55 protein-coding genes, 1 pseudogene and 1 riboswitch (2 of these 57 cut by a window edge) are annotated in these 57,671 nt (G+C 50.6%); of the genes and pseudogenes, 31 read left to right on the forward strand and 25 right to left on the reverse strand.

Annotation, left to right across the window (positions count from 1 at the left end):
• Together BLQ88_RS06705 and metH are read right to left on the reverse strand one after the other, a co-directional pair.
• Positions 1-330, reverse strand: partial view of a nuclear transport factor 2 family protein gene (locus BLQ88_RS06705; protein ID WP_090147889.1) — the 5' portion only. It extends 225 nt beyond the left edge of the window; only the first 330 of its 555 coding nucleotides appear in the window; its start codon is at positions 328-330; the stop codon falls past the left edge of the window.
• A 199-nt stretch (positions 331-529) separates the two neighbouring features.
• The gene (gene metH, locus BLQ88_RS06710; protein ID WP_090147891.1) at positions 530-4,354 is read right to left on the reverse strand and encodes a methionine synthase; all 3,825 of its coding nucleotides are present in this window, start codon (positions 4,352-4,354) and stop codon (positions 530-532) included.
• A 189-nt stretch (positions 4,355-4,543) separates the two neighbouring features.
• Between metH and BLQ88_RS06715 the strand changes: the two genes are divergently transcribed.
• From BLQ88_RS06715 to BLQ88_RS06735, 4 genes are all read left to right on the forward strand, one after another.
• The gene (locus tag BLQ88_RS06715) at positions 4,544-5,020 is read left to right on the forward strand and encodes an Lrp/AsnC family transcriptional regulator (RefSeq protein WP_015812270.1); all 477 of its coding nucleotides are present in this window, start codon (positions 4,544-4,546) and stop codon (positions 5,018-5,020) included.
• 311 nt (positions 5,021-5,331) lie between these two features.
• On the forward strand, positions 5,332-5,946 hold the full coding sequence (locus BLQ88_RS06725) for an RNA polymerase sigma factor (RefSeq protein ID WP_090147894.1): 615 nt from the start codon (positions 5,332-5,334) through the stop codon (positions 5,944-5,946).
• Between the two features lie 85 nt (positions 5,947-6,031).
• Positions 6,032-7,429, forward strand: coding sequence for a hypothetical protein (locus tag BLQ88_RS06730; protein ID WP_229212606.1), 1,398 nt, complete (start codon positions 6,032-6,034; stop codon positions 7,427-7,429).
• Positions 7,430-7,521: 92 nt separating this feature from the next.
• Positions 7,522-8,406, forward strand: a complete 885-nt coding sequence (locus BLQ88_RS06735; RefSeq protein ID WP_090147897.1) for a Ppx/GppA phosphatase family protein — start codon at positions 7,522-7,524, stop codon at positions 8,404-8,406.
• A 40-nt stretch (positions 8,407-8,446) separates the two neighbouring features.
• On the opposite strand, the gene BLQ88_RS06740 is transcribed toward BLQ88_RS06735, so the two are convergent.
• The 8 genes from BLQ88_RS06740 to BLQ88_RS06770 form a co-directional block, all read right to left on the reverse strand.
• Positions 8,447-8,815 carry an SxtJ family membrane protein gene (locus BLQ88_RS06740; protein ID WP_090147898.1) on the reverse strand — a complete coding sequence of 123 codons (369 nt, stop codon included), beginning with the start codon at positions 8,813-8,815 and terminating at the stop codon, positions 8,447-8,449.
• A gap of 100 nt (positions 8,816-8,915) precedes the next feature.
• Positions 8,916-9,065 carry a DUF5989 family protein gene (locus BLQ88_RS36700; protein WP_015812275.1) on the reverse strand — a complete coding sequence of 50 codons (150 nt, stop codon included), beginning with the start codon at positions 9,063-9,065 and terminating at the stop codon, positions 8,916-8,918.
• Between the two features lie 73 nt (positions 9,066-9,138).
• Positions 9,139-10,260: an SGNH/GDSL hydrolase family protein gene (locus BLQ88_RS06745; protein WP_090147900.1), complete on the reverse strand. Its 1,122-nt coding sequence runs from the start codon at positions 10,258-10,260 to the stop codon at positions 9,139-9,141.
• Between the two features lie 26 nt (positions 10,261-10,286).
• Positions 10,287-12,149, reverse strand: a complete 1,863-nt coding sequence (locus BLQ88_RS06750; RefSeq protein ID WP_090147901.1) for a carbamoyltransferase family protein — start codon at positions 12,147-12,149, stop codon at positions 10,287-10,289.
• A gap of 238 nt (positions 12,150-12,387) precedes the next feature.
• Positions 12,388-13,419 (reverse strand): SGNH/GDSL hydrolase family protein, encoded by a 1,032-nt coding sequence (locus BLQ88_RS06755; protein ID WP_090147903.1) that lies wholly within the window; start codon positions 13,417-13,419, stop codon positions 12,388-12,390.
• Positions 13,420-13,520: 101 nt separating this feature from the next.
• Entirely contained in the window at positions 13,521-13,904 is a 384-nt protein-coding gene (locus tag BLQ88_RS06760; RefSeq protein WP_090147904.1) for an acyl-CoA thioesterase, read from the reverse strand.
• 135 nt (positions 13,905-14,039) lie between these two features.
• Positions 14,040-16,361: a 5-methyltetrahydropteroyltriglutamate--homocysteine S-methyltransferase gene (metE, locus tag BLQ88_RS06765; RefSeq protein ID WP_090147906.1), complete on the reverse strand. Its 2,322-nt coding sequence runs from the start codon at positions 16,359-16,361 to the stop codon at positions 14,040-14,042.
• A 214-nt stretch (positions 16,362-16,575) separates the two neighbouring features.
• Positions 16,576-16,795, reverse strand: a riboswitch (cobalamin riboswitch).
• A 161-nt stretch (positions 16,796-16,956) separates the two neighbouring features.
• Positions 16,957-17,685, reverse strand: a complete 729-nt coding sequence (locus tag BLQ88_RS06770; RefSeq protein ID WP_090147908.1) for a 6-phosphogluconolactonase — start codon at positions 17,683-17,685, stop codon at positions 16,957-16,959.
• A gap of 147 nt (positions 17,686-17,832) precedes the next feature.
• Between BLQ88_RS06770 and fumC the strand changes: the two genes are divergently transcribed.
• From fumC to BLQ88_RS06830, 12 genes are all read left to right on the forward strand, one after another.
• Positions 17,833-19,236, forward strand: coding sequence for a class II fumarate hydratase (gene fumC / locus BLQ88_RS06775; protein ID WP_090147909.1), 1,404 nt, complete (start codon positions 17,833-17,835; stop codon positions 19,234-19,236).
• Positions 19,237-19,305: 69 nt separating this feature from the next.
• A complete protein-coding gene (locus BLQ88_RS06780; protein ID WP_090147911.1) occupies positions 19,306-19,821 on the forward strand; it encodes a HEAT-like fold family protein in 516 nt (171 codons plus the stop codon).
• Positions 19,822-19,868: 47 nt separating this feature from the next.
• On the forward strand, positions 19,869-20,810 hold the full coding sequence (locus BLQ88_RS06785) for a D-2-hydroxyacid dehydrogenase (protein WP_090147912.1): 942 nt from the start codon (positions 19,869-19,871) through the stop codon (positions 20,808-20,810).
• 16 nt (positions 20,811-20,826) lie between these two features.
• A complete protein-coding gene (locus BLQ88_RS06790; protein WP_090147914.1) occupies positions 20,827-22,014 on the forward strand; it encodes a galactokinase in 1,188 nt (395 codons plus the stop codon).
• 34 nt (positions 22,015-22,048) lie between these two features.
• Positions 22,049-23,191: an aldose epimerase family protein gene (locus tag BLQ88_RS06795; RefSeq protein ID WP_090147915.1), complete on the forward strand. Its 1,143-nt coding sequence runs from the start codon at positions 22,049-22,051 to the stop codon at positions 23,189-23,191.
• Positions 23,192-23,302: 111 nt separating this feature from the next.
• Entirely contained in the window at positions 23,303-23,605 is a 303-nt protein-coding gene (locus BLQ88_RS06800; RefSeq protein ID WP_090147917.1) for a DUF4160 domain-containing protein, read from the forward strand.
• Complete coding sequence (locus tag BLQ88_RS06805; protein WP_090147918.1) at positions 23,602-23,847, forward strand: DUF2442 domain-containing protein; 246 nt, start codon at positions 23,602-23,604, stop codon at positions 23,845-23,847. The genes BLQ88_RS06800 and BLQ88_RS06805 overlap by 4 nt, the downstream gene beginning before the upstream one ends.
• A 76-nt stretch (positions 23,848-23,923) precedes the next feature.
• Positions 23,924-24,547 carry a hypothetical protein gene (locus tag BLQ88_RS06810; RefSeq protein WP_090147920.1) on the forward strand — a complete coding sequence of 208 codons (624 nt, stop codon included), beginning with the start codon at positions 23,924-23,926 and terminating at the stop codon, positions 24,545-24,547.
• A 138-nt stretch (positions 24,548-24,685) separates the two neighbouring features.
• Positions 24,686-25,309 carry a PspC domain-containing protein gene (locus tag BLQ88_RS06815; RefSeq protein ID WP_090147921.1) on the forward strand — a complete coding sequence of 208 codons (624 nt, stop codon included), beginning with the start codon at positions 24,686-24,688 and terminating at the stop codon, positions 25,307-25,309.
• 33 nt (positions 25,310-25,342) lie between these two features.
• On the forward strand, positions 25,343-25,528 hold the full coding sequence (locus BLQ88_RS06820; RefSeq protein ID WP_090147923.1) for a LiaI-LiaF-like domain-containing protein: 186 nt from the start codon (positions 25,343-25,345) through the stop codon (positions 25,526-25,528).
• 4 nt (positions 25,529-25,532) lie between these two features.
• Positions 25,533-26,543: a toast rack family protein gene (locus tag BLQ88_RS06825; protein ID WP_090147925.1), complete on the forward strand. Its 1,011-nt coding sequence runs from the start codon at positions 25,533-25,535 to the stop codon at positions 26,541-26,543.
• Positions 26,544-26,603: 60 nt separating this feature from the next.
• Complete coding sequence (locus tag BLQ88_RS06830) at positions 26,604-27,299, forward strand: M15 family metallopeptidase (protein ID WP_090147926.1); 696 nt, start codon at positions 26,604-26,606, stop codon at positions 27,297-27,299.
• A 5-nt stretch (positions 27,300-27,304) separates the two neighbouring features.
• Here BLQ88_RS06830 and BLQ88_RS06835 read toward each other — a convergent pair whose 3' ends face one another.
• Entirely contained in the window at positions 27,305-28,024 is a 720-nt protein-coding gene (locus BLQ88_RS06835; RefSeq protein WP_090147928.1) for a head GIN domain-containing protein, read from the reverse strand.
• A gap of 196 nt (positions 28,025-28,220) precedes the next feature.
• Between BLQ88_RS06835 and BLQ88_RS06840 the strand changes: the two genes are divergently transcribed.
• Genes BLQ88_RS06840 through BLQ88_RS06850 form a run of 3 tightly spaced genes read left to right on the forward strand, consistent with a single transcriptional unit; the run spans position 28,221 to position 31,710 of the window.
• A complete protein-coding gene (locus BLQ88_RS06840) occupies positions 28,221-28,814 on the forward strand; it encodes an RNA polymerase sigma-70 factor (RefSeq protein ID WP_310590143.1) in 594 nt (197 codons plus the stop codon).
• A gap of 2 nt (positions 28,815-28,816) precedes the next feature.
• The gene (locus BLQ88_RS06845; RefSeq protein ID WP_090147933.1) at positions 28,817-29,872 is read left to right on the forward strand and encodes a FecR family protein; all 1,056 of its coding nucleotides are present in this window, start codon (positions 28,817-28,819) and stop codon (positions 29,870-29,872) included.
• 20 nt (positions 29,873-29,892) lie between these two features.
• Positions 29,893-31,710, forward strand: a complete 1,818-nt coding sequence (locus tag BLQ88_RS06850) for a peptidase associated/transthyretin-like domain-containing protein (RefSeq protein ID WP_090147934.1) — start codon at positions 29,893-29,895, stop codon at positions 31,708-31,710.
• Between the two features lie 5 nt (positions 31,711-31,715).
• Here the strand turns inward: BLQ88_RS06850 and BLQ88_RS06855 are convergent, their stop codons facing one another.
• The 3 genes from BLQ88_RS06855 to nadE are packed head-to-tail and all read right to left on the reverse strand — an operon-like array spanning position 31,716 to position 34,371.
• Positions 31,716-32,048 carry a type II toxin-antitoxin system RelE family toxin gene (locus BLQ88_RS06855; protein ID WP_090147936.1) on the reverse strand — a complete coding sequence of 111 codons (333 nt, stop codon included), beginning with the start codon at positions 32,046-32,048 and terminating at the stop codon, positions 31,716-31,718.
• Positions 32,045-32,260: a hypothetical protein gene (locus tag BLQ88_RS06860; protein WP_090147938.1), complete on the reverse strand. Its 216-nt coding sequence runs from the start codon at positions 32,258-32,260 to the stop codon at positions 32,045-32,047. Before BLQ88_RS06860 ends, BLQ88_RS06855 begins: the two co-directional genes overlap by 4 nt.
• A gap of 50 nt (positions 32,261-32,310) precedes the next feature.
• Complete coding sequence (gene nadE, locus BLQ88_RS06865; protein WP_090147939.1) at positions 32,311-34,371, reverse strand: NAD(+) synthase; 2,061 nt, start codon at positions 34,369-34,371, stop codon at positions 32,311-32,313.
• A 108-nt stretch (positions 34,372-34,479) separates the two neighbouring features.
• On the opposite strand from nadE, the gene BLQ88_RS06870 reads away from it, so the two are divergent.
• A complete protein-coding gene (locus tag BLQ88_RS06870) occupies positions 34,480-35,715 on the forward strand; it encodes an ABC transporter permease (RefSeq protein ID WP_090147940.1) in 1,236 nt (411 codons plus the stop codon).
• On the opposite strand, the gene BLQ88_RS06875 is transcribed toward BLQ88_RS06870, so the two are convergent.
• The 4 genes from BLQ88_RS06875 to BLQ88_RS06890 form a co-directional block, all read right to left on the reverse strand.
• Positions 35,705-36,187: an RES family NAD+ phosphorylase gene (locus tag BLQ88_RS06875; protein WP_090147941.1), complete on the reverse strand. Its 483-nt coding sequence runs from the start codon at positions 36,185-36,187 to the stop codon at positions 35,705-35,707. The genes BLQ88_RS06870 and BLQ88_RS06875 overlap by 11 nt on opposite strands.
• Positions 36,184-36,618, reverse strand: a complete 435-nt coding sequence (locus BLQ88_RS06880; protein WP_090147943.1) for an Xre family toxin-antitoxin system antitoxin — start codon at positions 36,616-36,618, stop codon at positions 36,184-36,186. The genes BLQ88_RS06875 and BLQ88_RS06880 overlap by 4 nt, the downstream gene beginning before the upstream one ends.
• Before the next feature lie 76 nt (positions 36,619-36,694).
• Positions 36,695-37,855 (reverse strand): methionine aminotransferase, encoded by a 1,161-nt coding sequence (locus BLQ88_RS06885; RefSeq protein WP_090147944.1) that lies wholly within the window; start codon positions 37,853-37,855, stop codon positions 36,695-36,697.
• Between the two features lie 102 nt (positions 37,856-37,957).
• The gene (locus BLQ88_RS06890) at positions 37,958-38,566 is read right to left on the reverse strand and encodes a redoxin domain-containing protein (RefSeq protein ID WP_090147945.1); all 609 of its coding nucleotides are present in this window, start codon (positions 38,564-38,566) and stop codon (positions 37,958-37,960) included.
• 148 nt (positions 38,567-38,714) lie between these two features.
• Between BLQ88_RS06890 and BLQ88_RS06895 the strand changes: the two are divergent.
• Together BLQ88_RS06895 and BLQ88_RS37120 are read left to right on the forward strand one after the other, a co-directional pair.
• A pseudogene (locus tag BLQ88_RS06895) lies at positions 38,715-40,583 on the forward strand (TIM-barrel domain-containing protein); the annotation flags it as partial.
• 27 nt (positions 40,584-40,610) lie between these two features.
• Entirely contained in the window at positions 40,611-40,856 is a 246-nt protein-coding gene (locus BLQ88_RS37120) for a DUF5110 domain-containing protein (RefSeq protein ID WP_229212625.1), read from the forward strand.
• 1 nt (position 40,857) lies between these two features.
• Here BLQ88_RS37120 and BLQ88_RS06900 read toward each other — a convergent pair whose 3' ends face one another.
• Both BLQ88_RS06900 and BLQ88_RS06905 read right to left on the reverse strand, forming a co-directional pair.
• Positions 40,858-41,334, reverse strand: a complete 477-nt coding sequence (locus BLQ88_RS06900) for an NUDIX hydrolase (protein WP_090147946.1) — start codon at positions 41,332-41,334, stop codon at positions 40,858-40,860.
• A 20-nt stretch (positions 41,335-41,354) separates the two neighbouring features.
• A complete protein-coding gene (locus BLQ88_RS06905) occupies positions 41,355-42,389 on the reverse strand; it encodes a LacI family DNA-binding transcriptional regulator (RefSeq protein WP_090147948.1) in 1,035 nt (344 codons plus the stop codon).
• Between the two features lie 265 nt (positions 42,390-42,654).
• Between BLQ88_RS06905 and kduD the strand changes: the two genes are divergently transcribed.
• From kduD to BLQ88_RS06940, 7 genes are all read left to right on the forward strand, one after another.
• Complete coding sequence (gene kduD, locus BLQ88_RS06910) at positions 42,655-43,425, forward strand: 2-dehydro-3-deoxy-D-gluconate 5-dehydrogenase KduD (protein WP_090147949.1); 771 nt, start codon at positions 42,655-42,657, stop codon at positions 43,423-43,425.
• 44 nt (positions 43,426-43,469) lie between these two features.
• Positions 43,470-44,300, forward strand: coding sequence for a 5-dehydro-4-deoxy-D-glucuronate isomerase (kduI, locus tag BLQ88_RS06915; RefSeq protein ID WP_090147951.1), 831 nt, complete (start codon positions 43,470-43,472; stop codon positions 44,298-44,300).
• The gene (locus BLQ88_RS06920; protein WP_090147953.1) at positions 44,300-44,656 is read left to right on the forward strand and encodes a cupin domain-containing protein; all 357 of its coding nucleotides are present in this window, start codon (positions 44,300-44,302) and stop codon (positions 44,654-44,656) included. The genes kduI and BLQ88_RS06920 overlap by 1 nt, the downstream gene beginning before the upstream one ends.
• A 103-nt stretch (positions 44,657-44,759) precedes the next feature.
• On the forward strand, positions 44,760-46,598 hold the full coding sequence (locus BLQ88_RS06925) for a glycoside hydrolase family 88/105 protein (protein WP_229212626.1): 1,839 nt from the start codon (positions 44,760-44,762) through the stop codon (positions 46,596-46,598).
• Between the two features lie 11 nt (positions 46,599-46,609).
• The gene (locus BLQ88_RS06930) at positions 46,610-48,145 is read left to right on the forward strand and encodes a tagaturonate reductase (protein ID WP_090147956.1); all 1,536 of its coding nucleotides are present in this window, start codon (positions 46,610-46,612) and stop codon (positions 48,143-48,145) included.
• Positions 48,126-49,442 carry an MFS transporter gene (locus BLQ88_RS06935; protein ID WP_090147957.1) on the forward strand — a complete coding sequence of 439 codons (1,317 nt, stop codon included), beginning with the start codon at positions 48,126-48,128 and terminating at the stop codon, positions 49,440-49,442. The genes BLQ88_RS06930 and BLQ88_RS06935 overlap by 20 nt, the downstream gene beginning before the upstream one ends.
• Positions 49,443-49,503: 61 nt before the next feature.
• Positions 49,504-49,938 (forward strand): nuclear transport factor 2 family protein, encoded by a 435-nt coding sequence (locus BLQ88_RS06940; protein ID WP_090147959.1) that lies wholly within the window; start codon positions 49,504-49,506, stop codon positions 49,936-49,938.
• Positions 49,939-49,971: 33 nt separating this feature from the next.
• Here the strand turns inward: BLQ88_RS06940 and BLQ88_RS06945 are convergent, their stop codons facing one another.
• The 4 genes from BLQ88_RS06945 to BLQ88_RS06960 all read right to left on the reverse strand — a co-directional run bounded on the left by BLQ88_RS06945 (position 49,972) and on the right by BLQ88_RS06960 (position 55,544).
• Entirely contained in the window at positions 49,972-51,033 is a 1,062-nt protein-coding gene (locus BLQ88_RS06945; RefSeq protein ID WP_090147961.1) for a PDDEXK nuclease domain-containing protein, read from the reverse strand.
• Between the two features lie 139 nt (positions 51,034-51,172).
• Entirely contained in the window at positions 51,173-52,387 is a 1,215-nt protein-coding gene (locus BLQ88_RS06950; RefSeq protein WP_090148425.1) for an ATP-grasp domain-containing protein, read from the reverse strand.
• Positions 52,388-52,523: 136 nt separating this feature from the next.
• Positions 52,524-53,915, reverse strand: a complete 1,392-nt coding sequence (locus tag BLQ88_RS06955) for a leucyl aminopeptidase family protein (protein ID WP_090147962.1) — start codon at positions 53,913-53,915, stop codon at positions 52,524-52,526.
• A 66-nt stretch (positions 53,916-53,981) separates the two neighbouring features.
• Positions 53,982-55,544 carry a M20/M25/M40 family metallo-hydrolase gene (locus BLQ88_RS06960; RefSeq protein ID WP_090147964.1) on the reverse strand — a complete coding sequence of 521 codons (1,563 nt, stop codon included), beginning with the start codon at positions 55,542-55,544 and terminating at the stop codon, positions 53,982-53,984.
• A 48-nt stretch (positions 55,545-55,592) separates the two neighbouring features.
• Between BLQ88_RS06960 and BLQ88_RS06965 the strand changes: the two genes are divergently transcribed.
• Positions 55,593-56,516 carry a UbiA family prenyltransferase gene (locus BLQ88_RS06965; RefSeq protein WP_090147965.1) on the forward strand — a complete coding sequence of 308 codons (924 nt, stop codon included), beginning with the start codon at positions 55,593-55,595 and terminating at the stop codon, positions 56,514-56,516.
• Between the two features lie 3 nt (positions 56,517-56,519).
• Positions 56,520-57,206 (forward strand): class I SAM-dependent methyltransferase, encoded by a 687-nt coding sequence (locus tag BLQ88_RS06970; RefSeq protein ID WP_090147967.1) that lies wholly within the window; start codon positions 56,520-56,522, stop codon positions 57,204-57,206.
• Here BLQ88_RS06970 and BLQ88_RS06975 read toward each other — a convergent pair.
• Positions 57,144-57,671, reverse strand: partial view of an EamA family transporter gene (locus tag BLQ88_RS06975; RefSeq protein WP_090147969.1) — the 3' portion only. The gene runs 372 nt beyond the window's last position; only the last 528 of its 900 coding nucleotides appear in the window; the start codon falls outside the window, past its right edge — the gene reads right to left on this strand; it ends in the stop codon at positions 57,144-57,146. The genes BLQ88_RS06970 and BLQ88_RS06975 overlap by 63 nt on opposite strands.

The raw sequence follows: 57,671 nt of genomic DNA on the forward strand, positions 1-57,671 counted from the left end.
AATTCCGGTGTTGTTAAGGCTTGCTTCCACGGCTTTCCATCCTTTCGAATCCATATTTGCTGAGCCTCCAAAAGCTGTAACATCATCTTTCTGCGACCACAGCGATTTGAAGAATGCCGGGTTGCCTTTGGCCATTTCAAGATTGGCTTTGTGCAGGTCCGCAACGGCAGCGTCCAAAGAGGATACTGCAACGGCCTTAGGTGATTGTTTGCTATCAGATCCGTTTCCGGCAGTAATGACAGGCAATGTGTTTTCCCGCGTCATGCTCCTGTATTTAAAGGACGAGGCGAGGAGGATCAGGAGGATAAAAACTGAGATATTTCTTTTCATGGCTAATAAACTATTAAGTTCTCACTTAAGTGATGCAAATATCTGACGCTTAACTACAAAAAAATAGCGTATAAATACCCGATTACTACACGCCATACCACCTAACTACGCCCTTTTCTGAAAAATAGTATGTTTTGGGCACAAAAAAAGAGAATAGTAACGAACTATTCTCTTTTTGCACTTTTTAAATAACGTTATATTAATATGCGAGCACTGGCGACAGCCATTTTTCGATCTCCTCAACCGGCATGTTTTTGCGCTTCGCATAATCATCGACCTGGTCTTTATGGATCTTTCCAACCGGGAAATAACGGCTGTCCGGATGTGAGAAATACCAGCCGCTGACGCTGCTTGCAGGGTACATCGCGAAGCTCTCCGTCAAAGTGATACCCAGCTTCTCCGCACCCAGCAAATCGAACAAATGGCGCTTTTCGGTATGGTCGGGGCAGGCAGGGTAACCTGGCGCCGGGCGAATGCCTTTGTATTCTTCCTTGATGAGCTCTTCGTTGGAAAGGCTCTCTTCTTTGGCATAACCCCACAATTCCTTGCGCACTTTCTCGTGCATCAACTCCGCGAGCGCTTCCACCAAACGGTCTGCCAATGCCTTGATCATAATGCTGTTGTAGTCGTCATGATCCTTTTCGTATTTGTCAAGCAACGCCTCTATGCCGACACCCGCCGTCACTGCGAAACCGCCAACGTAATCGGTATGGCCTGATTCCAGCGGGGCTACGAAGTCGGACAGACAGTAATTAGGCAGGTTCGCCGCTTTCTGGCTTTGCTGACGCAAATGGTGCAGAACAGCAGCCGTATCCGCCACCAACTCGCCCGCATTCAGGTTTTCTACACCCTGCTGACTGATTTTATACTCGATATGCTGGTGCGACCCGTGGCGTTCGCAAGGCACCTCGCGCGTTTCTTCGTCGAAATGATGCAGCACAATGTCGTCCTGGATAGAGTTGGCAGGCCAGAAACCTATTACGGCGCGTGCTTTCAAGGTTTTGTCACGAATGATTTCGCCCAGCAGCACTGCGGCGTCTTCATACAACTTCATAGCTTCCTTACCCACAACAGCGTCATCGAAGATTTTCGGGTATTTTCCGTGCAGCTGCCAGGTCTGGAAGAATGGCGTCCAGTCGATGTATTTTGCAATGTCCGCCAAATCGTAATCGTCGTACACGCGCGTACCCAGGAACTGCGGTTTCACGGCCTTGAACTCGCTCCAATCGATTTTCGCTTTGTTATCCCTTGCTTTACCAATAGCCACGTGCGCCTTTTCACCGCCACGTTTCGCGTGATCGTCGCGCAGTTTTGCATATTCCGTTTTAATGTCGGCTAAAACTTCGGCCTGGCTCTGCGCACTCTGGATCAGCTTTCCGGCAACAGGTACAGAGCGCGACGCATCGAGCACGTGGATAACCGGTCCCGAATAGTTCGGATCGATTTTCACCGCCGTGTGAATGCGCGAAGTAGTGGCACCACCAATCAGCAACGGCATTTTCATGCTGCGACGCTCCATTTCTTTGGCAACACCCACCATCTCGTCGAGCGAAGGCGTGATAAGGCCCGAAAGCCCGATGATATCTACATTATGCTCCTGTGCAGCGGCAAGGATCTTGTCCGTCGGCACCATTACACCGAGGTCGATGATCTCGTAATTATTACATCCAAGCACCACGCCCACGATGTTCTTTCCAATATCATGCACGTCACCTTTTACAGTAGCTAGCAAAATCTTACCCGCCGAAGAATTGCCTTCCTGTTTTTCCGCCTCAATATATGGCTGCAAATAAGCCACGGCTTTCTTCATCACACGCGCCGATTTTACCACCTGCGGAAGGAACATTTTACCTTCCCCAAACAAGTCACCGACAATGCTCATACCATCCATTAAAGGCCCTTCGATCACTTCCAGCGGCCGATCGAATAGCAGGCGACATTCTTCGGTATCTTCATCTACGTAATCAGCAATACCCTTTACCAATGCATGGGAAATGCGTTCCTTCACAGGCAGTTGTCTCCATGAAAGATCGGGACCGGTTTGCGTTTTACCTTTATCTTTTACGGTTTCCGCATAACTTACCAGGCGTTCCGTAGAGTCGGAACGACGGTTAAGCAACACATCCTCAACCAGTTCCAGCACATCCTTCGGAATTTCATCATAAATACCGATCTGACCGGCATTTACAATACCCATATCCATTCCCGCTTTGATCGCATGGTAAAGGAACGCCGTGTGAATGGCTTCGCGAACCGGCTCGTTACCCCGGAAACTGAACGAAACATTTGAAACACCGCCCGAAACTTTCGCATGAGGCAGGTTTTCCTTGATCCACCGTACGCTGTTGATGAAATCGACCGCGTAATTATTATGTTCCTCCATTCCCGTCGCGACGGTCAGGATGTTAGGGTCAAAAATGATGTCTTCGGCCGGAAAACCGACTTCGTCAACGAGAATACGGTAAGCGCGTTCGCAGATTTCAATGCGGCGCTCATAGTTATCCGCCTGACCTCTTTCGTCAAATGCCATTACAACCGTCGCCGCACCATAGCGGAGCACCGTCCTAGCCGATTCCTTGAATTTCTCTTCACCCTCTTTAAGCGAAATCGAGTTTACAATGGATTTACCCTGCACGCATTTCAAACCCGATTCGATTACCTCCCATTTGGAAGAGTCGATCATCAGTGGCACTTTCGAAATATCCGGCTCGGATGCGATCAGGTTCACAAATGTCTTCATCGCCTCCACACCATCGATCATACCTTCGTCGAGGTTGACATCGATTACCTGCGCGCCGCTTTCCACCTGCTCACGTGCGATGGTCAGCGCTTCGTCGTATTTGCTTTCACGGACGAGGCGCGCAAATTTCTTCGAACCGGTTACGTTACAGCGCTCACCAATGTTTACAAAATTGGTCAATGCATTGATTTTCACCGGCTCCAAACCCGACAGCTTCATCACCGTTTCAGAAGCTGGCAACGGACGCGGGCTATGCTTTCCGGCAATGTCGGCAATCACGCGGATGTGATCCGGTGTGGTACCGCAACAGCCACCGATGATGTTGACCAGGTTATCCTTCAAAAACCCATCGATCACCTCACCCATTTGCTCCGGAGTCTCGTCGTATTCGCCCATTTCGTTCGGCAGACCCGCATTGGGGTGCGCCGAGGTGTAGAAAGGCGATTCTTTGGCCAAAATTTGTACATACGGGCGCATTAAGTCCGCTCCCAATGCACAGTTAAGACCCACCGACAACAGTGGCAAATGCGATACAGAAGTCAGGAATGCCTCGGTGGTTTGTCCCGAAAGCGTACGTCCAGAAGCATCGGTAATCGTTCCCGAAATCATGATCGGCAACGCCTGTCCCGGCTCGACTCTCCACGAATCCAAATGCGGCACTTTGCCCGCTTTGGCATCCACAAAGAACTGGTCGATCGCGAAAAGCGCCGCCTTCGCATTCAAAGTATCAAAAATCGTTTCAACGAGCAGCAAGTCGCAGCCGCCGTCGGTAAGACCTTTTATCTGCTCGTAGTAGGCTTCCACCAACTGGTCGAAACTGATCGCGCGGAAGCCAGGGTTATTTACATCCGGCGAAAGCGATGCGGTACGGTTCGTCGGACCGATAGAACCGGCCACAAAACGGGGCTTGTGAGGCTCGCGCTCGGTAAATTCGTCGGCTACTTCGCGTGCCAGCCGCGCGGATTCGTAGTTAAGCTCATACACGATCTCCTCCATGCCGTAGTCTGCCATGGCGATAGTCGTGCCTGAAAATGTATTGGTTTCGGCAATGTCTGCCCCTGCCGCGAAATAGGCGGCGTGAATTTCTTTGATAATGTCCGGGCGCGTCAGTGAAAGCAGGTCATTGTTCCCTTTCACATCGTGCGGCCAGTCTGCGAACCGTTCTCCCCGGTAGTCGTGATCCTGCAATTTATACCGCTGGATCATCGTACCCATAGCGCCATCCAGTACCAGAATACGGCTTTTAAGAATTTCGCGGATATCTGCTTTTTGAGTTGCTACCATAAGTGTTTTAAATGTATGATGATCATTTCGCCGGAAAAGCATATAGCTTCTGAAGCGACAAATTTAACCCAATAGATGTTTTGTTCAATAAAATCAAAAAATTCAGATTAAAAGTCTGGCAGTTTCAATCAACCTAAATTATTTATCTATATTCGAAGCCATCTCGGAGTGAATAAAGATATTCTATCTATGCATAATCTGGACGATATTGACGCCAAAATCCTGCATTTACTGCAACAGGACGCCACTTTGAAAACACGCGAGCTGTCGGAAAAGTTGAACCTCTCCTACACGCCCGTGTATGAACGCGTGCGGAGGCTGGAAAAGGAAGGTATTATCAAAAAATACGTCGCGCTGGTCGACCGGGAGAAGGTGGGTAAAAAGCTGATGGCCTTCTGCAACATCGCATTGAAAGAGCATTCGAAGGTTATGGGCGAAAAGTTCGTAAAGGCGGTTTCGGCGATGTCGGAGGTGATGGAATGCTTCAATATCTCCGGGGATTATGATTTTCTGCTGAAAGTAGTCGTGGACGATATGTCGCAGTACCAGCAGTTTTTAATGCAAAAGCTGGGTTCGCTGGAAAACATCGGCAGCACGCACAGCTTATTTGTAATGGGTGAGATCAAAAACTCGTCGGCGCTCGAAATGCTGCCTTCTAAAAAATAAATACGGCCCCGGAAGATCCAGCACCGTATTCCAACTCACCCCTAACAAAATATTTTTACGATCACAATGATCGGTCAATGTCCCCTAATCAGGTGATACAACCGCGTTTGCCGCGAAGTATCAAACCGTTTTCTGCCTGTACGCCCCCTGTAATACCCATGTTGCATGCGCAATGCATTTTTTTCGATTTTTTTCGCAGCTTCCCGCATTTCAGAAGCATGAAAACTTTTCGTAATTTTTGCAACAGAATGCATGCCAGGGACGTATTCGAATGTGAGAAATTCTATCCCTGACAATTTGATACCCTGACTTTGCTTTTTAAAAGAAAAATATCTTTTAACGAAAACGACTTTGAGTCGGTGGTAGCGGCATGTATTGCCGGGGATAACCAGGCACAGAGGCATTTATACAAACAATTCTTCGGCTATTCCAAAAGCATTTGCCTGCGGTATACATCGTCGACGGAGGAAGCAGAGGAGGTTTTAAATGAAGGTTTTTTAAAAGTATTCAACAATCTGGGAAAGTACGACGCCAACCACCCTTTCAAGGCTTGGCTTCGGACAATCATGGTGAACACGGCGATCAGCTATTACCGTAAACACAAGAAACATACGGAAGATGTGATCGCCCTGGAAGACGCCCCTTATCCCAAATTCGATGAAGATGTAATCAGCCAGATCACTGCGGATGAAATACTGGAACTGATCCAACAGATCAAGCCGGTTTATAAGAATGTATTTTTGTTATACGTGGTGGATGGCTACAACCATCGTGAGATAGCAGACCTGCTGCAAATCAACGAGGCGACGGTAAGATCGCATTATGTGCGTGCCCGGGCTCGTTTGCAGCATTTGATCAAACAATATTACCCACATCTCTTCCCAAGTGATTGGGCTGTTAAGTCATTCAGAGGCAATGAAAACTAATAGATTTGAAAATACTATACGCCGAAAATTAGAGAGTATTGAACCGGACTTTCAAGAGCAGGACTGGGCCCGTATGCAAAACTATATGCAGACCCACACGCCTCCGTCATTCCTGCAACAATACGGTTCCTGGATCGGGTACGCCGCCGCCGCGTCTGTGACGTCGGTGATGGCCTACATGTACGTCAACCAGCTCTCGCAGAATGACCACCTGGTGCAGGATATGAAACACCTGCAAAGCCAGATCGAGCTCATCAAAAACCAGCCGGCGCAGGTGGCGAAAGCCGATACGGTTTATGTGCTGCAAACCGGACCGGACGGCCAAAGCCTTCAAGCCTCATTGCGGCCGAGGGATTACAATCGATTACCCGCACGAACCAGTTTTCAACAGGCTTTGGATCAGGAAGAGTTGGCTAATGCGAAACCCGCACGGAATGTCGGCACAAGTGATGTGGAAGCTATTGAAAACGGCGATGAAGCGACGATCTCTTCAAATGCTGTCGATCAGCGCCACGGGCAATCGGAAGAAGCGCTTGCAGAAGCACAGCATTCTAACGAATCTCCTGCCACTGAACCAGGAGCGGCGAATGATTTGAATGCGGTAAAAACGGAAACCAACCAACTGCCCCAGGCACCTTCAAATTCGGCGGCCAGCAGAATATTCGGCAGTGAATTCCGCATTGCGGCGATCAGTACGCCGGTTGAGATGCATACCGGCATTTCGCTGCAACGGAAAATGCATTACGACCTGGCTAGCAAGCTTTCCGTACGACAGGTACAAAAAGCATTGGTTGCGAACAATATGCAACTCGCCAAGGCGCCAGTGAGCGGTAAAAAGACCGAGCAAATCGCCCAAGCTGAAAGTGTCATTCCGAAATTACCCTTGAAAACGCCTTACCGCTTCGGGGCCGGGTATCAGATCGAGGGCAACGGGCAGGGCAAAACGGTGCTGGGGGAAGTGATTATCAAAAAGAAATTCTCGATCGCGGCAGGCATTACGTGGTTGAAGGTAAAACCGGCCGAATTCTTCACTGAAACAATTTTCAGGACCAAGGCCCGCGCGGATTTTAAAGAAACGCATCCAGGCCAGGTACCACTCATTTTTCAATTGTATAATATCAAAATCGATCAGAATATCGTCCAGATCCCGCTTACGCTCGCATTCCGCAATACTGTGAAAGACGATTGGGCCTACTATGCGAGCCTGGGTACTAATTTCAAGGTTTCGTCGAAAGAGACCATTTCGTATGATTGCCGCGGACCTAAAAACGAGTTTTTCAACCAGACTTTCACCAAAAAAGGAGACGTCTCGCCCATCACTTCGATGAACTTCGCGGTAGGCATCGAAAAATCGTGGCATCCGATCGTAGTTCAGGCGGAAGGGTATTGGGTCAATTATTTTAAACCGATCACTCCGCTCCGGAACAGCGCAGGTCCGGGCGTGAAAGTGAAGCTATTGTACCAGATAGGCCGTCAAATGTAGCTTTTACATATTAAGTTTCGCGGGCAGGATATGGAAACTTGTCCGCGAAACTCTATTTTTGGCCTTTATTAACTCCCCTATTTATCCAGCTTTTGAAATTCGCAGCCATAGATATCGGTTCCAATGGTGCCCGTATGCAGATCTCATCCGTTTTGCATGACGAAGGCATTTCACGTTTCAAAAAGGTAGAATACGTCCGGTTCCCGCTACGCCTCGGACATGATGTTTTTACCCAGGGACGCATTACCCCCGAAAGCGAGGACCGCATGATGAAGCTCATGCTGGCTTACCAACTGCTGATGGAACTCCATGAGGTAGATGACTTTATGGCCTGCTCCACTTCCGCAATGCGTGAAGCGTCCAACGGCCAGGAGGTCCGAGATCATATCGAACAACGCACCGGCATTCATATCCAGATCATCGATGGCCAGAAAGAAGCCGAACTGGTGAACAATGTGGTCGTGCAGTCGCTGAGCGACGGGCAGTACATTCACATCGATGTGGGTGGCGGCAGTACCGAGCTGAACTTGTACCAGGACAGGCGAAAAATCAAAGCCAGATCATTCAAACTGGGCTCGGTACGCCTGTTGGAAGGAAAAGAATCCAAAAATTCCTGGTTGAAGATCAAGGAGTGGATCGAGCAGAATGTCGATTACAGCCGGCCTATTCAAGCAGTGGGCACGGGTGGTAATATCAACAAGCTTTTCGATTTATCTTCCAAACTCACTGAGAGCTCTACCAGCCTGGAAGAAATTCAGCGGATGCGCGATTACATCGAACAGTTCTCCCTCGCCGACCGCATTAACAAACTGCAACTCAATCCCGACCGCGCAGACGTGATCGTACCTGCGGGCGACATATACACATCCGCCATGCGCTGGGCAGGCGCGAGCGTCATTCACGTGCCCGATGTGGGCCTGAAAGACGGTATGCTCCAACTGCTTTACGAACGCGCATGCCGCAAAAAAAAGGCCTGAAACCAGGCCTTTTTTGCATTCCAATATGAGTTCTCCGGCATTACCAGACCTGTTCGAGGTCTTTTGCCGAATATTTGTGGTTTCTTTCCGTAAAGACGCTGTCGGTATCTTCTTTCTTCAAATGCAGCGGGTTTTTCTTCGTCAGTTTGGCAATGGCTGCCACTGGAAACAGGATAACGAAGAACACGACCGACAGAAGAATTTTCCCGTTAATAGCCCCCAGCACTTCCGCGATCTTGTACCAGCCTTTCACCACCAGGTCACCAAAAACCGGTAAAGCCAAGCTGAAAACGCCGATTACCGCAGCGGCGATCAGGAAATAAGGATATTGGGATTTAAAAATAAAATACATCACGACAAGCCCGGTGACGATCACCAGCTGCGCTTTGACTTTTTCTGATTCACTCATTTTGATAATATGCTATTGTGGCCGGCAGCCATGCACGTTGCATTGCTGCCGGGCGAAGTTTCAGACAGGAACCGGATTGACTTGCTTTGTACCGAAAAAATCAGAACAAGGTGTAAATGAAAGGCGCAACAGCCGATCCACCACCAATCACGATCAAAACGCCGATCAGGAGCAGAACGATGATCACAGGAGCAAGCCACCACTTCTTACGCTCCTTCATGAATGCAAACAAATCTGTTAAGAAATCCATATTTTATAGTATTTAAAACTCAAATGTAGAACTTTATTATTTTTCTGCACACTTCTAACCCGTTAAATCTGAGTTATCGTTTACCCATTGCCTGGTAGAGCCTGTCGGCGATCAGCTGGTTAAGCGTCGCGCTTCCGTGGCCATCATTTTTACCCACAACACGTTCTTTTTCAGGGATTTTAACCACACCATCGTTGATGCCGACCACCGTCACATTGTTCGATTTCAGGTAATCCTCCACCGGTTTGGTATAGCCTGCGCTTTTATCCACCTGGAACAGGAACGGAATGAAAACGGCGTACATCTGCGCCTTCGTGCTATCGCGGTAGGCGAGCATGCCTGAAAGATCTCGCAAATGCGCATTCAGCACGGTGGTATCGGTGTATGCTGTTTGTACAAATTTCTCAAACGTGCTGAAACCGGTGTGCGGCAGTTGCCAGTAGATGAAATTCGGCAGATAAAAACGCTTCACAACGGTTGCCATCGGACCGGTAAGGTCGGCGTATGGCTCGGCACCGGTGAGCGTCAAACCCTTTTCGCGGCCTACTTTTTCGATATCGTTAGGGAAGTATTCGAGGATGATAATATCCGGCTTAACGGGGAAATCCTGCAAGCGCTTCACTTCATCGCGCGTATCCGCGCCCGACATACCGAGGTTGTAAATGGTGTATTTGTCTGTCCCGAGTTTGGCTTCGAGCATATTCGAAAAGCGCTCATTTACATCTTTCAAACCGTGGCCCGCCGCGAACGAATCGCCGATTACCAGCACTTTCTTCTTGCCAGACTCATTTTGCACTTCCTTGTCATGATAACCCAGCGCATTCACAGGGTGCCAATATTTCTCCCACCAGATCTGAGACGCTTTGGAAAGCACACCTTCATGGCTTTGCGGCACGTACATGAATACGATTTCCAGGAAAATCAACACGACGATCAGCGGCGTAACGATCGTTACAATGTTGGCCACCAGCCCTTTGGCTTTGCTTTTGACCACACCATAATAGAAAATGCGCAGGATCTCGATGATCAGCAAAAACCAGAAGGCAAATTTGGCAAGACGAACATGCCAGCTATCGCTCTGAGGGTATCCGGGATAATCGAATTTGATATGAAATTTGTCCGGATAGAACAAGAACACAAACAGCAGTCCCAGGAAAAGAATGCGGACTATGCTGGTAACAATTTTAGATGCCATTACTTAGGGTGCTCAATGAATAGAGATTAGTCCAGAACGAATTCTTCCTTCCAGTTATCTTTTTCCAGCCATTCGGGCTGCTGTTTTTTGTCGAAAATGTAGTTTCCTACTACCAGGTAATCCATTTCCGTGCGCATAAAGCAACGGTAAGCGTCGTTCGGCGTGTTGACGATCGGCTCCCCGCGTACGTTGAAACTGGTGTTCACGATCACCGCGTAGCCCGTCAATGCCTTGAACGTTTCGATCAGGTCGTAGTAACGTGGATTCGTTTCTTTGTGTACTGTCTGTATCCTCGCCGAATAGTCGATGTGCGTGATGGAAGGCAGGTCGGAGCGCTCGAAATAGAGTTTCTCACGCAAATCCAGCGAACCGTAGTTTGCAGGCACCGGCTTTCTGCGGCTTTCGGCCACGGGGTGTACCAGCAGCATGTAAGGTGAAATACCGTCGTAATCGAAGTAATCCTGGCAATCCTCGGCCAGTACCGAAGGCGCAAACGGCCGGAATGATTCGCGGTATTTGATTTTCAAATTCAGTTTTTTCTGCATTTCCGCATTCCGGGGATCGCCCAGGATGCTTCGACCGCCCAATGCGCGCGGCCCGAACTCCATCCGGCCCTGCACCCAGCCTACTACATTGCCTTCCGAAAGCAACCTTGCCGCTTCCTGTGTGAGGTCTTTGAAATTCTCGTAGAAGGTATAATGCGCCTTGTATTTCTTGGCCGTCAAAGCTACATCGAGATCGGAGAAAGTCGGTCCGAGGTAAGACCCGCGCATTGCATCGGCCTTCCAGGTAATCTTTCTTTCCTGCCCGAAATAAATATGGTAAGCAGCTTGTGCCGCACCCAACGCACCACCTGCATCACCCGCAGCTGGTTGGATGAAAATGTCTTTAAAAATATTGGCTTTTTGGAGCTTACCGTTTGATACACAGTTCAATGCAACACCTCCCGCCATACACAGGTAATCGGCGCCGGTGAGGCGTTTGGCTTCTTTGGCCATTCTTATCACCGCTTCTTCGGTAATGTTCTGGATTGCGAGGCCGAGGTTACAATGCACCGCTTCGAGCGCATCTTCCGGGCGGCGGGTTTTGAACCCGAACAATGCCTCCCATTTGTGCTCGTTCACCATTTTCAGGCCGGTAGCATAGTCGAAATACTCCTGGTTGAGCCACACCGAGCCGTCTTCTTTCAGGTCGATAAGGTCTTTCAGGATAATCTCTTCGTAACGCTTAATGTCCGGTGAAGTCGGGTTACCGTACGGCGCGAGGCCCATCAGCTTATATTCACCCGAGTTGACACGGAAACCCAGAAAGTAGGTAAATGCGGAATAAAGCAACCCGAGCGAATGCGGGAAGCGGAGTTCTTTGAGAATGCTGATATCTTTTCCTTCGCCCAAGCAGATCGACGCAGTCGCCCATTCGCCCACGCCATCGATCGTCAGGATAGCCGATTTCTCAAATGGTGAAGGGTAATAAGCACTGGCTGCATGCGAAAGGTGGTGCTCGGGGAAGAGCATTCTTACCTTTTTCTTCTTATCGTAACCCAGCTTTTCCAGCTCCTCGTTGATGAGCCTTTTCAGGAACATCTTTTCCTTGATCCACACCGGCATGGCCGTCAGGAACGACCGCACGCCTTTCGGCGCAAATGCATAGTAGGTTTCGAGGAGTCTTTCAAATTTTAGCAGCGGCTTGTCGTAAAAGACGATCGCATCGAGCTCGTTGATGGATAGCCCGCCGTATTCGAGGCAAAAGGCAACTGCATTGGAGGGGAAACCGGGGTCGTGCTTTTTGCGTGTAAAACGCTCTTCCTGAGCTGCGGCAACGATTTCGCCATTATCTATAAGAGCCGCGGCCGAATCATGATAGAAAGCCGAGATACCTAAAATTTTCATTAAAGCGTGATTAGAATAATGTGTACAGTTTTGTCCTACACCGTCCAAAAGGCGTGCAAGATAAGCATTTTGAGCAAGGCTGCAACCGGGCACCCGTGGCTAAATGCCGCCATAGTGTTATTAAACGGTTCGCAATCAACCAAATAAAGAGTGCGGATAATAAAATGTTAACAGATTTACCACCTTACCCGGTTTTAAATGATTAATTCTGAACCAGTTCGAATGCGGGACTTCTTTGTCACACTATTTCGTGCCGTATGATAAATTGTACAATTTCCTCCGCAAATCGTCGGGCGCCGGGCTCGCTGATATGGCATACGTCGCAGAACAAACTCGGATCTTTCGGCATACGTTTTTCGAGATCCAGAAATTCGGTGCGGTATTTCGTCGCCACCTTACGGATCACCTGGTTGTGCTGCGCAATGCCTGCCCGGACATTCTCCGGCTCGCCCCACATCGTAACCGGCGTCGCAAACATGCATTTGGCATAGTACCGGTTATCACTTTGGCTTCCCGTGAGCGAATCAGGTGGAAAATAGGAGGCATAACTAACCAATAACAGCTTGTCGCCCCGCGTTTCCGCGATTTTGGCAATGCCTTCGAGGTTTTTTTGGTAGCAGCTCCGGTCCCTCAACTCGCGACCGAACCGAGCGAACCGGGGTTCTACGCCGATCGGTTCGAGGTAGGTTTCTCCTGAAAACCGGTCACATAGGCCGTTGAACGCCATGTCGAGCAGGTATGGGATTACTGTCACGTCGATTTCGGGATGCCGCAACAACCGGTAAATGTCGGAATACCACTTTACGTGCGAGTAGTCGTCTTTGAAATTTTTAGGGGGAATATTGTTGACACGCGTGTCGTTGATGCCTTCATAATAGATCACAAGATCGAAGCGCTCGTTTTCCAACAAATTGTATTTAAGCAGGTTATCCAGCGAAGTATGCGCCGGCGCAGCTACATTGACAACCTCGAAGTCCTTTGTTTCCCCGTATCGCTTCGAAAGGATCGTATCAAGCCTGGTGTGAAGATCGGAATAGCCCGGGCTCACCACCGACCCGCCGAGTATCAGAATGCGGGTTTTCTTTCCACTACCCCCAGCTTCCTGCCCCGCAGGCTTTTTGAGATTTTTATAAAAACCATCGTAAATGTATTCCGACGGTTTCAGGAATGAGTAGCCGTAAAAGCAAAGGAATGCACGGCTGGAAAGCTCGCAGGTACCTGTTAAAATCAGTACGAAAATAAAATAGAAAGACAGTTTTCGAAGGTTCATGTTGCCACTATCGATATGATAAATGGCAAATCAAACCCCCGCGCTCGCCCGGAAAGAAACCGATAAGTGTCCGGCGGGACTCAATTACCCAACGTTGCTACTTACTGTATTTTAGTAGGCTTGTGATGCTCGTCGAGTGCTACAAATGTAAATATCCCGGTAACCGCCTTCTCGCGGCTTACCTCATACATTTTTTCCACAAAAATATCTACGCGGACTTTCATACTTGTATTCCCGACGGTCTCCACGCGTCCCACCAACTCGATAATCGTTCCCGCAGGAATAGGATGCGTAAAATCGATGCGGTCGGACGATACGGTCACGCACCGAAGCCTGGAAAAGCGCGTTGCGGCGATGAATGCGACCTCGTCCATCATGGACAATGCCGTGCCGCCGAAAAGGGTGTCGTAGTGATTGGTATTGTTTGGAAAAACAGTTTTAAAAACGCGGGTTTCCGAGGCGGTGATTTTTTCTTCTAATGTCAAAATAAAAACTTGTTAATTGTATGAGTAACAGTTGTTTTGGTCAAGTGTAGTCAGGTGTGGTCAGGTATGGTGAGATATTTTCATCTCTGACAACGCTTACCACACCAGACAATACCTGACTACATCTGACGATCACTATCCCGCGACCGGGACCGATTCGCGCAGCAAGTTAGCCGCAGAAATCATGTTACGCAAAGCGGCTTCGGTTTCCGGCCACTTGCGGGTTTTCAATCCGCAGTCGGGATTTACCCACAGATTCCGCGCCGGGATTACCTTCAAAGCCTTTTCGAGCAGCAATAGCATTTCATCGACCGTCGGCACGCGCGGCGAGTGAATGTCGTACACGCCCGGGCCGATTTCGTTCGGGTAATTAAACTGCGCGAATGCATCGAGCAGCTCCATTTGCGAGCGCGACGTTTCGATCGTGATCACGTCGGCGTCCATTGCGGCGATGGAATCGATAATGTCGTTGAACTCCGAGTAGCACATATGCGTGTGGATCTGCGTCTGATCGGCCACGCCCGCGGCGCTCAGGCGGAATGCGTCTACCGCCCATTTCAAGTAGGTTTTCCAGGCATTTTTCCGCAATGGCAAACCTTCGCGAATCGCCGGCTCGTCAATTTGAATCACTTTAATACCAGCCTTTTCCAGATCAACCACCTCATCGCGGATCGCTAATGCAATCTGAAATGTCGTGTCTTTTCTCGGCTGGTCGTCGCGCACGAACGACCATTGCAGGATCGTCACCGGGCCCGTGAGCATGCCTTTCACCAGTTTTTCGGAGTTGGCCTGTGCAAATGCCGACCATTTCACCGTCATCGGCTCCATGCGCTCCACGTCGCCATATATGATCGGCGGCTTCACGCACCGGCTGCCGTAGCTCTGCACCCAGCCATTTTGGGTAAATACAAAGCCCGAAAGCTGCTCGCCGAAATACTCCACCATATCATTCCGTTCGAACTCGCCGTGCACCAGCACATCGATGCCCAATTCTTCCTGCCAGCGCAACGAATCCACGATTTCCGCGCGAATGCGGGTTTCGTATTCTTCCAATGTCAATGCACCTTTCTTGAACTGCGCGCGCAGCTGCCTTACCTCGTCGGTTTGCGGGAACGAGCCGATGGTTGTCGAGGGGAAGAGCGGCAATTTCAGTTTATCCAACTGAATGGCCTGCCTCCCGGTAAATGCATTCTGCCGGTCGAAATCCGGTTCTCGCACTTCGCTGACCCTGGCTTTCACGGCCGGTTTGTGGATCAATGCGGAAGTACGGCGGCTTTCGATGGCTTTCTGATTATCCAGAAATGCATTATCGTTGACATAATCGATCGTCGCAAGGCTTGCTAATGTGGTTACTTCGTTCAATTTCTGCTTCGCGAATGCCAGCCAGTTTTTGATTTCCGGCGTCAGTACGGCTTCGTTTTTTTCCAGGTCCAGATCATACGGGCTATGCAGCAGCGACGACGACGGCGCCACCACCACCCGCTCTTCCCCCAGCACATTTACCGCCTCCGTAATCCATTTCAGCGACTTGCGGTAATCGTTTTTCCAGATATTCCGGCCGTCCACAACACCTACCGAGAGCTTTTTAGTGGAAGAAACAAATGCATTATCGGTAAGAATTTGCGGCAATGTCTCTGCTCCGCGCGTGAGATCGATATGCAATGCATCCACTGGCAATGCGGTCGTGACGGCCAGGTTATCTTCCAACGGCCCGAAATAGGTCGTCACGAGAATGCGTAGTTTCGGAAGCGCCTCGCGGATCTGGTTGTAGGCACTCAGGAATGCGAGTTTTTCTTTTTCATTTAAATCCAGCACCAACCCCGGCTCGTCGAGCTGCACCCAGTCGGCGCCTCTTGCCGAGAGTTCTTTTAGTATGGAAATGTAAACAGGCAAAAGACTATCCAGCAAGTCGATACGATCGAATCCGGATTCTTTTTCTTTACCCAAAATCAGATAGGTAACCGGCCCCAGCAGTACGGGTTTTGTAAGAATACCCTTTTGCAATGCATCTTCAAATTCCAGCAAAACTTTATCGGAATACCTTTTAAATTTCTGGTCTTTTACAAATTCCGGCACGAGGTAATGGTAATTGGTATCAAACCATTTCGTCATTTCCATTGCATTGATATCCAGGCCATTCTTCTGATAACCGCGCGCCATTGCGAAGTATAGATCGAGTTCCTTGTTAGATTTCCCGTCGAGTAACTGGTGGTACCGCTCCGGAATTGCGCCTACCATCAGCGACGTATCGAGGACGTGGTCGTAGAGCGAAAAATCATTGGACGGAATGAGGCCTATGCCTGCATTCTGCTGCGTTTCCCAGTTCTGATGGCGGATTTTGCGGGCGACTTTCTGCAATGCGTCGCGGTCGATGGTACCGGCCCAGAATTGTTCGTTGGCTTTTTTGAGCTCGCGGAGGCTTCCCACACGCGGGTAGCCGAGGTTGTGTGACAACATACTTTTTGTGTTTAAAGAGTTAATAAAAACCCTGTGAAAACACCCTCCCATCCCTGCAAACGCCTGTTGCGGACGTATGCCGGTACTTCATTTCATCGCGGAAACACGCGGCTACCCTGCGAAAACGAACAGTCCCCCGAACCAGCGGGAAGCCTGTGGTATTGCCATAAAATGTGGTAAATCAATGCTTGACCAATCCCCACCCGTGAGGGAGAAGCCATTGAGGATGATGGCAAGTCTCCTGGCTCGTATCATTTTTACCGCCCTTCTCGCCGCGCCGGGGCGCTGCAATGGGTCGCGAGGGTAAAAACAGGCCCTGAATGCTCAGAGCGGATACTTACAGTAGCACGACTGCCCGTGAATTGCACACGGTTCCTTTTTGTTTTGCTATAATTTGGCTGAGGGCACCAAAAGCAAAAACCATCACCCCGATTGACGGGCGTTCACAAAGAACTGCGTCAAATTTAGGCGTATGGTGCATTCGGCTGGAAATGGCTGGTCAATTTCAGTGAAGTGAGTAGAAATTCGTCTTTGTGCAGGATAAAATATCTGAATTGGCCCCTAAATCGTAGGTCAAAAAGTGATTCTGCAAGTGCTAAATCAACCCTGCCGCATCCGCATCCAGTATAAACTCTGCATTCAAATGATTTTGCAAAACTGTTGCGGGGAAATCTTTGGAAACGGGGAATGCAATGGCACGTTGTATAACCGGGGCCTTAGCTGCACCAGAAGCTAGCAAAATGGCGGCCCGGGCTTCGAGAATGTGCCGGATGCCGACGGTGATGCCCCGCGTGAGCGCGGTCGGCTGGTTGAAATATTTCTGCCCTACTTCGACGGTAACGGGATCGAGCTCGGAAATGTGGGCATAGGTATCCCAGGATGTGCCGGGCTCGTTGAGCGCGAGGTGGCCGTTCATCCCTACTCCTAATATGATGAGGTCGAGACCACCGAGGCTCTCTACTATTTTGTTGACGCGGTCGCATTCAGCTTGCGGGTCGAAGGCCTTGCCGTCGAAAAAGACAATCTGATCCGGGCGGAGGCCAATCGGTTTCAGAAAATCGCGGTCGAGCAGGTCGCGGCAGCTGCCGTCGTCGTCGGCGCCGAGGCCGATCCATTCATCGAGTCCGATGAAGATGCATTTGGAAAAATCGACGCGGCCGTTCTGGTTGGCTTTTACCAATGCATCGAACATACCCTTCGGCGAGCTGCCCGACGGAAAGCATATGACCGACTCGGGTTTGTGGTTCATCAGGTCGATGACACGCTCGGCCGCAGCGGAGCTCATAAAGGCGTAATCGGGGTAAATATTGATTCTTGGAGTCATGAAAAGCAGGATTCAGGATGTTGCCGCGCCAATCTAAACATTCTTTTTTCAGACCTAAACATTTATCCAAAAAAAACGCCGGAAACTGCAAACCCGATCCTAACTTTACCGCGCATTGTTCAATTACATTATCATTCTACTTCAAAAATGGAATACCGTATAGAAAAAGACACGATGGGCGAGGTGCAGGTGCCTGCGCATGTATACTGGGGCGCACAGACGCAACGCTCGATCCAGAACTTTCCTATCGCACAGGATATCAATAAAATGCCGAAGGAGATCATCAAGGCCTTCGCATACCTGAAAAAGGCAGCCGCTATCACCAACTTCGAAGCGGGCATTCTGGCACAAGAAAAAAGCGACCTCATCGGACAGGTTTGCGACGAAATCCTTACCGATCAGCTCGACGACCAGTTCCCATTGGTAGTATGGCAAACCGGCTCCGGCACGCAGTCGAACATGAACTGCAACGAGGTGATCGCCTACCGCGGCCACGTGCTGCAAGGCGGCGAACTGGCCGACAAAACCAAGGTCCTGCACCCGAACGACGACGTGAACAAGTCGCAATCATCGAACGACACCTACCCTACTGCAATGCACATTGCGGCTTACAAGATCCTCGTGGACGTGACGATCCCGGGTATCGTGAAGCTGCGCGATACATTGAAAGCGAAAGCGGAGGCATTCAAGAATGTAGTTAAAATCGGTCGTACGCACTTTATGGACGCCACGCCGCTGACACTCGGCCAGGAGTTTTCGGGCTACGCTTCGCAGCTGGATCACGGTTTGAGGGCCATTCACAACACATTGGCACATCTTTCGGAGCTTGCATTGGGCGGTACCGCCGTAGGAACCGGCATTAACACCCCTTCGGGCTATTCCGAGAATGTGGCACGCCACATTGCCGCATTGACTGGGCTTCCTTTCATTACAGCTGAAAATAAATTTGAAGCATTGGCAGCACACGACGCGATCGTGGAGGCACACGGCGCATTGAAAACCGTTGCGGTGAGCCTGATGAAAATCGGTAACGACATCCGTATGCTGTCGTCCGGCCCGCGCTCGGGTATCGGCGAGATCCATATCCCTGACAATGAGCCGGGAAGCTCCATTATGCCGGGCAAAGTGAACCCTACCCAATGCGAAGCCATGACCATGGTAGCCGCTCAGGTAATGGGTAACGACGTGGCGATCGGTATCGGCGGCTCCAACGGCCATTTCGAACTGAACGTGTTCAAACCGCTTATGGCTTACAACTTCCTGCATTCGGCCCGTTTGATCGGCGATGTATGCGTTTCGTTCAATGATAACTGCGCGGTGGGTATCGAGCCGTTGCACGAGAATATCAAGAAGCACGTAAACAACTCGCTGATGCTGGTCACTGCTTTGAATACTAAAATCGGTTACTACAAAGCAGCTGAAATCGCGCAGACCGCCCACAAAAACGGCTCTACGCTGAAAGAAACGGCTGTGGCACTGGGTTACCTCACGCCGGAAGAGTTCGATGCGTGGGTGAAACCGGAGGATATGGTCGGCGAAATCAAAATATAAGCTGGTCCGATGTAAACCGTGTGAATGCCCTGCCGAATTGCGGGGCATTCGCATTTAACATTTACTGCAATGGATATCCGACACGAACTGCTGGCCGATCCGTACCAGTCGAAGCAGAAAGCTACCCAGGTGGCCATGTACGCCTGCACCTCGGAGGAGGCGTTCAGGCATCTGATGCATTGCTTCGAGTCCGACGAATACCGCCTCGCGCAACGCGCCGCGTACAGCGTGAGCATCGCCACGCACGAGCGGCCGGAGCTCATTCGTCCGTACATCGGCGTGCTGGTGAGCCAGCTGAAACGCACCGGTATCCATGACGCCGTGATCCGCAACAGTGCACGCATTTTGCAGGACGTTACGATTCCCGACGAATTCCATGGTGAATTGATGGACGCTGCATTCGATATTGTTGCCAACCGCCAGATAGCCATCGCCATCCGCACGTTTTGCCTGACCATTCTTTTCAACCTGTCCAAAATATATCCGGAGATCCAAAAAGAGCTGCGCGTGTTCCTGGAAGAATCGGTTGAATATGAGCAGGCGGCGTTTCAATCGAGGGCCCGGAAGATATTAAAACGCATTTGATTAGAGGTAAATCCATTTTACCTTGCTCCTTTAAACAAAAACAATAGATGATCATATACTGCCACGCATTACTCGACGGCTCGCTCAATGCCAAACTGAGCGAAGCGCTTTCCCCGCAGCATCAGATCCATTTCCGCACCGAAACGGCCAGCACCGAAGCATTGAAATCCTGGTTTGCCAGCGCCGATTACATCCTCGGTAACCCGCCGGTGGCATGGTTCCAAAGCATTCCCGCTAACCTGAAATTCTGGCAGTTAGATTCGGCCGGCTTCGACCAATATTCATCCATAGCGATTCCCGATCATATCAAAACGGCCAATATGGGCGACTGGTTTGCACGTCCGTGCGCGGAGTCGATCGTGGGCGGTGTGCTGGCATTGTACCGCGGCATCGACCGGCTGACGCTTTTGAAGCAGAAAAACGAGTGGATAGGAACGCCGCTGCGCGGCGAACTGAAACTGTTGTACAAACAGAATGTGATCATCCTCGGCGCCGGAACCATCGGCCAGTCGGTGAATGCGATTTTGAAAGGCCTGGGCTGCACCACGCATTTAATGGCCCGTACCTCGCCCGAAGCCGACATCCGTAGCAAGGAAGATTTGTTTAATGAATTACCGAATACCGATCTGGTAATCAACACATTGCCAGGAACCGCTCAGCATTTTGTAAATGCAGAATTTCTGTCTGCCATGAAAGACGGCAGCGTTTACGCGAGCGTTGGCCGTGGCAGTACCACCGATGAAAATGCATTGATCGACGCATTGAAATCCGGCAAACTCGACGGCGCCGTGCTCGACGTCACCGAAGTGGAACCGCTACCGGCAGATAGCCCGCTCTGGCAAATGGATAATGTGGTCCTGACCCAGCATACCGGCGGCGGACACAAAAATGAGCATATGGGGAAAGTAGATTTATTTCTCAACAATATTTTGGCAATAGAAAACGGCGCCGCCATCGCCAATGAAGTGACCCTTGTAAAAGGCTATTAAACCGACCGAAACTGAAATGTTGACCACAGAAACCGATATCGCAGAAGGTATCCAGGATAAGTATTTTTTGAAATTTGGCACCGCCACTCGCGAAACCGTGCGCGTGTTCCGCTCGCCCGGCCGCATTAACCTCATCGGCGAGCATACCGACTACAACAATGGCTTCGTACTGCCCGCAGCCGTGGATAAGGCCGTATATTTCGTCATCGCACCACGCGAGGACGACCAGGTGATACTCTACGCTGCCGACCTCGACCAGACCTATTCGTTTTCACTCGACGATCTTTCCAAACCGGAGAAGTCGTGGCCGCATTACCAGTTGGGTATTGTGGAACAAATCCAGAAGAAGGGCTTGAAAATCGGCGGTTTTCAGGCTGCATTCGGCGGTAATGTGCCGGTAGGCGCCGGGCTTTCGTCGTCGGCGGCATTGGAATGCTGCTTATTGTTTGCATTGAACGAAATGTACGGGCTGAACCTCGACCGTTTCAGCATCGTAAAAATGTCGCAAAAGGCTGAAAACGAATACGTAGGCGTGCAATGCGGCATTATGGACCAGTTTGCTTCGGCATTTGGTAAAGAAGAATCCGTGATGCGCCTCGACTGCCGTTCGCTGGAATACGAGTATTTCCCGTTCCCGATGAACGATTACCTGATCGTGCTTTGCGATACCATGGTGAAGCATTCGCTCGCAAGTTCTGAATACAACACCCGTAGGCAGGAATGCGAGAAAGCCACCGCTATTTTGCAACAATACGACCCGAAAGTACTGAGCCTGCGCGACGCGACCCCTGCATTGGTAGAAACGCACAAGGACGAAATGGGCGACGTGGTGTACCGCCGCGCGAAGTTCATGACCGAGGAAATCCAGCGCGTACAGGATGCCTGCGACCTGCTCGTGCAAGGCAACTTGCCCGATTTTGGTCAGAAAATGTATGCTACCCACTTCGGCCTGCAAAACGAATACGAGGTAAGCTGCCCGGAACTGGACTTTCTTGTAGCCGAGACATTGGACGATGATTCGGTACTCGGCGCGCGGATGATGGGCGGCGGTTTCGGAGGTTGTACCATTAATCTGGTGAAAAAAGACGCCGTGGATGCTTTTGAAGCAAAAATGAAGGAAGCATATCTTGAAAAATACAAAATAGACCTGCCTTGCTACCGCGTGAAAATCACGGACGGGACCGAGGAAGTTGCGCTCGCATAATCTGACCATTAATACAAACTCTTAACCTTTGACTATGAGAAGAATCCCTTTTTTACTCACCGCGCTGGTTGGCCTGGCCATTTTCAGTTGCTCAAAAACCAAGAATGAAGAAAAAATGATCAGTACTATTTCCAAAGAGGCTTTCGGCCAGCTCCCCGACGGCCAGCAGGCTGACCTTTACACACTGACCAACGCCAACGGAATGACCGTGAACATTACCAACTATGGCGGGATCATCACTAAACTCACTGCGCCGGACAAAGACGGTAAATGGGAAGATGTGGTATTGGGCTTCGACTCACTGGCGCCCTATTTGAGCGGTCACCCGTTCTTCGGCGCATTGGTAGGCCGGTATGGCAACCGCATCGCGAAAGGGAAGTTCAAGCTGAATGGCCAGGAGTATTCACTGGCAATCAACAACGGCCCGAATGCCTTGCACGGCGGTACCAAAGGTTTCGACAAAGTGATCTGGAAAGCGACTGAGATCAAGCAGGATTCCATAGTTGGTCTGCAACTCGAATATACCAGCAAGGACATGGAAGAAGGTTACCCGGGTAACCTGACCGTGAAAGTGGTTTACACGCTCGATAATGACAATGCGATCACCATCGACTATACCGCAACTACCGACAAACCGACTGTTGTGAATCTGACGAACCACTCGTATTTCAACCTCACCGGCCTGAAACGCGACATTCTCGACCACGAAGTAACCCTTGAATCGGACAGCATCGTGCCCGTGGACACTACGCTCATCCCGACAGGCAAACTCCGCGCCGTAGAAGGAACGCCATTCGATTTCCGCAAGTCGACCAAAATCAATGCCGGAATCAACAAAACGGAAGATGAGCAGATCGCAGCCGGCGGCGGTTACGACCATTGCTGGGTGCTGAAACGCAGCGGCGACGGTCTGGTACAGTTCGCCACCGTACGTGAACCGGAAAGCGGCCGCGTGATGGAAGTGTTCACCACCGAACCTGCCGTGCAATTCTACACCGGCAACTTCCTCGACGGCAAACTGACCGGCAAAGGCGCGACCTATTCGAAGCGTTTCGGCCTATGCCTCGAAACCGAGCATTACCCCGATTCCCCGAACCAGCCACAATTCCCAACCACGACGCTGAACCCGGGCGATACGTATAAGACAACTACGAAGTATAAGTTCTCGGCGAAGTAATTTTTCGCTGACCGTTTGATTAGACGTGCATTACCGGCTGCTCATTGCTGGTGCTGCACGTCTTTTTTGTGTGGGGATTTAAGTAGTTTTGGATACACTAGATACACTACTATGCCAAGGATTCTGGAATATTTCGGAATGATCTTTTATTTTTATTCCAATGAACATCTCCCCATTCACATTCATGTTTCGTATAATGAATATGAAAGTGTTTTCGAGATATTCTTTGAGGATGGGACTTTAAAAGAAGTCCGGTTGAGAAGCTCAGGTGGACAGGATCCGCTTCCAGCTTCACAGCTCAGGGAAGCAAAAAAGGTAGTCGAGCATTATGCACAGGATATCGTGAATCGCTGGACCGATTTCTTTGTTCTTAAAAAGCCGGTGAAGGCATTAAAAATCACAAAAAGGTTATGACAAAGGTTATAGAGGCTGAATATTTATCAGGATATAAAATCCTCATAAGTTTTTCTGACAAAACCCGTCAGATCATTGACTTTGAACCATTCCTTTCTGAGCATCCTCATCCACAATACAATAAATACAAAAAGCCAAGCAACTTCAAGAAATTTAAGATCGAGCGCGGTAACATAGTGTGGGGAAAAGACTGGGACCTAATTTTCCCGATCGAGCAGCTCCACGCTGGAAAGATTGACTGACTTTTACGGGTTTTGCCTAATTTTGCGGTATCATTTTTGAAAATCCAGGACAGCGATCCGCATTTGAACATACCCAATGCTTACTAAAACCGTAAAAATCAGCAATGTTACCAACCTCTCCGATGCGCGCTATTGTGCGGGAATGGGTGTTGAAATGCTTGGTTTTTCTATTGACGAAGATTCTCCCAATTATATTTCTCCCAAAAAATTCGAGGATATCTGCTCCTGGTTGGCCGGTGTGACCCTCGTTGCCGAAACGGCGAAGACCGATCCCGACGCCATTATCAGTGCATTGGCGGACTATCCCGTACATGCGGTGCAGGTAAATGACCCTGGCTTGCTCAGCTATCTCCGCACCGATCTCAGCTTGCCGCTCTTGCTCCGTGTGAGCGTCGATCTTTACGACGCAGGCGAAATCGTTCCTATCCTGAGCCGGTACGAAGGTGAAGTGAAGCATTTCCTGCTCGAAAGCGACAACGAAGCCGAACTTGCCGAAGTATGGATGCAGGTTTTGGGGACGGTGGAAGCCGAATATCCTATCCTCGTAGGCTTCGGGCTGGACAATGAATTTACTGTAAGCGCATTGACGGAACTCCTCCCGAATATCGGCATTGCATTGCGTGGCAGCGAAGAAATACGCCCCGGCTACAAGGATTTTGGCTCGATGATGGACATTCTCGAAGCGCTTGAAGAACAATAACGCCGTTTTTCACCCATTTAAAACACATTCTCACTAAAAACATCCGCTTAACACGCCCTCGCGCCGATAATAATTTCCCGGTTTACAGTATCTTGCATTACCTACTACCTTTGATTACAAATAAACACTAAACTAATCATGGAAAAGAAATTGCATCGCATACCTGACCAGGCAGTTTTCGGAGGAGTTTGTGCGGGAATCGCTCAGTATCTGCAAATTGACGTGGTAATAGTCCGCGTGATATTCGTGGTGATGGCGCTGCCGATATTGCCTCCCGGCTTTGGAATGACCGGATTGCTCTACATCATCCTGTGGGCAGTGCTGCCGACCGGCCCCGCCGGAGAGGTCTACACCACCCATAATGTGTTCGGCTCCGAACCTTCCAAGCCGTCCGACCCGGTGTCCGACAAAAAGAGGTCCGATCAAACGATGATGATCCTCGGTGGCGTGCTGATCTTTTTTGGTGGGTTAATGCTGGTGGACGACCTGCCATTCTGGTGGTCCTTTAAAAAATACTTCTGGCCTGTAGTGCTGATTGCCGTGGGTGCGTTCCTGATCCTGCGCCAGCGCGATAAGCAACAGGAGAACAATGCGACCGTATACCCTACGACACCCCCGCCTGTCGATCCGGTAGATCCGGGGCCTGATCCGCAGCCTTACACACCGTTTTCGCCCAGCTCTTCGCCCGAAACGCATTTTCCCGAAGATCCGGAACTGAAAAAGCCTGACAATGGTGACGACGATGTCATCAGAGTCAATTAACCTTCCTGAATCGTACCATAAACTATAATAGCCATGAATTTCAAAAACATTTTCTGGGGAGTGATCCTCATTGTCGTCGGGGCGTTGTTCCTCGTGGAAGAGCTGACCGCCTTCGATTTCGGCCGCTTCTTCTGGCCCATTCTCCTGATCGTGACCGGCGGGCTGCTGCTGTTGCGCAACTTCCTGAATTCCGACACTACTAACCGATCAAACATATAAGATCATGAAAAACTCAAGAGGCATTGTTTGGGGTGGTCTGCTCGTCATTTTGGGGGTCTTCTGGCTGCTCAAAAGCATGAACCTGCTCAATATCGACTGGGACCTGGCACTGCCCTACTGGCCGGTACTGCTGATCCTCGCCGGGGCGATCCTGATGGCCGCTGGCCGGGAACGCGGCTCAGGTGGCATCGTGGCGTTGCTCATTACCCTCGCCGTTTTTGGAGGTGTGGTCAACAAAACGCACCAGGCATTCGACAACCACGGCGATCACTGGAATTTCGGCTGGGACGATGACGACCATGACTACGGCTACCATCACGACGACGACGACGATGAAAAAGACGAAGATTACCAGAAAGAGCATTGGAAAAACGGCGACCGCCCTATCAACGGCTCCTACAATTACGAAATGGAGGATTTTATCCAGAAAGCCAATTTCAACCTCGAAGGCGGTGCCGGATCATTTTCGCTGAATGGCAACACGGCCAAGCTTTTCGAAGCAGCCACTACGAGTACTATCGTGGGATTTAAATCAACCACGTCGGTCAATAAGCTGAACAATTCTGCTTCGGTAACCTTGAAAATGGAAGAAGGCAACGTCAAACTCAAAGATGGCGAAATGTCGAACCAGGCTAAAATCCATCTCAATGATAAGCCTGTCTGGAATATCGACCTGGGCATCGGCGCAGGAAAAGGGGATTTTGATTTCAGTAATTACAAAGTGGAAAAACTGAAAGTAAGTACCGGCGTGGCCGATATGGACATTCGGCTCGGAGACAAAATGCCTACCGCTAATGTTGACATCGAGGCCGGCGTAGCCTCGGTTACGCTCGAAATCCCTGAATCCGTCGGCTGCGAAATGCGTATGGACGGTGCATTGAATGCCAAAAACATGGAAGGTTTGAGCAAGGTTGGCAATGGCTATTACCGTACCTCCAACTTCGACACCGCTGCGAAGAAAGTGATCGTGCATTACGAAGGCGGCTTGACCAGCATCAATATCAAACGCTACTAGTCATTATTTCGAATTCAGCAAAAAGAATATCTTTGCAGCCTTTGCAAGGATATTTTTTTTATGTTTAAAAATGCGTTTTTACTGCTGATTACCGGTTTCGCAGCGTCTCACGCCGCTGCCCAATCACCGAAACAACTCCCTGCTATCGAGCAGAAAATGGTTGAGCGAGGGTTAGTAGATGTTCAAAAGGTTGATCCTAACATCAGGGTCGAATTGAAATACTCCACTACCGACAACTTCATCGGCCGCGACGTGTACGGCGAGCTCACGCGTGCATACCTGCAACCCGAAATGGCCAAAAGACTTGCCAAAGCCAATGCATTACTGGACAAGAAAAAGCCCGGCTACCAACTGCTGGTCTACGACGCGGCGCGTCCGAACTCCGCCCAGTACGATCTTTGGAATGCATTGGACCAACTGAAAATACCGGCGCGCAGCAAAACGCAGTATGTGGCCGATCCCAAAATCGGTTCCAATCACAATTTCGGCTGTGCTATCGACCTTACCGTTGTCGATGAAAACGGCAAACCGCTTGATATGGGTACAAAATTCGATTTTTTCGGCCCGCTGGCATATCCGCGTTCCGAACAGGAAATGCTGAAAAAAGGAAAGCTGACGGCCCGTCAAATCGAGAACCGCCAGCTGTTGCGAAGTGTGATGACCCAGGTGGGATTCAAGGTCAATACCACGGAATGGTGGCATTTCGATGGTATGTCGAAAGCACAAGCCCGGGCTAAATATGGAATGATCCCCTGAAAAAATTAATCAGCGCGGACACTACTCCCACCAGTTACTTCCTTTTCTACTTTCGGATTACCGCGGTAACGCACATTGCTCGCACCGCTGGCTTTTACATCGAGAAGCCGCGTAACCCACACTTTGGCATTACTGGCGCCGGAAACGTCCAGGTCCGACTCTTCCGTTTCGAGTTCGAATGCATTGAGCTGCGAGGCGCCCGAAGCTTCGCCATCGACAAATTTCATTTTACCAAAAGTGTTCAACTGTGACGCGCCGTTGATGTCGAACTTCAACGTAGTACCCGTTCCTTCAAAATCGCATTGGGAAGCACCCGAAAGCTCGATCTCAATGCTCGGCAGGTTTACAAAATCGTTGATCTCCGCATCTACCGCGCCCGAAAAATCGACTCCTGCCAAATCGGGCATCGTAATGTCGATGTCCATGCGCTGGCGCTTCCTCCAGGAGTTGTTGTAGCGGGCCGTCAGCTTGCCGTCCTGCACGAAAATGTTGAGATCGTCGAGATCGTTCCGCTCGCCGGTGGCTTCCACACTGAACGACGATCCGGCAACGACGTGCACACGGATCGCGTCGCTTACTTCCAGTTCATCGAAATTGCGGAAATCATAAGTGCGTGTGGTTTCGCCTCTTGGTGGAATGTCTTCATCCTTGTTTACATAAACACAAGACTGAAAAACGGCAGCGATACTGAGGGCAATCGAAAGTTTAAGAAATGTTTGTTTCATGGCTAAATGATGTTTTTAACCAAGACAAGCGGCCCCCTGTTTCCCCCTATTCAAAAAAATAAAATTTCTCATAGGGGGAAACAGGGGGCAAGTTGTCTCTATCCAAAGGACATCCATAATGACCGCTCTTCTATATCAGGAACCGCTAATCGAAAGAGATTATCTATTTTTGACCGAAAATCAAAAACAGATAACGGTGCACTCTTCCGACCCAGAAATAGTCAGCGCGATAAGGCGGGGCGATGAACAGGCCTTTGAGCAGACCTTCCGGACCTATTATTCGAGGCTGTGCAACTATGCATGTACAATGCTCAAAGATGAAGAAGAGTCCGAAGAGGTCGTGCAAACGGTGTTTCTGACGATCTGGGAGAAGCGGGAAGACCTCGAAATTACCCTTTCGCTGAAATCCTATTTGTACCGGGCCGTGCATAACCATTGCCTCAACCGCTTCAAGCACGCTACCGTACGTGAGGCGCATAAGGATTATACCATGCATTTTTCAAGCGGTTCGTACGACTCCGTGACCGAAGTAATACACGCCAGCGAACTGGAAGAGCGCATCGAACGCGCCGTAAGCACATTACCCGAGCAATGCCAGAAAGCATTCAGGCTGAGCCGTTTTGAGGAATTGAAATATCAGGAAATAGCAGATCAGTTGGGAATATCCATTAAAACGGTGGAAAATCAGATAGGGAAAGCATTGAAAATTCTGCGCGCGGAGCTGGCGGATTACCTGCCGGTGACGCTTTGGTTGTGTTGTAGCATTGTTGAACAGTTAATCAGATCGTAACCATGAACTCATCTCATGCAAACATATCGGAGGAACTGTTGGCGCGCTACCTGGGCAACACAGCTTCCGAATCCGAAAAAAATGAAGTAGACGCATGGCTCGCCGAATCGGAAGCCAATGCACGCGAACTTGCGACCTACCGGCTGATCTGGGACCATACGGCTTCCATGAAAAAATCCGCCGCGACGGTCGATACAGACGCGGCCTGGAATAAAATGAAGGGCAAAATGGCGGCGGGTAAGGCTGCACCTCCCGTAGCTGATGCCTCGTCAAAAGTGGAAACCCCGGCCAGGGAAGCGAAAACAATCGAATTCAGGCCCGAAATGCGGAAACGCCGGTTACCGATAACGGTTTGGGCCGCTGCAATGATCGCCATTTTGGTGATGGCTTTCGGCTGGTTCTTCCTGATCACCGACAAGACGCCCGAATCGCTGAATGTGGCCACTACCAATAATACCACCGAACAGCTTCTTCCCGACGGTACCAAGGTTTTCCTGAATTACAATTCGAAATTAACCTATCCTGCAAACTTCACAGGCGATCTGCGGACGGTTTCATTGCAGGGGGAAGCATTTTTTGATGTAAAACCCGATGCGGCACATCCGTTTGTGATCCAAGCCAATGGCACGGAGATCCGCGTTCTGGGAACGTCTTTCAATGTAAAGGCTTATAACGAGGCTCCAGTGCGGGTGGATGTCGCGACCGGGAAAGTACGTGTGACCAAAGACGCCCACCGCGTGGAACTGGTGAAAGGGCAAAGCGCGGAAGTGCTGAAAGATTCGATCCGCAGCCTGCAAGCAAACATGAACCTGATGGGCTACCGGACACAGATTTACGAGTTCAATGCGGCCGATCTGCAAGACGTCGTCAGCTCGATCCGCGACGGTTACCACGTGGATGTGCGGCTGTCCAACGACCAGATCGCGCAATGCAGGCTCACGATCCGCTTCGAAAAAGAACCGGTAGACGCCACATTATCCGTCATCGCCGAAACCCTCGACCTCAGCCTTCGGAAGGAAGGCAACGTGTACTGGCTCGACGGAAACAGTTGCCAATAAGAACTACAAGTCATCTTGCTTTGAAACTACTTTACAGAATCGCTTTCTGGTGTATCTGCGTTTGCTTGCTCTCTCGCCCCATTTCGGCCCAGGATTTGCTGGAAAAACGCATTAATCTAAAAGTGACCAACCAGCCACTCGACGAAACTTTGCAAAAAATCGGCAATATCGGCGGTTTCAGCTTTTCATACAGCCCGGATATGATCGATGTCAAAAGCCGTGTGTCTATCCAGGCGGAAAACCGCAGTATACGCGAAATACTGGTCGCCATTTTTAAAGACAAAGTCACCTTCAAGGAACGCCGCAAGTACATTATCCTTCAAAAAAAAGCGGAAACCGAAAAGCCGGAAATACCTGAAGACTTCGATCTGAACGGCTACATTATCGACAATAAAACAGGCAAAAAGCTCGCTAATGCCAGTATTTTCGAATCGGTGACACTAGCTTCCGCGGTCAGTAATCAATATGGTTATTACAAAATTCGCCTTCCGGCGGCACGCTCTTCGCTTCGGCTGGAAGTCCGGCGGGAGGATTACATCGGCAAATCCATTCCGATCCCCACGCGCAAGGACACCTATTTACAGATTTCACTCAACCCGGATACGCTGAAACCCATTTCGGGAAAGGTCGCGACGCACACACCCGTGCAGGTGGATTCGCTGCATACCAAAGTGGCCATTCCCCAATTCGAAGTGGCGAAAGTGGAACTGCCGCGCGACACCATGTTTATCGACAGTTCGGCCAGCGGGAAAGCCATCACCTGGGAAGATTACGAATCGCTTCGCAAAAAATACCGGCGCGTGCAGAACAAATTCGTGAGCGCATTCGCTTCCGCCAAGCAGGCCGTGCACACCCGGAACATTGAAGACACGCTCTATGCGCCCTTCCAGGCGTCTGTTTTGCCGTTTCTGGGTACGAATCACGGCCTGAGCGGGAATATTGTGAATGAATATTCCATTAACCTCATCGCCGGTTATTCGCTGGGGGTGTCCAAATTTGAGATCGGTAGTTTGATCAACGTCGTGCGGGGGAATGTTACGGGCTTTCAGTTCGCGGGCGTGAGTAACATCGTAGGCAATGATGTAGTGGGTTTTCAATATGCCAATGCGCTCAACATGACGCTCGGTAACTTCACCGGCTTCCAGGGAACACATCTGCTCAACTATATAGGACATAATTTAAACGGCGTCCAGGTTGCAGGTGTGGGTAACGTGGTGGTGGGCGAATTGCGCGGCTATCAGTTTGCGGCCGGTTATAACTATGCGCATACGGTCAAAAAAGGTCACCAGATCGGCGCCGTCAACTACTCGGACTCTACGGCTACCGTTCCATTCGGGCTATTCAGCTGGGTGCATAGCAATGGTTACCGCCGCTACGAGTTCTCAACAGACGAGTTCAACTACTTTAATACCGCATTCAAAACGGGGGTAATGCGCTTTTACAACATTTTCAACCTCGGTTTCAGCGGCCTGGCCAAAGATAAGCCGCTCTTTACTATTGGTTACGGCTTCGGAACGGCGCAAAACCTGGGAAGAGGATGGAGCGCCAATGCGGATCTCACGGGGAGCCTGGTGCTACTTGAACATAATATCGAAGACGACATTAGCCAGGGGATCGTCAAGTTCACGTTAGGAATGGAAAAGAAAATAGGCGGGAGATTCGCGCTATTCGCAGGTCCGTCGATCAACACTTTCTTCGCCAAGCATTCGGGCCTGATCAATCCGGAAGCCAAAAAAGGGCTTTCACCCGTTTGGGTAGGGGAAAAACCCGACGGTTCGAGTAAAGTTTACGGCTGGATCGGGTTCCAGGCCGGGATACGGTTTTTGAATAAAATGTGAGATTACTATTTCTGGGGGATTTCTGAAAGCAGCTGGTTCAGTTCGTCGTCAGAGATGTCTGATTGTTCCGATTTGTCGTAAATCGAAATCAGAAATACTTTGTTTTGAACCACTTTCACATGAGTAATCACCCTCGCTCCTCCCCGCTTTCCCTTACCTTTCGACTTAATGGATAGTCGAATTTTGTAAAAGCCTTTGGGAAGTGCTGTTCCGATAAACGGATTACTTTCAAGTTGTTCGATCAAGTCGAGAAGCTCGTTGGCCAATGACGAAAATTTCTTTTTGAGCCTTTTAGCTTCCTTTTCAAAGTTCGGCAGGGTCTCGACTTCAAAACTCATAGTTCTTTGAGGAAATCACGTGCCGAACGTGTTTTCAGTTTTCCTTCTTCGACCAAAGACAACTGCTTAACGCCTTCCCTGATATTCGCGTGAACCTCCTCATCCGAGTCTTCCGCAGCCTCCTCGCTCACTTTTACGAACGGGAATTTATTTAAAAGATCGCGTAAGAAGTTAAGCTCATGATCCTCCACTTCGACTGTTAGCGTAGCCATAGCATCAGTTTTAATTTTAATAAATATAACAAAACCCTACCTCATTCCCATCAAAACCCAATCCGTTTCCGCCCGTTCTGCACAGCTGCGCCTTGTACGTACGCGCGCAGTTCCGCGAGTTCTTTCTCAAAACCACCCGACAGTATCGGGAAGCGGCACCAGGAGCGGGGGTCGAGATTGCGATCGTCGAGATGAAAGGATGGGGCGTAGCGCTCGCGCTTCCATTGGTTGCGGCTCCATAGTTTAAAGAATCTTTCCGTCCAGCCGAGCAGCTGTTCCACACTATAAATGTCTTTGTAGCGCACATACAGATTTCTGTACGACTCCAAAGGCGACTTTTTATCTCTGATCGCAAATCCTTCCAAATCATTGAGGAACTCGTAAGGCATCAGATCGGCCTCGTCCGTCTGCGTTTGGGCGAGCGGGCGGAGTTCGGCAGTCGGTTGCAGGCTGTTCACTTTCTTCAAACCTTCAATGCGAATATGCCTGCCCTTCACTTCACAGCCAACCGTTTCGAGCCAGCGGAGCCATTGTCGCAGGTAATGCTTATCAATGCCAGCGAGCGGACTAATGCTGCCGGAAGTATCGCCATCCATGGTAGCATAACCCACAGCGGCTTCCGAGCGGTTGGAAGTAGCTAGCAAGAGGTGGTTCGACAAGTTGGTCAGCAGCCAAACTCCCGGGGCACGAACCCTCGCCTGAATGTTCTGTAATGCGATATCATCCTGATCCCAGGTCAGCTTGCGGCCGATCTGGCCTTCAATAAGGCCCTTATAGGTTTCGACGAGCCCGTTGATATTCACGTTATAAAATGTAGAACCAATGGATTCTGCGAGCGATTGTGCCGATTCAAGCGTATCGGAAGAGCTATTTTCGGTGCCCTGGTAAATATTGTGGATCAAAACTTTGGCCAAATCTTCCTCCGTTTTGGCAGACTGAATGTCTTTGATATAAGAAAGTTTCTGCTTGAAGCGATCCATACCGATGCTTTCGTCGGCCAGCCGGATCATTAACCCGCCCAATGCAGTGCAGGCGCAGGAATCGGCCCCGCCGGAAAGCGATATCGTAAATCCATTCGAACGGCTTTTTCGCAGGTAATCAAACAATGCAAGACATTCCGCCCTGGCGAACTCCTCTTCCTTCAATGCACCGCCCTTTTCAAACGGCTCGATTTCCGGGATTTGAGGTAACACCGGTTCGATTTCCGGGAAGTCGAACCGCGCGGGAATGCGCCATGTGCGCTCCTTCGAGGAAGCCGCTATTTTGCTTTGCACCTGACTCAAACGAGTATACTCCGTATCGATCACCGCCGTCGTGATCACATAATCCTCGTAACTGAACCGCGGGCTCGAAGCCAGCAGATCACCGTTCGAAGCAATCATCGCATCACCATCGTAAACGGCCCTTCCGGCCTCATTACCCAGCAGATTCGTATAAATATAACTGCATGAAAATGACCGGGATGCGTCTACAACCAGCTTTTCACGCACCATAAACTTGTTGAATGCGAAATGGCTCGCGCTGGGGTTCAGGATAATGTCGACACCGCGCTCGTAATGCCTGCGCGCAGGACGATTGGCTACCCAGCCGTCCTCGCAAATCTCGAATGCAATCTTCACGCCATGCGAACCACCCTGGATCGGGCCGGGGGACACATCGAAAATCACATCGCCGATCGGGTAAAACATCTGGTTCACCTCGATGCTTTCCACCGCGCCCGGCTGCCACGGCCTGAACCACCGCGCTTCGTAATGAATGCCGTTGTTCGCCAGGTTTTGTTTACAGTAAAAACCGGCGATTTGCTTGTTGGATATGAGGCAGGCCGCATTGTACAAACTCCCGTTATGCCGCAACGGCAAACCTACCGCCACGATCATTCCCGCCGTTTCCTCCGCGATTTCGAGCAGGCACCTTTGCGACTGTTCCACCATATCGGGCGCGAAAAAGTAGTCCTCGCAGCCGTAACCCGAAATGCACAACTCAGGCAGGCACAGCAGGCTTACATCCAGCTTTCTGGCCGCCCTGATCGCGTCGATGATATTTCGGGTATTGGCCTCCCAGGCCATGGGTGTCTGGTTTACAACTCCGGAAGCAACTTTGATCAATGGCATGGACGATGGTATGGTTTTCGGATCGAACTTAATAAAAAAATGCCTTTTTCGAACCGCTAAGGTTTTTTCCTATTTTTGTCAACAACTAATTTAAAGAACAGATTCCTCTTGCAATTTCCCTCATTCATCGCCAAACGGATACGCCATAACGAAGCAGGATCGTTTTCTGCCACAGTTTCGCGGATCGGCGTGGCCAGTATTGCCATTGGTGTTGCGGTGGGAATCATCGCCTTTGCGGTGCTGCTGGGCTTCAAGCAAACCATCCAACAAAAAATATTCCTTTTCAGCGCGCATATCAATGTAAATGCGTTTTCCCAGGGTAATACTTACGAAGAAGCCCCGCTGCCGGTCAAAAATGCGGTGTCGGAAATTCTGCCGACGATCCCGGAAGTGAAGCGCTGGCAGGCCGTAGCACACAAATCGGGCATTCTGAAAACACCCGACGAAATCAAAGGCGTAATCCTGAAAGGCGTAGGCAAAGATTATGATTGGGAAACTTTCAAACCGAACCTCAGGGAAGGAAAGCTCATCGACCGCACCGATTCGTCGTCCGTCAACTACGGCTACTCGTCCCAGATCCTGATCAGCCGGAAGATAGCGACGCAAATGCGCCTCAAAACGGGTGACGACGTGATCATGTATTCACTCCAAAATCCGCCCAGGCCACGCAAGCTGGTCGTTTCGGGTATCTATGAAACCGAAATGGAGGAATTCGACAACAACCTGATTATCGGGGACATTGGCCTGGTGCAGCGACTGAATGGCTGGGGTGCGGATTCCATCGGTACTTATGAAATTTACCTCAAAGATTTTTACGACCTCGACGCGGTTACCCATAAGCTCCGCCGCGAGTTGCCGCCCGGACTGTTCCTGCAAAAAGTAACAAGCCTTTTTCCGCAAATTTTCGACTGGCTCGTGCTGCTCGACCGCAATACGGCCGTATTCCTCGTGCTAATCCTGTTCGTGGCCTGTTTCAATATGATTTCGATCCTGCTCGTCATGATCATGGAAAGAACGCCGCTGATCGGGCTGCTCAAAACGCTCGGGAGTCCTAACCGGCAAATCCGGATGATTTTTTTTCAGGTTGGCCTGGACATGGTCCGTAAAGGTATTGTCATCGGCAATGCAGCCGGCTTACTGCTATGCTGGCTGCAATACCAGTTCAAACTCATCCCGCTCGACCCGGTCAATTATTACATGGATACCGTACCCATTGTATTCGACTGGGCAATTTTCGCGATAGTCAATGTAGTCACCGTCATCATCACAGCCGCCATCCTACTCATCCCGACGCTCATCATCACGCGGATTCAGCCTATCAAAGCATTGTTGTTCAAGAAGTAGGTTTTCGGGCTAAAAGTTTGGCGAGCAAACGAAGATCCGCCGAGAAATCGACCGGTGGTAAAAACTGAATGTCACCGAATTTTTTGGCAAATGGATTCAAAATCACATTCCTTTCCGAGGGCACAATCGCCGATGGCGCGGTAAATGCTATAATGTCCGGGTCACTCAAAATCTGCTCGCCAATCCATTGCGAGTAAGAAATATCGTTCATCCAACTCTTCTTCAACTGACGATCGTCGACGTGAAAAACCAGGTTATCGTCATCAGGAATGGTGATTTGGAGCAATGCAAGGCGCTCCATACTTTCCCGAAGCTCCGCATGGACGTACTTTTCCAATAAGGCAAGTGAAAGATTTTGGCTGGCGTAAATGCAGGGGCAACCTATGGGATTCCAGCGCCCACCGAACAGCTTCGCGCCCGATCCCGACAAGTCATCAATGTACGCCCTCGCAGCAATGCGGTAGGCGATCATATGTACACGCCGTGTTCCATGCGCCCCAGCTCATTGCAGATCAGCTTCACGCCCCAGAACGACCGCAGCGTAGAAAAATCCTGCGTTTCGCCAAGCACCTCCCGTGGGGTACGGAGCCATTTCTCAAACGCCCGCAAATCCCCGAATACTTCCAGGCCAAGCGCAGCCATGTTTTCAAGCTGGTATAAATGCTCGGCATACAGCCCCTCAAAAGGCTTATCTTCTTTCAAATACCGATGCAAAGTCCTGTCACTGATGTGCAGAATTTCAGCCCATTCAAGCTGCGTAAAAAGAAACTTTTCAGAAAGCTCCTGAAAGCGCTCAACCGGAAATAAATCCACGGCTTTGCGCGCCACATACAACACTTCGGGCTCCTCGGCGATACGCAGAGGGGCTACCTGGTCATACTTTTGATATTGAATCGTTTTCATACCGTCCGAAATTTGTCAGATTAAGTTACGACTTTTTTCGAAGGTATCAAATTCCTAACTAGCCTTCCAAATCTTTTTACCAAAGTGCCCTCCTCAACAATTCTGCGGCTTTCAGCAAGGTCTCATCATGCTTGGCGAAGCAAAATCGGAGTGTTTTGAAGTCAGTTTCTCTGCCATAGAATGCAGACACGGGTATTGAAGCGACACCCACTTCCCTCGTAAGCCGCTCAGCGAGCGCGAGGTCGTTTTCGTCGGATAAATTGGCGTAGGAAACATTCTGAAAGAAGCTGCCTTCCGATGGTTTCAGCACAAAACCGATGTCCTTAATGGCTTCGTTGAACAGATCTCTTTTGCGCTCGTAGAATGCAGCAAGCGACAGATAATGCTCCGGTTCGCCGAGGTACTCGGCCACAGCGAATTGAAACGGTGTAACGACGCTGAATACCAGGAATTGATGGATTTTACGGAATTCCGCAGTCAAATCCGCAGGAGCCAGGCAATACCCGAGTTTCCAGCCGGTCGTATGGAATGTCTTCCCGAAAGAACCACACACAAAACTGCGCTCGGCCAGCGACAGAATAGATGCCACCGAAATATGTTGCCGACCGTCAAAAACTATGTATTCATAAACCTCATCGCTGATCACGATCAGGTCGTGCTCTTCGGCTAGCAATGCAAGCGCCTGTAAATCCGAAGCCGCCCAGACCTTGCCGGTGGGGTTGTGCGGCGTATTGATGACGATCGCTCGTGTTTTTCCAGTAATGCGCGCCTTCACCGCTTCCCAATCGACGGATTCATAATGCGGATCGAGCGTTACAAATACGGGGATACCTCCGCTGAGCTCGATCGCAGGTACATAACTATCATAAGCAGGCTCAAACACGATCACCTCATCACCCGGATGCACCACGGTGCTGATCGCCACGAACAATGCTTCGGTAGCGCCGCTGGTAACGGTAACCTCCGTCACGGGATGATACTCCCGGCCGGACGCCTCGAAAGTCTTCTTCGCAATCGCTTCGCGCAAGGGTAATGCACCCGGCATAGGCGCATACTGGTTCTTACCCGACCGCACATATTGGTCGACAAGCCGCTGCAAGTCCGGCGAGCAATCGAACTCCGGGAAACCCTGCGCCAGGTTCAGCGCCCTGTGCTCTTCGGCCAGCGCCGACATTTTGGTAAAAATGGTAGTCCCGACGTTGGGAAGCTTCGATTGCAACCGGTTTTTCAACAACATATCCAAAATCGTATTAAACAAATACCGTGTCAGCGGCGAAACCAAAGATAATGCATGGTTGCCTCGCTGACACGGTATGAATGCCAAAGTATCTAATTTCCGCTACCGGCCGTCATAAACAGCCTTCAAAACTGCTTTAACATCGGGCGTATTGTCAAAATCTTCGTCCACAAATGCATAACCCATCCGGCGGTCGCGGCCGAGTGTGAAGAGCGAAGGCGTGAAAACCTCCTCCGAAATGCCGGCAATGCGGTCCCAGATTGGCGAAGTTTCAGAAAACACGCCATATGAGCGTGCGACGTTGTAATTTTTATCGTGGTAAATCAGCGCGCCGGCGTCCAGTTTCCGCGTAATGCGCCCGATCTCCTTTTGAGATTCATTGGTCAAAATCAGCAGCTGCCCTCCCAAAGCCTCCACCTGCGGGGCGAGTGCTTTCAGGGCTTCCAGGTGCTTCGGCGCGTAGCTGCCCCAGCAGTTGCAATAAAAACTGAGAACAAGCGGTTTGAAACGGACCAGATCGAGGATCGAGCGCGATTCGCTGTCGGCCGACGTGCTCGTGAGCGATGTCACCGGAAACCCTTCCTCATTCCTCAGATAGAATAACGGTGCCAGGTCGCCTGCCTTTGGTGGTTCGATCTGTTCTTCCGTTACCCGTTGTTTCAGCTGTAAAGTGGACACATTGCCCAGTTCGTCTTCAATTTCGTAGTACATAATGCCAGGGGTCTTCTGATTTCGGAGCTCAAATTTATCATTAATCTATTTATCCTACAAATTTAATAGACTTAATTTACCACCATCCTGTTTAGTAATATCAAATGGTCCGCTGCTTATAACATCGATCCAAGCGCTACTAAACCCCATGCGACACCTGAAAACCGCCCTTTCGGCCCTGCTTCTGATTTGCATTCCCGCCCTGCTTTTCGGGCAGATTATCACCTGGAAAGAAATCCACCCGGGTGTTTGGAAAGGTACCGCGGGCAAGCCTGACGCTTACGACCTGCTCAAAGCAGCGGAAACAGCCGCCTCGCCCGCGCTTGCGAAACTCCCGAAGCAGGACTTCCCGCTCGATCGATCAGCCATCGCATTTCAGCTGAACAATGGGAAATCCTACCTGCGCCTGCCACTTCAACGAAACGAGCAGCTTTACGGCTTTGGGTTGAATTTCCAGACCATTCACCAGCGGGGCCGCATTATGCAACTCCACGCCGACCATTACGGAAAGTCCGACAATGGCCGCACGCATGCGCCGGTGCCGTTTTATGTGTCGTCGCTCGGTTATGGGGTATTTGTGAATTCTGCGAAATACATCGATGTGTACGCGGGCTCGGGCGTGCGCAAGGACAGCAAGAATCCGCCGAAGATCATGGACCGCAACACCGATAAAAACTGGGAAGCGCATCCCTACTCCGACGCGGTGGAAATGCTGATACCCGCCGAGGGCATTGAAATCTACGTTTTTGCAGGTCCCAAACCCATCAACGCGATCGAGCGCTTCAACCTGCTGAGCGGCGGAGGCTGCCTGCCGCCACGCTGGGGGCTGGGCTTCACGCAACGCGTGCACCGCCTCTACACCGCCGACCAGGTGAAGCAGGAGGCCATAGCATTTGAAGAAAAAGGTTACCCGCTCGACTTCATCGGCCTCGAACCTGGCTGGCAGACCAAATCCTACCCCTGCACATTCGAATGGGACCGCTCGCGCTTCCCCGATCCGGCAGGGTTTGTAAAGGATATGGACAAAATGGGTGTCAAAATCAATCTTTGGACAAATCCTTACGTTTCTCCCGACGCCTCCATTTACAAAGCGATAGCACCTTACACCGGCTCGCACACCGTCTGGAACGGCATTGTCCCCGACCTTTCCATGCCGCAGGCACGCAAGATACTGTTCGATCAGTTTGAAAAAGAGCATGTCAAAATCGGTGTCAGCGGCTACAAGATCGATGAGGTGGATGGCTACGACTCCTATCTCTGACCGGATGTGGCTACATTTCCTTCCGGTCGTTCCTCCGAACAGATCCGTCAGACCTATGGGTTGCTTGTTCAAAAACACAGCTTCGACATGTTCAGGCGCAACAACATGCGTACATACGGGCTCGTGCGCGCTTCCAACGCGGGCGGGGCGCCGTTTCCCTATGTGATTTACAATGACAATTACAGCCACGAAGATTTCATCACCGCGCTCATCAACAGCGGCTACGCGGGCGTGCTCTGGACGCCGGAGGTACGCGCGTCGAAAACCGCCGAAGAATGGCTCAGGCGCTTTCAAACGGTCTGTTTCTCGCCGATGGCTATGATCAATGCGTGGTCGAGCAGTATGCAGCCGTGGACATTCCCCGAAGTAGCGCCGCAGGTCAAGGCATTGGCTGAGCTGCGGATGCGCATGATGCCCTATTGGTATTCCGAATTTGCTAAATACCATTACAACGGCACGCCGCCATTCCGCGGGATGAACCTGGAAGAAGGTTTTGGAATAAACATGGAAAAGGAAAAAACGACCGCCAACCTCCACGAAAACCCCTACGAAGAAGCCGTCACCCGCGAGGTGAAGGACCAGTATATGGCGGGCGAATACCTGCTCGTAGCACCGTTGTTCACAGGACAAACTTCCCGAAAGGTGATTTTGCCCAAAGGCAAATGGTACGATTTCTACACCGGTAAGCTGGCAGGTGACGGCGAAGTGATCACCATAAATCCAGGAATGGACCAGATTCCGGTTTTCGTGAAAGACGGCGGCATTATCCCGATGATGCCGGCCATGCTCCACGCACCGCGTTCGGGCACCAAAACAGACATCGAAATCCGGCATTATGGTCAAAAGAACGGAAGTTATAACCTTTATGACGATGACGGTGAGTCATTTGCATATGAAAAAGGCGCATTCTCGTGGCGTACCATCAAGGTCGAAAGGCAGGGCGGGCAACTGAAAGGCAGCATTTCAGCACCTGAAAGCGGCAAGCCAAACTCAATCGGCAACGTTACCTGGAAGTCTATGACAGAATAGATTACCCGGCGTCGAGGTCGCGGAAAGAGGAACTATGATGCCCTTTTTCCAATGGATTTTTTGCCAAAGCATCCATCAAAAATTCGGGATAGACGCGGATCGCATGCAAATCGGTGACGTCGTGCCAGTGAAACAGCAGCTCATCCTCCCCTTCCGAACCGAGAAAGTCATTCTGGTCGGGCAGGTTTAGGATTTGCATTTCAAAATAGAAACCGATCTCGTGGTACTTGTCGCCATTGTAAAGGAAGAAATTCTCGGAAACCCACAGCATTTCACCCGCTTCGGCGTTTAGGCCGGTTTCTTCCTGCATTTCACGCTGTAAAGTGTCTTTTGAAAACTCAAACAACTCACAACGCCCGCCGGGCAGCGTCCAGTAATTGTCGGAAGGGGTTTTGTGCAGAAGCACCTTGCCATTCAGCACCGCCACGCCGGCGACCCTGTAATTGAACAATGCTCCGTCGATACGCAGGCTGATCATCGGTAATGCGGTTTTTCCCGCTAAACTACGGTTTTTCCCACAGACGACGCCCGGATCGTTAATGCTGTTTTGAGCGAGCGCGTTTCGAATTGGTCGGTTTTTTGAGGATGCTCGATCAGCCGTATGAGCAGTTCCACGGCTTGCTGACCCATTTCCATCGCAGGCTGCATGACCGTAGTTAATGGTGGATTGAGCAAATCGGCTACGCTGATATTGGTAAAACCGACGATCGCGATTTGATCAGGGACCCGGATACCTTTTCGCTGAAAAACCGACATGCAGCCGGTCGTCAACCGGTCGCTCGCGGTAAATATGGCATCCGGCGGTTCCGGCAGCGTCAGCAGTTCGTCGATCGCAGCCTCGTTTTCAGCCTCGATCTTCCCGCCGTAAGAGCAATACTTGACATACGCATCATCGAAAGGAATACCGTAATCTTCCAATGCCTTTTTATAACCCGCCAGTCGTTCCGTAGCGATCGACAGATAGATAGGGCTCGTCAAATGCGCAATGCGCTTGCGACCCGACAGAATCAAATGCTCGGTGGCCTCGTAGCTTCCCGTAAAATTGTCGGCTACCACCTTATGTGTTTCTATATCATTAGGCACACGATCCAGGAACACGATCGGCAGCCCTTTTTCCATTAGCTCCTGAAAATGCACGAGGTTGGTCGTGAGGCTCGCCAGCGAAACCAGCAATCCATCCACACGCCTGGAAACCAGATAGTTGGTATTCGCCACTTCCCGTTCATAAGAATCATGGCTTTGAAAAATCACCACATGATAACCCAGGTTATAAGCAATGGATTCTATGCCATTGATGAGCTGCGAGAAAAAGTGGTTTGCGATTTCGGGAATAATGACGCCAATCGACTTGCTTTTGCTATCCTTCAAGCTCAGGGCAATCGGGTTCGGACGGTAATTCATCCGCTCGGCGTACTCCATTACCAGCTTTTTGGTCTCCGGGTTGATCTCGTAGCTATTTCTCAATGCACGTGAAACCGTCGAAGTCGACAGGTTCAGCGCCTTTGCAATATCCTTAATGGTGATGGTCTCCAATGGAAAAATTGGTTTATTCCAACTTATTATTCGTTTCAAAATATCTTCTACCCCTCTGCGCCGCTGTGCCGGACTGCCAATTTATCCTAAAATTTACAATCATCCGGCTCAACTGACAACGTTCCCGATAACGATTGCACAAAAAAAGACAATTCGTTATTTGATTTTTCTGATTATTCAGTCTAACATCGTTTGATTGGGGTCTATTTACAATCGACGCTAAAATTATCGGATACCCCGAAAAAGACAAACCATATACCCATTAATGAACACCGTTAATTTTTTTGATCTGACCGGTAAAACCGCATTGGTAACCGGTTGCAATCGCGGCATCGGGAAAGCCATGGCCGAGGCACTCGCCGAAGCCGGCGCTGACATTATCGGCGTGGCGTCGTCGGAGTTTAAGGAAGGTAGCGAAACTGAACGCGCGATCCGCCAAACCGGCCGGAAATTTTATCCCTACCAGGCCGACCTCGGCGATCGCGAAAAGCTATATCAGTTTATAGCCAAGGTCAAAAACGACCATCCCGTAATCGACATCCTGATTAATAATGCAGGTATTATCCTGCGCCAGCCCGCCGCGGAGCACCCCGACGAATATTGGGACAAAGTGCTGAATATTAATCTCGACGCACCGTATATCCTCGCCCGCGAGCTAGGTAAGGAAATGATCGCGCGTGGCTCGGGCAAAATTATTTTCACAGCTTCGCTGCTCACATTCCAGGGCGGCATCAATGTGCCGGGTTATACGGCTTCCAAAAGTGCCATCGGCGGCCTGGTGAAAGCATTGGCCAACGAATGGGCTGGTAAGGGCGTGAATGTGAACGCCATCGCACCCGGCTACATCAATACCGACAACACCGAAGCATTGCGCAACGATCCCGTACGCAGCAAATCCATCCTCGACCGCATTCCGGCTGGCCGCTGGGGCACGCCCGAAGATTTCAAAGGCCCGACATTGTTCCTTGCCTCCGAAGCAGCGAGTTACGTCCACGGAACGACCTTAACCGTCGATGGCGGCTGGATGGGCCGTTAGTTAAACCAATTAGTACAAAGAAACTCAAAAAGCAGCCGCATCATATGCAGATCAGATTTGAAAGCAGCCGGAAAGAAGTAGCGCAAATGGACACCGACGCCCTGCGCGACAATTTTCTGGTTAAAGATATTTTCCAGGAAGGTGAGATCCATTTCGTATACAGCCATTACGACCGCGTGATCATCGGCGGCGCCATTCCGCTCGCAACGCCGCTCGCTATCCCGGTTTTCGACGCGTTAAAAGCTTCCTACTTTCTCGAAAGACGTGAAATCGGCATTATCAACATCGGCGGCGACGGCGAGGTGATTGCCGACGGCGAGCATTTCGCAGTGAGCAAACTCGGTTGCGTGTATGTGGGGAAAGGGACAAAAGAAGTGCTGCTAACCAGCAAAAACCCTGCTGAACCAGCCGCTTACTACCTCCTATCCTCGCCCGCACACCACACCCACCCTACCCGTTTGTTCACCAAGGAGGACGCTACGCCGGCCACAGTGGGCAGTATGGAAACTTCTAACCACCGCACGATTTATAAATACATTCATATGGATGGCATTCAGAGCTGTCAGCTAGTGATGGGTCTGACGGTACTGCAAACGGGAAGCGTTTGGAATACAATGCCTTCCCACGTGCACGATAGGCGTATGGAAGCCTATTGTTATTTCGATGTACCTGAAAATCAAAGGGTATTGCATTTAATGGGAGAACCTTCGGAAACCCGTCACTTATGGGTGGCCAATCGCCAGGCAGTGATCTCGCCGCCGTGGTCGATCCATTCGGGTTGCGGAACTTCGAACTACGCATTCATTTGGGGAATGGCGGGCGAAAACAAGGATTATACAGACATGGACCCGGTGCTGATCGGCGATCTCAGATAATGGAAACATTGAAAGAAAAGGAATTCATCGCGGACGGCGAAATCGCCTGGGAGGACCTGGGAGGCGGCCTGAAACGCAAGATCATGGCGTACGACAATAACCTGATGATGGTGAAAGTCGCATTTGAAAAAGGTGGGATTGGTACGCTGCACAGCCATTTCCATACCCAGATGAGCTACGTCGAAAGCGGCGAGTTCGAGATTACGATCGGCGAGCGGAAGCAGGTTTTGCGGCAGGGGGATGTGTACTACATTCCACCGCACGTCGTGCATGGCGCATTATGTCTTTCGGCCGGGATGCTGGTCGATATTTTCACTCCCATGCGGGAGGATTTTGTAACTATTCCAAAGGCGTAACGCATTGCTGATGACCATTTCTCTACCTCGTTTTCGTCATTTCTGGATCGCCTGCCTCGCGACTACCTGGTCGTATGCGCAGGAATTGCCGCTTTCGCGTCAGATGGCGGATTCTTTTATGGCTAACCATAAGGATTCGATCCTCGTCGGCAAAAACACGGCGACGAAATGGGACTACGAGCAGGGATTAATGCTGAAAGCGATCGAAAAAGTGTGGTACCGCACCGGCGAGGGAAAGTATTTCGAATACATCCGCAAGGACATCGACCAGTACGTGCGTCCCGACGGCTCCATCCGCACTTATCGCGCCGATGAATACAACATCGACAACATTCCGCCAGGCCGTGCATTGCTGACATTGTACCAGCAATCGCAGCCCGACAAGGAGAAATACAAAAAGGCCGCCGACCTGCTCTGGAAGCAACTCGAAGAGCAGCCGCGCACCAAAGAAGGCGGTTACTGGCACAAAAAGCGTTATCCCAACCAGATGTGGCTCGACGGCCTGTTCATGGGCGAGCCGTTCGCGGCCGAGTACAGCGCCATTTTCCATCACCCCGAGCATTTCGACGACATCGTGAAGCAATTCACATTGATCGAAAAATACGCCGTGGACGAGAAAACGGGCCTCGTTTACCACGCTTACGACGAAAGCCGCGAGCAGAAATGGGCAGACAAGACGACCGGTCGCTCCCCGAGCTTCTGGGCACGCGCCATTGGCTGGTACGCCATCGCGCTTGTGGATGTGCTCGATTACCTGCCGGCGCAGCATCCCGGACGAGCGCAGCTCATCGGTTATCTGCAAAGGTTAGCGCCCGTTTTGGCCAAATACCAGGACCCCGCATCCGGCGCCTGGTACCAGGTGATCGATCAGGGCAAACGGGCTGGCAATTACCTGGAAGCATCCGCCTCGTGCATGTTCGTATATGCGCTCGCGAAGGGCGCGCGGCTGGGCTACATTCCTGAAAAATTCGCAGCCAATGCGCAGAAAGGTTACCAGGGAATCCTTCAAAATTTTGTAGAAAAAGAAGCCAACGGCACATTAAGCCTCAATAAAACCGTCAGCGTCGGCGGCCTCGGCGGCACGCCTTACCGCGACGGCACATACGAATATTACCTCAGCGAGCCTATCCGCAAGAACGATCTGAAAGGCATCGGGCCATTCATTTTTGCGAGTATTGAAATGGAGATTGCGGCGGAGAATGCCATTGGGAAAGGCAAAACGGTTGGTGTGGACTATTATTTCAACCATGAAACGCGGAAAGACCTCACCGGCGCACCGGAACAATTCCACTACACGTGGGAAGACCGCATGCATTCCGGTTTCTGGCTTTGGGGCAATACTTTCCGGGAATTGGGGGCCAAAACGGTTGCCGTTCCGGCAGCGCCTACGCAGGCCAGCTTGAAAGACGTCAACATTTACATTATCGTCGACCCGGACACTAAGAAAGAAACGCCCGAGCCGCATTTCATCGATGACAAATCCATTTCCGAAATTGAAAATTGGGTAAAAGCCGGCGGCGTGCTGGTACTGATGGCCAACGACACGGCGAACTGCGAAATCCCGCATTTCAACAAGCTGGCTGCGAAATTCGGCATTCAGTTTACGAATAAGAACCGGAATATGGTGCAAGGCACGCAGTTCGAGCAGGGCAAACTGATGATCTCCGCCGAAGCAAAAGCCGTTTTTCCCCACACTGAAAAAATTTACATCAAAGAGCTTTCACCACTTGCCCTCACTTCGCCCGTAAAACCGTTGCTGACGGATCAGGGCGACGTCATTTTCGGGATTTCCAAATATGGTAAGGGTACCGTGTTCGCCGTCGGCGATCCGTGGCTTTACAATGAATATGTTGACGGCAGGAGGATCGACACCAGCTTCGAGAATTTCGAGGCAGGTAAAGACCTCGCCGGTTGGTTGTTGAAACAGGTTGTTAAAAAGTAAATCTCAACGCTATGGGCTACCTCTTCCGGGAAAACCTTCGCCAGCTCAGAAGCCAGCCCGCTGTGGTGGTGGCCGATGATTCCGTGTTCCAGCTGCCGGAAAAAGTGCTGCAATTCGGCACCGGCGCATTTCTACGCGGCCTGGCCGATTATTTCATAGACAAAGCCAACCGGCAGGGCGTCTTCAATGGCCGCATCGTGGTTGTGAAATCCACCGATCAGGGCGATACGAAGGCATTCGAAAGACAGGATAACCTCTATACGATTTGCTCCCGGGGCATTCAGAATGGTGAGGCAAAGGAGGAGAATATCATTTCTTCGGCCATCAGCCGTGTACTTTCGGCTAAAACGCAATGGTCGCTCGTGCTGGATCTGGCAAAGAATCCCGCGGTCAGCATCGTGATTTCCAATACTACCGAAACCGGCATTCAGCTCGTACAGGATGATATTTACCAATGGCCGCCCGTGTCGTTTCCCGGCAAGCTGCTGGCTTTTTTGTATGCGCGTTACGTGGCATTCAGCGGCAACCCCGATTTTGGTATCACCATTATTCCAACGGAACTGATTGCCGATAATGGCAAAAAACTCGAATCCATCATCCTGGAACTCGCTCACCGCAATGGCCTGGAAGGTGCTTTTATCGACTGGATCGAACAAAATAATTTCTTCTGCAATTCCCTCGTCGACCGCATTGTGCCCGGCAAACCCGACGAAACACGACTGAAAGAACTAGAAGAAGAGCTCGGTTACCGCGATGAGCTGCTCATCACGACTGAGCATTACCATTTGTGGGCCATTGAGGGCGACGAACGTATCCGTCAGAAAATCGGCTTTTATGGTATCGACGAAGGCCTGATCATCGAGCCGGACATCGAACAATACCGCGAACTCAAACTACGCCTGCTCAATGGCGCCCACACGCTCGGAGGCGGGCTGGCGCATTTGTGTGGCTTCAAAACCGTGGTAGAAGCGATGAACGACCCGTTTTTCTCCGCATTCATCACGCATTTGATGGAAAGCGAGATCGCGACCGCCATTCCCTACGAAGTCCGTCCCGAGGTAGCACTGGCATTCAGCCGGCAGGTTGCCGACCGGTTCCGCAATCCTCACATTCTACACAAGTGGTTCAATATCAACCAGAATTACTCCGCCAAGATTCTTTCGCGGGTCATTCCGACCTATCTTAACTACGAAGCAAAGAATGGTTACCTGCCCGAATACATGACTTTCGGGCTTGCCGTTTTCATCCATTTCATGAAAGTCGTGAAGAAAGAGGGCGACAATTACTACGGCCGCATCGATGGCCTCCCCTACCTGATCCAGGACCCGAAAGCCGCATTTTTCTACCAGAAATGGCAAATGGCATCTCTGCCCGACATGGTGCAGGCGATATTGAAAGAACAATCGATTTGGGGCCGTGACCTGAACAAAACTGCGGATGCACATACTTCCATCGTCAGGCATCTCCAATCCATTGCGCAAAACGGTATTAACGAAACTTTGAAAACGCTTTTAGAAAAAACGGAATATGCATTCTCACAATCCTGAACCGGCGGAGCTCCAAGTAGAGGCGCCCAAGACCAGCTATCGTTGGCGCGTGGTAGCGCTGCTTTTCTGCGCAACGACCATCAACTACCTCGACCGCCAGGTGCTCGGCCTGCTCAAACCGACGCTGGAAGCCGATTTCGGCTGGACGGAATCCGATTTCAGCCACATTGTAATGGCATTCCAGGCGGCCTACGCATTTTCGTTGATCGGCTTCGGGGCTATCATCGATAAAATCGGCACCAAAATCGGTTACGTCATTTCAGTGGTGGTTTGGAGCATCGCAGCTATGCTGCACGCCGTCGCAACGGGTACATTCAGTTTCGGCTTAATGCGGGCCATTCTCGGGCTTGGTGAAGCCGGTAACTTCCCGGTGGCGATCAAGGCTACTGCTGAATGGTTTCCGAAAAAAGAGCGGGCGCTGGCAACGGGCATTTTCAACTCGGGAGCGAACATCGGTGCGGTTGTGGCGCCCATTATGGTTCCCTGGATTTTGGGCGCTTATGGCTGGCAGGAGGCATTTCTGATCACCGGAGCAATCGGCTTTGTATGGCTCATATTCTGGTGGCGGATGTACGAAGTTCCGGCGAAGCAAAAAAACATCAACAAAGCCGAATACGACTACATTCACAGCGATAATGAACCCGATACCAGCAAAGAAGCACCGGTTAAATGGCTGCAACTGTTCAAAATCCGGCAAACCTGGGCATTCGTTTTCGGCAAAATGCTCACCGACCCCATCTGGTGGTTCTTCCTGTACTGGCTGCCGTCCTATTTCGCAGAAGCATTCAAATTGAATCTCTCCAAACCAAGTCCGGAACTGGTGATCGTCTACACGGCGACTACCATAGGCAGCATCGGCGGCGGGTATCTTTCGGGTTATTTTATCAAAAAGGGCTGGCCGGTATTCCGTGCCAGAAAGACCTCAATGCTGATTTTTGCATTCCTGGTAATGCCTATCATGGCGGCGCAATACACGACTAACATTTGGCAGGCGGTGGTGTTGATAAGTCTGGCTGCGGCGGCGCACCAGGCTTGGAGCGCAAATATTTTTACAACCGCGTCGGATATGTTTCCTAAAAAGGCTGTAAGTTCGGTTGTCGGTATCGGCGGAATGGCCGGATCAGTAGGAGGCATCCTGTTTCCTCTTTTGGTAGGGATCATTCTCGACAACTACAAGGCTGCCGGGAACATCGGAGGAGGTTACAACGTCATTTTCATCATCTGCGGGTGTGCGTACCTGCTTGCGTGGGGCGTAATGCACGTGTTTTCGCCGAAGATGGAGCGGGTGGATATTTAGTCGACCGCCGACCAATGACCGCCGACCGCCGAAAATTCAAATCCTAATTCCTTATCAATCAATGAAAAAAACATTTTTGCTTCTTGCATTCCTCTTGATAGGCAATGCATTTGTTTTCGCTCAAAGCGCCGATGAAAAGGCCGTTGCCGCGACCGTTGAAAAACTTAAAACCGCCATCATTAGCGCCGACGAGGCAGAATTGAAAAAGCTGACCTCGCCCTCGCTCTCCTACGGGCATTCCAACGGACTGCTGGAAGACCAGAAAGAGTTCATCCGCGCGCTCGTGAGCACGGAGTCTAAATTCACCAAAATCGATCTCAGCGAGCAGACGATCTCCGTTTCAGGGGATGTCGCAATGGTCCGTCACAAGCTGTATGGCGATACCCATAACAAGGGCAAAGACCCTGCGCAGGTGAAACTCGGAGTGTTTATGGTATTCCAAAAAGTGAAAGGAAGCTGGGTATTGCTGGGCCGCCAGGCGTTCAAGCTGGTTTAATATTCTTTGAATGTATATTGAAAAGCGGGTCTGCTAATCTTTTGGCAGGCCCGTTTTTGTATAGGTAAAATCGCGCTGCTCCATTTTGTGCCGCGCAATTTCAACTGCTTTGTGCAGCTTTTCCTGTAAAACCTGTTGCGAAGGTAACGCCGTCAGGTAATCGGCCACGCGGATGTTACTTTGCCCGAGCTGCATCAGTTCTATATGCTCGCTGCTTTTGCCCGAGCACAGGATCAATCCGATCGGGTCATTCTCTCCTTCAATCTTCTCATACTTTTCCAAAAACCGCAGATAAAGCTCCATTTGCCCTTTAAAACCCGCTTCGAACTCACCCATTTTCAAATCGACTACCACCAGGCATTTCAAGCGCCGGTGATAGAAAAGCAGATCGATGAAGTAATCCCGATGATCGATCGTGATCCGCTTCTGCCTCGCCATGAATGCAAAATCGGTTCCCATTTCAATAATGAACCGCTGCAATTCCACGATGATCGACGCTTCTAGGTCCTTTTCGGAATAAGCATCCTTCAAGCCAAGGAAATCAAGAAAGTAGGGATCTTTGAAAACCAGGTCGGGGTTGAGCTTTTGTTCACTTTTCAAAAGTTGCAGGTCGCTGATGATGACATCTTCGGGCTTTTTGCTGATAGCGGTCCGCTCGTACAACATGGATTGAATTCGCTCCCGAAATGTGCGTACGCTCCACTTTTCGTGGATGCACATTTGGATGTAGAATTCGCGCTTGATGGGATCAGAAATAGGCAATATCGCAAGGATATGTGCCCAACTCAATTGTCGTTTCAGTGAAACGACAATTTGCTCATCGGTAAATATTTCGGCGAACTGTATCATTCGCCGTACGTTTTTCTCTGAAAACGACTTACCATATTCCACTTCCAATTGTCTCGACAGTGTTGAGACAATTTGTTTTCCGTATTCAGCCCGCTCGTCTTTCAGAATTTCTTGGCGAATAACTTTCCCGATTTTCCAGTACAGCATGCTCATTTCCGCATTTACAGAAATCGCAACATGCTGGCGGCTAGCCAGTATGAGATCTTTGACTGTGTTAAATAGTGCGGTGTTTATAATCTTGCCCATAGTGAATGTATTTGAAGTACATCCATTTAGACGTCCGCTTTTCTATTCGGTCACACAGTTCTACAAAAAACTTTTTTCAGCAAAAATTATTCGGTACGGAGGGGAATATTCATCGGGGAAGCCAGGGATAACCGCCCGATCAATGCGCCGGTTTCTTGGGCGCCGGCGCGGAGGCGTGGTATTTTTTCTGGACAATGGCCGCGTATTTATCCATCAGTTCCAGCACCTTTTCACGGGATTTGGACCGCACGACCAGACCTACATGGTGCGGCTCATTCATGCGCCATACCACTTCCGGGTCGTTGAAAACCGACAAATCCGGCTTTTCCTGCCGTGCCAGCGAGATAAGAATTCCGGAATATTCTTTCCGTACAGCGGGTAGTTTGTAGTTCTCCCCTTTTGCTTCCGCAGTTTCCATCCGGGCCCATTCTTTCCAGAGGTTAATGCCCGAAGCTGCGTCCACCATTTCGGAAAGATGGGCGCCACCTACGCGGGAGGACGTTTCGAGAAAATAATACTTGCCGTCCTCATAGCAGCGAATGACCTCGGTATGCGAAGCGCTGTGTTTCAGTCCAAATGCTTTGAGCAGATCCACGGCCAGCGTCTGCAATGCATGTTCCTCGGAAGAGTCGAGGGGTACGGTGACGGAGCGGAAAATCCCGCCTCCATGCGCCACATCGAATGGCGGCGCGAGGTATTTGCTATTCCAGGAAAATATAACGATCCCGTTGTAAGATATCGAATCCACGTGATAGACGTCCCCGGGCTTGTATTGTTCCACGAGGTATGCATGCCGTTTGTCGCCTAGTTCATGAATGGTATTCCAGAGCTCATCCGCTGTGTTCAGCTTTTGAATGCCCAGTGCGGAAGCCTCCGAACGCGGTTTGATCATCCACGGGCCACGGTATTTTTCGATAAACCGGTTGATCTCGTCGTCATTGAAAAGCGCCGAAAAGCCCGGAACCAGAATGCCCGATTCCAATGCTTTGGTTCGCATGGCAAGCTTGTCGCGGAAATAGCGACCGGTGGTCTGCCCCATTCCGGGTATGCGGAAGTACTCGCGGATATGCGCCGCTTTTTCCACATCGAAATCATCAAGCGCCACCACCCGGTCGATCGGGCGGGTGCGCATTACGTACGCGAGGCCGGTGATGATCTCATTCATATTGTAGGTACCCTCCTCTCCTTCCTCGATGTAGAAAAACTCATCCACCGCCTCCCGCACCCAGGGTTTGCTTTCCAGCTTCTTAGCAGTAATCAAAAAAACCTTGTTGCCGGCGTCTTTGAGCGCCTGCAAAAAATCATTGCCTTTGAAATAGGTGGAAATGCAGAGGAAAGTAAGAGTTCGGGCCATAAAATGTGATTTGGTGGACGGTAGCGGCATTTGCAGGCTCGCAATGCCGCAAAACATATATGCTCAAATCTAGCAAAAAGAACCATTTTGGCAAGAAAAGCCCGGGTTAAATTTCCGTTACACCCGGGCATCGATGCTAAGCTGCCAGTTTGGACAGGTAGGTAATGAGCAACCTGATACCATAAGCTGTTCCTGCACGACCGGGCGCAAACTCGGTGTCACCGAACGCCATTCCGGCAATGTCGAGGTGCGCCCATGCCGGGTGCGCATCCGTAAATACTTCCAGAAACTTGGCCGCTACGATTGCCCCGGCAAGCGGTTTGCCATGGTAGTTTTTCACATCCGCAATGTCGGAACTGATTTCTTCTTTGTATTCATCCCAAACCGGCAGGCGCCACAAACGTTCCCCGGTTTCGTCGGCGGCGTGAATGAGCTCGGCGGCAAGACTGTCGTTCGGTGTAAAAAGGCCTGCGGCCTCGTAACCGAGCGTCTGGATAACGCTGCCTGTAAGTGTAGCAAGGTCGATCAGTACATCCGGCTGATAATGCTTCACGGCGTAATGCAAGCCATCAGCGAGGATAAGCCTGCCTTCCGCATCGGTATCGATCACTTCGATCGTCTTGCCCGCATAAGAACCGATCACATCCCCAGGCTTCATGGCCGAGCCATCGACTGAATTTTCGGTGGAAGGTATCACGCCGATAATGCGAACGGGCAGTTGCAGCTGTGCGGCCAGTTCCACAGTGCCCAAAACCGCCGCCGCGCCGCCCATATCGCTTTTCATGAGATGCATATTGGCCGATGGTTTGATCGAAATCCCGCCTGTATCGAAAGTAACACCCTTTCCTACCAATGCTACCGTTTGCGTATAATGCGGGGGTTTATATTCTGATACGATCATCACAGGCGGCTCGTCACTACCCTTGTTTACAGCCAGTAATGCGTGCATACCTTGCTCTTCCAGCTGCTTTTTTTCCAAGATCTGAACAGCATAGCCATTCTCCACACTCGATTTCCGGGCCCATTCAGCCAGGGTAGCTGGTTTTTTATAGTTTGAAGGCGCATTCATCAGGTCCATGATGCGTATTTGCACCAGAGCGGTTTTCAAAGCATTCTCCGCCGACTGTCCGGCGTCCGAACCTTCATCCGCTACGATCGACAGCGTGCCCGATTTGAAAAAGTCACTTATCGCTTTCGGTTCGGTTTTGTAAAGCTGCAAGTCATAACCACCCAGCACTATACCATTCACTGCATTGCCAACCCATTCGGCGTCCCGCCCGCGCGCGTCGAGCGTAATGTGCGTAGGCCAGCGGTCTTTTCTTTTGAAAAAAAGTGAACGGAATATCTTGGTGATGGCGGGCAGTTTTGGTGTTTTTCCTAACCCTAACCAGAGCTCTTTCGACGAGTACCACCACATTTCGCCCTTTTCGGCCTTGAACATTTCCTGGTTGACCGGTTCGGCGCCTTGCTCGAATGAGCGGATAAGCAGAATGTCTTCAAGCGGCTCCCCTATGATTTCTATTTGCATTGATTCAGAGATTCTTGTTAATAAAAAAGCAGACACAAAGGCCTTCAACAAGCGGGTTAACCTGCATTAATCGAGCCCACCGCGACGTGTAGGCTTACGTGGCTCCGGCCAGGCGCCCGGCACTCCCCTCGCATCAGCAGGTAAAATGCTTTTTTCACGGGAAGTTTTCGCAGGGTCTTCACTCGCCTCGTAAGCCAGGATCGCGGCCAGGATCGCATTGCTGCGGACGTCGTCGAACACGATCTTGTCGTAGGTATCGCGGTTGGTATGCCAGGTATAGGTGCCGTACGACCAGTTCAGCGAGCTCAGCGAAAACGCCGGGGCGCCCGCCGCTACAAACGAAGCGAAATCGGAGCCGCCGGTGCCGGGAGCGCCCGGGAATGAGGTTTGGATCGGGGTACGGATCTGCTCGGGGACTTTGGAAAGCCACCGGGTGAGGTATTCGTAAGCATTCAAAAAGCCCTGACCGGAGAGGTTAACGACCCTGCCCGTTCCATTATCCTGGTTAAAAACGGCCTGAATGTTCTGCACAATCTCCGGGTGATCTTCCACGAATGCGCGAGAGCCATTCAACCCCTGCTCTTCACTGCCCCAATGGCCGACCAGGATCGTCCGTTTAGGATTGGGATACACTTTTTTCAGAATGCGCATGGCTTCCATCATCACGAGCGTGCCCGTACCATTGTCGGTGGCGCCGGTACCGCCATCCCAGGAGTCGAAATGCGCGGAGAGGATCACGTATTCATTCGGTTTTTCAGTGCCTTTGATTTCCCCTACCGTGTTGAATGTCGGACTTACGCCGGTTTCTTTCGCATCCGCGCGCACGCTGATTTTCGGTGTATGTCCCGATTCGGCGAGGCGGTAAAGCAAGCCGTAGTCTTCCAGAGCAATATCCACGGTCGGAATGGTCTTGGTGTAAGCGGAGAATATTTTATTAGCCCCAAAACCCTTTGACCAGTAACACATTACCACTCCTGCCGCGCCGACTTTTTCCAATGCAATCGGCAACGAGCGGGAATTGTAACCGGTTTTGCGGATGCGGCTGGCCCAGGCTTCGGTCTGTGCGTCTCGGTCCTTTTTCATCTTTTCAAATGATTCCTTGGTACCAAATTCCTGCCAGTTATAGTCAGGTCGGCCGGTGGGCTGGTTCATGCTGATGAGTACAAACTTGCCTTTCGCCGACGGCAACCACTTTTGGAATGCCACCGAATCGGCCACATCCGGAAGGATTACCACCTCACCGGTTACCGTTTTGCCGTTCGTGCCGGGACTCCATGCTAGCTGCATTCCTTCAAGCGATTTCACGCGCGGCGCCACCATGTCGATATGCGACACCCCACGCTCCCAGCCGCGCCATTCGCCCCACTTTTCATTCTTTGCAGTGATATTCCAATCCTTGTATTTGGCCACCGCCCATTCATGTGCCTGCTGCATTTGCGGCGAGCCTACGAGCCGCGGCCCGATCACGTCCATCAGCTCATGGCCCAGTTTTTCGAGTTGTGAATTTTCCGTAGCTTCCCTGACAATGTTTTCAACCACAGCGTCCTTCCGGAGCTCTTTATTTTGCGCAAAGACAAACGTGGCCTGGTTCGAAATACAAAGGGTCAGGAGCAAATAGATTTTTTTCATGAAATTGCCGGTTTAATCAATATCGTTACCCGAATGTAGGAAATCGTTATGTTAAACAGGATTATCGCTTTTGTATTTTTTGCCAACTACTTCGTGGGTTTGCTGGCCGTGGCGTTATCCCTGGAAACTGCGTTTCAGCTCAATATCCTGCTCAATTCGCCGGTTTATTACATTCTGCTGTTCTGCACGACTGTGTTCTACTACACCATCGCCTACTCCGGTCCGGTAGCGCCCAAAGTGTCGGCCAACCCGCGCACCGAATGGTACCGGCTGCATTACCGGTTCGTGCGGGTGAGCCAGGTGTTTTTGTTCAGTATTTGTGCAGTGTTGGGTGCGTGGTATCTGGTCAAAAATTTCGATGGTGTGCTGCATTTGCCGCTTTACTATTGGCTGATCTTGTCGGTAGTGCCGCTCGCCGCTATCCTGTACTACGGTTTGCTTCCCAAATCCCTTATTTCTTTCAATCTGCGGCGCACGGGCTGGCTGAAAGCATTCGTAATCGGGTTCGTTTGGGCAGGGTGCGTGAATATTTTTCCCTTAGCTGCATTACGGATCGAAAAGGGCGTTACCGTGGCCGAGCCGCTGCTAATGCTCTGGCTTTTTACCAAAAACTGGATGTTTTGCACCGTCAATGCCATTATGTTCGATATGAAGGATTACGAGGACGACGCGAACATCGAGCTGAAAACATTTGCCGTGCGGATGGGGCTTCGGAACACAATTTATTACGTGCTGGTGCCGCTGCTGGTGATCGGACTGGTGTCATTGCTCTTCTTTGCTACTTATCGCGGCTTCGGCATCCCGACCATGCTTTTCAATATGGTACCGTTCGTTTGCCTGCTCGCCGTGGCGTTTTCATTGCAGAGGAAGCAGAGCATTCTTTTCTACCTGATCGTGATCGACGGGTTGTTGCTCGTCAAAGCGCTGTGCGGGATTGCGGGCAGCTTTTTTGCACACCTAAACCTGCATTGAGCCATGCTGAACAACTACGACCGCATTGCGTCCATTTATGACCGGCTGAGCAGATTGATATTCGGAAAATCGATCGTTCGCGCGCAACAGGCATTGGTGCCACGCATTACCCCTCCCGCACGCGTGCTCATCGTGGGCGGAGGCACGGGCTGGATCATCGAGGAAATTGCCAAAGTTTACCCTGCCGGAATGACAATCGATTATGTGGAAATCTCTTCGAATATGCTGGATTTGGCCAGAAAAAGGGACTTCAAGCAAAATCAGGTCACATTCATTCATGCAGCTATTGAGGATTACCTCGCGCCGACGGCATACGATGTCATCATGACGCCATTTTTGTTCGACAATTTCAGTCGGGACCGTGCGCGGGAAGTTTTTGAAAAGTTGGATAATATGCTCAAACAGGGCGCATTATGGCTTTTCACCGACTTTCATATCGATAAAACTCTGAATCGCTTCTGGCAGAAAGCATTGCTGCGTTCCATGTATATTTTCTTCAAAAATATCAGTCACGTAGAGGCCGACCAGCTGCCTGATATGCCAACGCTTTTTGACACACACCATTACGAAAAGGAAACCGAAAGCTTCCATTTCGGCCGTTTCATCCGCTCGGCTGCCTACCGCAAATCAGGCGACGGCAGTACGTCTCCGACCGAAAATAAACCGCTCGTTGAAAATGATGATCGATAGCAGGATCAGTGAATAGGCCGTGATTTGCGTGGCGTTGATCGGTTCGTGGAAATAGAACAATGCGATCGCGAAGTTCATCAATGGATTGATATACAACAAAATACCCATCGTCGATGAAGTTACGCCCTGCAATGCGTACAGGTTCATAAACAGGGGGATAATTGTAAAAACAACGGCTATCAGGATAATCAATATGTAAAACGAAGCCTCGGTGGGCAATGCTGCGCTGTATTTCGGGTAAAAAGGCAGGAGCAGCAATGCAGAAAAAATGATCTGGATTGTAAGTACCAGGAACTTGTCGATGCCGGCATTCTTGCGCTGGCTTACCAGATAGAATGCGTAGGAAGCCGCGACAATGAGGCTGTACAGAATGTCGGATATATTATTGAAAGACAATAATATACAACTCAAAATACTGAGCATTACCGCGGTCCATTGCCATTTACTGAGCTTTTCGTCCAGCAC

The organism is Dyadobacter soli (genome assembly GCF_900101885.1).
Lineage (GTDB): Bacteria > Bacteroidota > Bacteroidia > Cytophagales > Spirosomataceae > Dyadobacter > Dyadobacter soli.

Excerpts from the sequence above, each read along its gene's own strand:
- metH (WP_090147891.1), bottom strand. The coding sequence starts at position 4,354 with ATGGTAGCAACTCAAAAAGCAGATATCCGCGAAATTCTTAAAAGCCGT.
- BLQ88_RS06715 (WP_015812270.1), top strand. The coding sequence starts at position 4,544 with ATGCATAATCTGGACGATATTGACGCCAAAATCCTGCATTTACTGCAA.
- BLQ88_RS06730 (WP_229212606.1), top strand. The coding sequence starts at position 6,032 with ATGCAGACCCACACGCCTCCGTCATTCCTGCAACAATACGGTTCCTGG.
- BLQ88_RS06740 (WP_090147898.1), bottom strand. The coding sequence starts at position 8,815 with ATGAGTGAATCAGAAAAAGTCAAAGCGCAGCTGGTGATCGTCACCGGG.
- BLQ88_RS36700 (WP_015812275.1), bottom strand. The coding sequence starts at position 9,065 with ATGGATTTCTTAACAGATTTGTTTGCATTCATGAAGGAGCGTAAGAAG.
- BLQ88_RS06745 (WP_090147900.1), bottom strand. The coding sequence starts at position 10,260 with ATGGCATCTAAAATTGTTACCAGCATAGTCCGCATTCTTTTCCTGGGA.
- BLQ88_RS06750 (WP_090147901.1), bottom strand. The coding sequence starts at position 12,149 with ATGAAAATTTTAGGTATCTCGGCTTTCTATCATGATTCGGCCGCGGCT.
- BLQ88_RS06755 (WP_090147903.1), bottom strand. The coding sequence starts at position 13,419 with ATGAACCTTCGAAAACTGTCTTTCTATTTTATTTTCGTACTGATTTTA.
- metE (WP_090147906.1), bottom strand. The coding sequence starts at position 16,361 with ATGTTGTCACACAACCTCGGCTACCCGCGTGTGGGAAGCCTCCGCGAG.
- BLQ88_RS06770 (WP_090147908.1), bottom strand. The coding sequence starts at position 17,685 with ATGACTCCAAGAATCAATATTTACCCCGATTACGCCTTTATGAGCTCC.
- fumC (WP_090147909.1), top strand. The coding sequence starts at position 17,833 with ATGGAATACCGTATAGAAAAAGACACGATGGGCGAGGTGCAGGTGCCT.
- BLQ88_RS06780 (WP_090147911.1), top strand. The coding sequence starts at position 19,306 with ATGGATATCCGACACGAACTGCTGGCCGATCCGTACCAGTCGAAGCAG.
- BLQ88_RS06785 (WP_090147912.1), top strand. The coding sequence starts at position 19,869 with ATGATCATATACTGCCACGCATTACTCGACGGCTCGCTCAATGCCAAA.
- BLQ88_RS06790 (WP_090147914.1), top strand. The coding sequence starts at position 20,827 with ATGTTGACCACAGAAACCGATATCGCAGAAGGTATCCAGGATAAGTAT.
- BLQ88_RS06795 (WP_090147915.1), top strand. The coding sequence starts at position 22,049 with ATGAGAAGAATCCCTTTTTTACTCACCGCGCTGGTTGGCCTGGCCATT.
- BLQ88_RS06800 (WP_090147917.1), top strand. The coding sequence starts at position 23,303 with ATGCCAAGGATTCTGGAATATTTCGGAATGATCTTTTATTTTTATTCC.
- BLQ88_RS06805 (WP_090147918.1), top strand. The coding sequence starts at position 23,602 with ATGACAAAGGTTATAGAGGCTGAATATTTATCAGGATATAAAATCCTC.
- BLQ88_RS06810 (WP_090147920.1), top strand. The coding sequence starts at position 23,924 with ATGCTTACTAAAACCGTAAAAATCAGCAATGTTACCAACCTCTCCGAT.
- BLQ88_RS06815 (WP_090147921.1), top strand. The coding sequence starts at position 24,686 with ATGGAAAAGAAATTGCATCGCATACCTGACCAGGCAGTTTTCGGAGGA.
- BLQ88_RS06820 (WP_090147923.1), top strand. The coding sequence starts at position 25,343 with ATGAATTTCAAAAACATTTTCTGGGGAGTGATCCTCATTGTCGTCGGG.
- BLQ88_RS06825 (WP_090147925.1), top strand. The coding sequence starts at position 25,533 with ATGAAAAACTCAAGAGGCATTGTTTGGGGTGGTCTGCTCGTCATTTTG.
- BLQ88_RS06830 (WP_090147926.1), top strand. The coding sequence starts at position 26,604 with ATGTTTAAAAATGCGTTTTTACTGCTGATTACCGGTTTCGCAGCGTCT.
- BLQ88_RS06835 (WP_090147928.1), bottom strand. The coding sequence starts at position 28,024 with ATGAAACAAACATTTCTTAAACTTTCGATTGCCCTCAGTATCGCTGCC.
- BLQ88_RS06845 (WP_090147933.1), top strand. The coding sequence starts at position 28,817 with ATGAACTCATCTCATGCAAACATATCGGAGGAACTGTTGGCGCGCTAC.
- BLQ88_RS06855 (WP_090147936.1), bottom strand. The coding sequence starts at position 32,048 with ATGAGTTTTGAAGTCGAGACCCTGCCGAACTTTGAAAAGGAAGCTAAA.
- BLQ88_RS06860 (WP_090147938.1), bottom strand. The coding sequence starts at position 32,260 with ATGGCTACGCTAACAGTCGAAGTGGAGGATCATGAGCTTAACTTCTTA.
- nadE (WP_090147939.1), bottom strand. The coding sequence starts at position 34,371 with ATGCCATTGATCAAAGTTGCTTCCGGAGTTGTAAACCAGACACCCATG.
- BLQ88_RS06875 (WP_090147941.1), bottom strand. The coding sequence starts at position 36,187 with ATGATCGCCTACCGCATTGCTGCGAGGGCGTACATTGATGACTTGTCG.
- BLQ88_RS06880 (WP_090147943.1), bottom strand. The coding sequence starts at position 36,618 with ATGAAAACGATTCAATATCAAAAGTATGACCAGGTAGCCCCTCTGCGT.
- BLQ88_RS06885 (WP_090147944.1), bottom strand. The coding sequence starts at position 37,855 with ATGTTGTTGAAAAACCGGTTGCAATCGAAGCTTCCCAACGTCGGGACT.
- BLQ88_RS06890 (WP_090147945.1), bottom strand. The coding sequence starts at position 38,566 with ATGTACTACGAAATTGAAGACGAACTGGGCAATGTGTCCACTTTACAG.
- BLQ88_RS37120 (WP_229212625.1), top strand. The coding sequence starts at position 40,611 with ATGCTCCACGCACCGCGTTCGGGCACCAAAACAGACATCGAAATCCGG.
- BLQ88_RS06900 (WP_090147946.1), bottom strand. The coding sequence starts at position 41,334 with ATGATCAGCCTGCGTATCGACGGAGCATTGTTCAATTACAGGGTCGCC.
- kduD (WP_090147949.1), top strand. The coding sequence starts at position 42,655 with ATGAACACCGTTAATTTTTTTGATCTGACCGGTAAAACCGCATTGGTA.
- kduI (WP_090147951.1), top strand. The coding sequence starts at position 43,470 with ATGCAGATCAGATTTGAAAGCAGCCGGAAAGAAGTAGCGCAAATGGAC.
- BLQ88_RS06920 (WP_090147953.1), top strand. The coding sequence starts at position 44,300 with ATGGAAACATTGAAAGAAAAGGAATTCATCGCGGACGGCGAAATCGCC.
- BLQ88_RS06925 (WP_229212626.1), top strand. The coding sequence starts at position 44,760 with ATGGCGGATTCTTTTATGGCTAACCATAAGGATTCGATCCTCGTCGGC.
- BLQ88_RS06930 (WP_090147956.1), top strand. The coding sequence starts at position 46,610 with ATGGGCTACCTCTTCCGGGAAAACCTTCGCCAGCTCAGAAGCCAGCCC.
- BLQ88_RS06935 (WP_090147957.1), top strand. The coding sequence starts at position 48,126 with ATGCATTCTCACAATCCTGAACCGGCGGAGCTCCAAGTAGAGGCGCCC.
- BLQ88_RS06940 (WP_090147959.1), top strand. The coding sequence starts at position 49,504 with ATGAAAAAAACATTTTTGCTTCTTGCATTCCTCTTGATAGGCAATGCA.
- BLQ88_RS06945 (WP_090147961.1), bottom strand. The coding sequence starts at position 51,033 with ATGGGCAAGATTATAAACACCGCACTATTTAACACAGTCAAAGATCTC.
- BLQ88_RS06950 (WP_090148425.1), bottom strand. The coding sequence starts at position 52,387 with ATGGCCCGAACTCTTACTTTCCTCTGCATTTCCACCTATTTCAAAGGC.
- BLQ88_RS06955 (WP_090147962.1), bottom strand. The coding sequence starts at position 53,915 with ATGCAAATAGAAATCATAGGGGAGCCGCTTGAAGACATTCTGCTTATC.
- BLQ88_RS06960 (WP_090147964.1), bottom strand. The coding sequence starts at position 55,544 with ATGAAAAAAATCTATTTGCTCCTGACCCTTTGTATTTCGAACCAGGCC.
- BLQ88_RS06965 (WP_090147965.1), top strand. The coding sequence starts at position 55,593 with ATGTTAAACAGGATTATCGCTTTTGTATTTTTTGCCAACTACTTCGTG.
- BLQ88_RS06970 (WP_090147967.1), top strand. The coding sequence starts at position 56,520 with ATGCTGAACAACTACGACCGCATTGCGTCCATTTATGACCGGCTGAGC.